The sequence below is a fragment of the Bacillus sp. EU55 genome, assembly GCF_038005925.1.
Taxonomy (GTDB): domain Bacteria; phylum Bacillota; class Bacilli; order Bacillales; family Bacillaceae; genus Bacillus; species Bacillus velezensis.
On record NZ_JBBOUE010000001.1, the window covers coordinates 1310990 to 1366932 of the forward strand.

66 protein-coding genes and 2 pseudogenes (2 of these 68 running past the window's edge) are annotated in these 55943 nt (G+C 46.7%); 53 read left to right on the top strand and 15 right to left on the bottom strand.

Annotation, left to right across the window (positions count from 1 at the left end; translation table 11 throughout):
• The 4 genes and pseudogenes from fdhF to NYE50_RS07015 all read left to right on the top strand — a co-directional run.
• Positions 1–2267 (top strand): annotated as a pseudogene (fdhF, locus tag NYE50_RS07000) (formate dehydrogenase subunit alpha); it begins 690 nt to the left of the window's first position.
• The gene (locus tag NYE50_RS07005; RefSeq protein ID WP_012117344.1) at positions 2260–2802 is read left to right on the top strand and encodes a DUF1641 domain-containing protein; all 543 of its coding nucleotides are present in this window, start codon (positions 2260–2262) and stop codon (positions 2800–2802) included. The pseudogene fdhF and the gene NYE50_RS07005 overlap by 8 nt, the downstream one beginning before the upstream one ends.
• A 207-nt stretch (positions 2803–3009) precedes the next feature.
• The gene (locus tag NYE50_RS07010) at positions 3010–4230 is read left to right on the top strand and encodes a cytochrome P450 (RefSeq protein ID WP_172869133.1); all 1221 of its coding nucleotides are present in this window, start codon (positions 3010–3012) and stop codon (positions 4228–4230) included.
• Complete coding sequence (locus NYE50_RS07015) at positions 4227–5411, top strand: macrolide family glycosyltransferase (RefSeq protein WP_159354039.1); 1185 nt, start codon at positions 4227–4229, stop codon at positions 5409–5411. Before NYE50_RS07010 ends, NYE50_RS07015 begins: the two co-directional genes overlap by 4 nt.
• Positions 5412–5453: 42 nt before the next feature.
• Here NYE50_RS07015 and NYE50_RS07020 read toward each other — a convergent pair whose 3' ends face one another.
• Positions 5454–5639: a hypothetical protein gene (locus NYE50_RS07020; RefSeq protein WP_003154919.1), complete on the bottom strand. Its 186-nt coding sequence runs from the start codon at positions 5637–5639 to the stop codon at positions 5454–5456.
• Between the two features lie 175 nt (positions 5640–5814).
• On the opposite strand from NYE50_RS07020, the gene NYE50_RS07025 reads away from it, so the two are divergent.
• The gene (locus NYE50_RS07025; RefSeq protein WP_021494045.1) at positions 5815–6633 is read left to right on the top strand and encodes a uroporphyrinogen-III synthase; all 819 of its coding nucleotides are present in this window, start codon (positions 5815–5817) and stop codon (positions 6631–6633) included.
• A gap of 25 nt (positions 6634–6658) precedes the next feature.
• Here the strand turns inward: NYE50_RS07025 and NYE50_RS07030 are convergent, their stop codons facing one another.
• Genes NYE50_RS07030 through NYE50_RS07040 form a run of 3 tightly spaced genes read right to left on the bottom strand, consistent with a single transcriptional unit; the run spans position 6659 to position 9169 of the window.
• Positions 6659–7420: an ABC transporter permease gene (locus NYE50_RS07030; protein WP_061862093.1), complete on the bottom strand. Its 762-nt coding sequence runs from the start codon at positions 7418–7420 to the stop codon at positions 6659–6661.
• 1 nt (position 7421) lies between these two features.
• A complete protein-coding gene (locus NYE50_RS07035; RefSeq protein ID WP_159354040.1) occupies positions 7422–8159 on the bottom strand; it encodes an ABC transporter ATP-binding protein in 738 nt (245 codons plus the stop codon).
• A gap of 26 nt (positions 8160–8185) precedes the next feature.
• Complete coding sequence (locus NYE50_RS07040) at positions 8186–9169, bottom strand: DMT family transporter (protein WP_159354041.1); 984 nt, start codon at positions 9167–9169, stop codon at positions 8186–8188.
• Between the two features lie 129 nt (positions 9170–9298).
• Here NYE50_RS07040 and NYE50_RS07045 point away from each other — a divergent pair, with 129 nt between their 5' ends.
• From NYE50_RS07045 to NYE50_RS07080, 8 genes are all read left to right on the top strand, one after another.
• Complete coding sequence (locus NYE50_RS07045) at positions 9299–9796, top strand: cupin domain-containing protein (protein ID WP_159354042.1); 498 nt, start codon at positions 9299–9301, stop codon at positions 9794–9796.
• A 386-nt stretch (positions 9797–10182) separates the two neighbouring features.
• On the top strand, positions 10183–10599 hold the full coding sequence (locus tag NYE50_RS07050) for a DUF1641 domain-containing protein (protein WP_003154908.1): 417 nt from the start codon (positions 10183–10185) through the stop codon (positions 10597–10599).
• A gap of 39 nt (positions 10600–10638) precedes the next feature.
• Positions 10639–11817, top strand: a complete 1179-nt coding sequence (locus tag NYE50_RS07055; protein ID WP_014417508.1) for an NAD(P)/FAD-dependent oxidoreductase — start codon at positions 10639–10641, stop codon at positions 11815–11817.
• Positions 11818–12002: 185 nt separating this feature from the next.
• A complete protein-coding gene (gene uxaC / locus NYE50_RS07060; protein WP_159354043.1) occupies positions 12003–13400 on the top strand; it encodes a glucuronate isomerase in 1398 nt (465 codons plus the stop codon).
• A gap of 24 nt (positions 13401–13424) precedes the next feature.
• Positions 13425–14816 (top strand): MFS transporter, encoded by a 1392-nt coding sequence (locus NYE50_RS07065; protein WP_021494040.1) that lies wholly within the window; start codon positions 13425–13427, stop codon positions 14814–14816.
• A 70-nt stretch (positions 14817–14886) separates the two neighbouring features.
• The gene (locus NYE50_RS07070) at positions 14887–15885 is read left to right on the top strand and encodes a LacI family DNA-binding transcriptional regulator (protein WP_014417511.1); all 999 of its coding nucleotides are present in this window, start codon (positions 14887–14889) and stop codon (positions 15883–15885) included.
• Positions 15886–15960: 75 nt separating this feature from the next.
• Complete coding sequence (locus NYE50_RS07075) at positions 15961–17406, top strand: tagaturonate reductase (protein WP_224988642.1); 1446 nt, start codon at positions 15961–15963, stop codon at positions 17404–17406.
• Positions 17403–18896 (top strand): UxaA family hydrolase, encoded by a 1494-nt coding sequence (locus NYE50_RS07080; protein WP_224988644.1) that lies wholly within the window; start codon positions 17403–17405, stop codon positions 18894–18896. The genes NYE50_RS07075 and NYE50_RS07080 overlap by 4 nt, the downstream gene beginning before the upstream one ends.
• A gap of 33 nt (positions 18897–18929) precedes the next feature.
• On the opposite strand, the gene NYE50_RS07085 is transcribed toward NYE50_RS07080, so the two are convergent.
• Together NYE50_RS07085 and NYE50_RS07090 are read right to left on the bottom strand one after the other, a co-directional pair.
• Positions 18930–19694, bottom strand: coding sequence for a sulfite exporter TauE/SafE family protein (locus tag NYE50_RS07085; protein WP_007610763.1), 765 nt, complete (start codon positions 19692–19694; stop codon positions 18930–18932).
• A 145-nt stretch (positions 19695–19839) separates the two neighbouring features.
• Complete coding sequence (locus tag NYE50_RS07090; protein WP_021494037.1) at positions 19840–20307, bottom strand: DinB family protein; 468 nt, start codon at positions 20305–20307, stop codon at positions 19840–19842.
• Between the two features lie 204 nt (positions 20308–20511).
• On the opposite strand from NYE50_RS07090, the gene NYE50_RS07095 reads away from it, so the two are divergent.
• The 3 genes from NYE50_RS07095 (at position 20512) to NYE50_RS07105 (ending at position 22868) form a co-directional block, all read left to right on the top strand.
• A complete protein-coding gene (locus tag NYE50_RS07095) occupies positions 20512–21648 on the top strand; it encodes a Rap family tetratricopeptide repeat protein (RefSeq protein WP_087920760.1) in 1137 nt (378 codons plus the stop codon).
• Positions 21638–21772, top strand: coding sequence for a PhrA family phosphatase inhibitor (locus NYE50_RS07100; RefSeq protein ID WP_003154881.1), 135 nt, complete (start codon positions 21638–21640; stop codon positions 21770–21772). Before NYE50_RS07095 ends, NYE50_RS07100 begins: the two co-directional genes overlap by 11 nt.
• Before the next feature lie 142 nt (positions 21773–21914).
• Complete coding sequence (locus tag NYE50_RS07105; RefSeq protein ID WP_159354045.1) at positions 21915–22868, top strand: N-acetylmuramoyl-L-alanine amidase; 954 nt, start codon at positions 21915–21917, stop codon at positions 22866–22868.
• Positions 22869–22905: 37 nt separating this feature from the next.
• Here the strand turns inward: NYE50_RS07105 and NYE50_RS07110 are convergent, their stop codons facing one another.
• The gene (locus NYE50_RS07110; protein WP_017417600.1) at positions 22906–23283 is read right to left on the bottom strand and encodes a PH domain-containing protein; all 378 of its coding nucleotides are present in this window, start codon (positions 23281–23283) and stop codon (positions 22906–22908) included.
• A gap of 109 nt (positions 23284–23392) precedes the next feature.
• Between NYE50_RS07110 and NYE50_RS07115 the strand changes: the two genes are divergently transcribed.
• Positions 23393–23998, top strand: coding sequence for a poly-gamma-glutamate hydrolase family protein (locus NYE50_RS07115; protein ID WP_017417601.1), 606 nt, complete (start codon positions 23393–23395; stop codon positions 23996–23998).
• A gap of 138 nt (positions 23999–24136) precedes the next feature.
• Here NYE50_RS07115 and NYE50_RS07120 read toward each other — a convergent pair whose 3' ends face one another.
• Both NYE50_RS07120 and xre read right to left on the bottom strand, forming a co-directional pair.
• The gene (locus NYE50_RS07120; protein ID WP_021494032.1) at positions 24137–24727 is read right to left on the bottom strand and encodes an ImmA/IrrE family metallo-endopeptidase; all 591 of its coding nucleotides are present in this window, start codon (positions 24725–24727) and stop codon (positions 24137–24139) included.
• 146 nt (positions 24728–24873) lie between these two features.
• Positions 24874–25212, bottom strand: coding sequence for an HTH-type transcriptional regulator Xre (xre, locus tag NYE50_RS07125; RefSeq protein ID WP_003154871.1), 339 nt, complete (start codon positions 25210–25212; stop codon positions 24874–24876).
• 190 nt (positions 25213–25402) lie between these two features.
• Here xre and NYE50_RS07130 point away from each other — a divergent pair, with 190 nt between their 5' ends.
• From NYE50_RS07130 to NYE50_RS07305, 36 genes and pseudogenes are all read left to right on the top strand, one after another.
• The gene (locus NYE50_RS07130) at positions 25403–25582 is read left to right on the top strand and encodes a hypothetical protein (protein ID WP_014417518.1); all 180 of its coding nucleotides are present in this window, start codon (positions 25403–25405) and stop codon (positions 25580–25582) included.
• Positions 25572–26400 (top strand): annotated as a pseudogene (locus NYE50_RS07135) (phage portal protein). The gene NYE50_RS07130 and the pseudogene NYE50_RS07135 overlap by 11 nt, the downstream one beginning before the upstream one ends.
• A complete protein-coding gene (locus NYE50_RS07140; protein ID WP_014417520.1) occupies positions 26300–27100 on the top strand; it encodes an ATP-binding protein in 801 nt (266 codons plus the stop codon). Before NYE50_RS07135 ends, NYE50_RS07140 begins: the two are co-directional and overlap by 101 nt.
• Complete coding sequence (locus tag NYE50_RS07145) at positions 27100–27276, top strand: hypothetical protein (RefSeq protein WP_014417521.1); 177 nt, start codon at positions 27100–27102, stop codon at positions 27274–27276. The genes NYE50_RS07140 and NYE50_RS07145 overlap by 1 nt, the downstream gene beginning before the upstream one ends.
• Positions 27277–27364: 88 nt before the next feature.
• Complete coding sequence (locus tag NYE50_RS07150; RefSeq protein ID WP_014417522.1) at positions 27365–27706, top strand: hypothetical protein; 342 nt, start codon at positions 27365–27367, stop codon at positions 27704–27706.
• Positions 27696–27899 (top strand): XtrA/YqaO family protein, encoded by a 204-nt coding sequence (locus NYE50_RS07155; protein ID WP_003154859.1) that lies wholly within the window; start codon positions 27696–27698, stop codon positions 27897–27899. The genes NYE50_RS07150 and NYE50_RS07155 overlap by 11 nt, the downstream gene beginning before the upstream one ends.
• A gap of 106 nt (positions 27900–28005) precedes the next feature.
• The gene (locus NYE50_RS07160; protein ID WP_159354046.1) at positions 28006–28518 is read left to right on the top strand and encodes a sigma-70 family RNA polymerase sigma factor; all 513 of its coding nucleotides are present in this window, start codon (positions 28006–28008) and stop codon (positions 28516–28518) included.
• A gap of 112 nt (positions 28519–28630) precedes the next feature.
• Positions 28631–29428, top strand: a complete 798-nt coding sequence (locus NYE50_RS07165) for a terminase small subunit (RefSeq protein ID WP_021494030.1) — start codon at positions 28631–28633, stop codon at positions 29426–29428.
• A complete protein-coding gene (locus tag NYE50_RS07170; protein ID WP_174532599.1) occupies positions 29425–30723 on the top strand; it encodes a PBSX family phage terminase large subunit in 1299 nt (432 codons plus the stop codon). Before NYE50_RS07165 ends, NYE50_RS07170 begins: the two co-directional genes overlap by 4 nt.
• A gap of 48 nt (positions 30724–30771) precedes the next feature.
• Positions 30772–32163 (top strand): phage portal protein, encoded by a 1392-nt coding sequence (locus tag NYE50_RS07175; RefSeq protein WP_094296112.1) that lies wholly within the window; start codon positions 30772–30774, stop codon positions 32161–32163.
• Between the two features lie 19 nt (positions 32164–32182).
• Complete coding sequence (locus tag NYE50_RS07180) at positions 32183–33028, top strand: XkdF-like putative serine protease domain-containing protein (protein WP_159354048.1); 846 nt, start codon at positions 32183–32185, stop codon at positions 33026–33028.
• Between the two features lie 26 nt (positions 33029–33054).
• Positions 33055–33990, top strand: coding sequence for a phage major capsid protein (locus tag NYE50_RS07185; RefSeq protein ID WP_007407274.1), 936 nt, complete (start codon positions 33055–33057; stop codon positions 33988–33990).
• 16 nt (positions 33991–34006) lie between these two features.
• A complete protein-coding gene (yqbG, locus tag NYE50_RS07190; RefSeq protein ID WP_021494026.1) occupies positions 34007–34390 on the top strand; it encodes a protein YqbG in 384 nt (127 codons plus the stop codon).
• Positions 34387–34743: a DUF3599 family protein gene (locus NYE50_RS07195; RefSeq protein ID WP_022553487.1), complete on the top strand. Its 357-nt coding sequence runs from the start codon at positions 34387–34389 to the stop codon at positions 34741–34743. Before yqbG ends, NYE50_RS07195 begins: the two co-directional genes overlap by 4 nt.
• Positions 34740–35243 carry an HK97 gp10 family phage protein gene (locus tag NYE50_RS07200; RefSeq protein WP_022553486.1) on the top strand — a complete coding sequence of 168 codons (504 nt, stop codon included), beginning with the start codon at positions 34740–34742 and terminating at the stop codon, positions 35241–35243. Before NYE50_RS07195 ends, NYE50_RS07200 begins: the two co-directional genes overlap by 4 nt.
• The gene (locus NYE50_RS07205; RefSeq protein WP_022553485.1) at positions 35240–35686 is read left to right on the top strand and encodes a hypothetical protein; all 447 of its coding nucleotides are present in this window, start codon (positions 35240–35242) and stop codon (positions 35684–35686) included. Before NYE50_RS07200 ends, NYE50_RS07205 begins: the two co-directional genes overlap by 4 nt.
• Positions 35683–35892: a hypothetical protein gene (locus tag NYE50_RS07210; protein ID WP_224988646.1), complete on the top strand. Its 210-nt coding sequence runs from the start codon at positions 35683–35685 to the stop codon at positions 35890–35892. The genes NYE50_RS07205 and NYE50_RS07210 overlap by 4 nt, the downstream gene beginning before the upstream one ends.
• Positions 35892–37289, top strand: coding sequence for a phage tail sheath family protein (locus tag NYE50_RS07215; protein ID WP_007610810.1), 1398 nt, complete (start codon positions 35892–35894; stop codon positions 37287–37289). The genes NYE50_RS07210 and NYE50_RS07215 overlap by 1 nt, the downstream gene beginning before the upstream one ends.
• 1 nt (position 37290) lies before the next feature.
• Positions 37291–37734 carry a phage tail tube protein gene (locus NYE50_RS07220; protein WP_003154837.1) on the top strand — a complete coding sequence of 148 codons (444 nt, stop codon included), beginning with the start codon at positions 37291–37293 and terminating at the stop codon, positions 37732–37734.
• 73 nt (positions 37735–37807) lie between these two features.
• Positions 37808–38254 carry a phage tail assembly chaperone gene (locus tag NYE50_RS07225; RefSeq protein ID WP_003154836.1) on the top strand — a complete coding sequence of 149 codons (447 nt, stop codon included), beginning with the start codon at positions 37808–37810 and terminating at the stop codon, positions 38252–38254.
• A gap of 41 nt (positions 38255–38295) precedes the next feature.
• On the top strand, positions 38296–38448 hold the full coding sequence (locus tag NYE50_RS07230; protein ID WP_015239684.1) for a hypothetical protein: 153 nt from the start codon (positions 38296–38298) through the stop codon (positions 38446–38448).
• Positions 38436–43235, top strand: a complete 4800-nt coding sequence (locus tag NYE50_RS07235) for a transglycosylase SLT domain-containing protein (protein WP_224988648.1) — start codon at positions 38436–38438, stop codon at positions 43233–43235. The genes NYE50_RS07230 and NYE50_RS07235 overlap by 13 nt, the downstream gene beginning before the upstream one ends.
• Positions 43228–43887: a LysM peptidoglycan-binding domain-containing protein gene (locus NYE50_RS07240; protein ID WP_022553482.1), complete on the top strand. Its 660-nt coding sequence runs from the start codon at positions 43228–43230 to the stop codon at positions 43885–43887. Before NYE50_RS07235 ends, NYE50_RS07240 begins: the two co-directional genes overlap by 8 nt.
• A gap of 13 nt (positions 43888–43900) precedes the next feature.
• Entirely contained in the window at positions 43901–44878 is a 978-nt protein-coding gene (locus tag NYE50_RS07245; protein ID WP_061862102.1) for an XkdQ/YqbQ family protein, read from the top strand.
• Positions 44878–45144, top strand: coding sequence for a DUF2577 family protein (locus tag NYE50_RS07250; RefSeq protein ID WP_022553480.1), 267 nt, complete (start codon positions 44878–44880; stop codon positions 45142–45144). Before NYE50_RS07245 ends, NYE50_RS07250 begins: the two co-directional genes overlap by 1 nt.
• A gap of 103 nt (positions 45145–45247) precedes the next feature.
• A complete protein-coding gene (locus tag NYE50_RS07255) occupies positions 45248–45673 on the top strand; it encodes a DUF2634 domain-containing protein (RefSeq protein WP_061862103.1) in 426 nt (141 codons plus the stop codon).
• Positions 45666–46712 (top strand): baseplate J/gp47 family protein, encoded by a 1047-nt coding sequence (locus NYE50_RS07260; protein ID WP_021493826.1) that lies wholly within the window; start codon positions 45666–45668, stop codon positions 46710–46712. Before NYE50_RS07255 ends, NYE50_RS07260 begins: the two co-directional genes overlap by 8 nt.
• Entirely contained in the window at positions 46696–47274 is a 579-nt protein-coding gene (locus NYE50_RS07265; RefSeq protein ID WP_021493825.1) for a putative phage tail protein, read from the top strand. The genes NYE50_RS07260 and NYE50_RS07265 overlap by 17 nt, the downstream gene beginning before the upstream one ends.
• Positions 47271–47543 carry a hypothetical protein gene (locus NYE50_RS07270; protein ID WP_003154822.1) on the top strand — a complete coding sequence of 91 codons (273 nt, stop codon included), beginning with the start codon at positions 47271–47273 and terminating at the stop codon, positions 47541–47543. The genes NYE50_RS07265 and NYE50_RS07270 overlap by 4 nt, the downstream gene beginning before the upstream one ends.
• Before the next feature lie 2 nt (positions 47544–47545).
• The gene (locus NYE50_RS07275) at positions 47546–49135 is read left to right on the top strand and encodes a hypothetical protein (protein WP_159354052.1); all 1590 of its coding nucleotides are present in this window, start codon (positions 47546–47548) and stop codon (positions 49133–49135) included.
• Positions 49136–49147: 12 nt separating this feature from the next.
• A complete protein-coding gene (locus tag NYE50_RS07280) occupies positions 49148–49516 on the top strand; it encodes a hypothetical protein (protein ID WP_224988650.1) in 369 nt (122 codons plus the stop codon).
• Between the two features lie 69 nt (positions 49517–49585).
• Positions 49586–49783 (top strand): XkdX family protein, encoded by a 198-nt coding sequence (locus tag NYE50_RS07285; protein ID WP_007610833.1) that lies wholly within the window; start codon positions 49586–49588, stop codon positions 49781–49783.
• Between the two features lie 56 nt (positions 49784–49839).
• A complete protein-coding gene (locus NYE50_RS07290; protein WP_159354053.1) occupies positions 49840–50601 on the top strand; it encodes a phage portal protein in 762 nt (253 codons plus the stop codon).
• A gap of 51 nt (positions 50602–50652) precedes the next feature.
• Positions 50653–50916 carry a hemolysin XhlA family protein gene (locus NYE50_RS07295; RefSeq protein ID WP_003154815.1) on the top strand — a complete coding sequence of 88 codons (264 nt, stop codon included), beginning with the start codon at positions 50653–50655 and terminating at the stop codon, positions 50914–50916.
• A gap of 13 nt (positions 50917–50929) precedes the next feature.
• The gene (locus NYE50_RS07300) at positions 50930–51193 is read left to right on the top strand and encodes a phage holin (protein WP_003154813.1); all 264 of its coding nucleotides are present in this window, start codon (positions 50930–50932) and stop codon (positions 51191–51193) included.
• 13 nt (positions 51194–51206) lie between these two features.
• The gene (locus NYE50_RS07305) at positions 51207–52085 is read left to right on the top strand and encodes an N-acetylmuramoyl-L-alanine amidase (protein ID WP_007407257.1); all 879 of its coding nucleotides are present in this window, start codon (positions 51207–51209) and stop codon (positions 52083–52085) included.
• Positions 52086–52119: 34 nt separating this feature from the next.
• Here NYE50_RS07305 and NYE50_RS07310 read toward each other — a convergent pair whose 3' ends face one another.
• From NYE50_RS07310 to NYE50_RS07335, 6 genes are all read right to left on the bottom strand, one after another.
• Positions 52120–52245: a hypothetical protein gene (locus NYE50_RS07310; RefSeq protein ID WP_003154809.1), complete on the bottom strand. Its 126-nt coding sequence runs from the start codon at positions 52243–52245 to the stop codon at positions 52120–52122.
• Between the two features lie 96 nt (positions 52246–52341).
• Positions 52342–52512 (bottom strand): type II toxin-antitoxin system SpoIISB family antitoxin, encoded by a 171-nt coding sequence (locus NYE50_RS07315; RefSeq protein ID WP_003154807.1) that lies wholly within the window; start codon positions 52510–52512, stop codon positions 52342–52344.
• Entirely contained in the window at positions 52513–53259 is a 747-nt protein-coding gene (locus NYE50_RS07320; protein WP_007407256.1) for a type II toxin-antitoxin system SpoIISA family toxin, read from the bottom strand.
• A 104-nt stretch (positions 53260–53363) separates the two neighbouring features.
• A complete protein-coding gene (locus NYE50_RS07325; protein ID WP_003154805.1) occupies positions 53364–54362 on the bottom strand; it encodes an inorganic phosphate transporter in 999 nt (332 codons plus the stop codon).
• 12 nt (positions 54363–54374) lie between these two features.
• Positions 54375–54992, bottom strand: coding sequence for a DUF47 domain-containing protein (locus tag NYE50_RS07330; RefSeq protein ID WP_003154804.1), 618 nt, complete (start codon positions 54990–54992; stop codon positions 54375–54377).
• Between the two features lie 285 nt (positions 54993–55277).
• Positions 55278–55943: the 3' portion of an APC family permease gene (locus NYE50_RS07335; protein ID WP_007610842.1), read on the bottom strand. 651 nt of this gene lie beyond the right edge of the window; only the last 666 of its 1317 coding nucleotides appear in the window; its start codon lies off the right edge, out of view; its stop codon occupies positions 55278–55280.

The following is a 55943-nucleotide window of genomic DNA, read 5'->3' on the forward strand; positions in this document are numbered from 1 at the left end:
GACATCACAAAAGGGGTCGAAACCGGGTACGGATCGATTTTGGCCATATCGGACATGGAATCGGCCATGCGGGATGAAAGAATCAAAAAAACGAAAACCGTATGCACTTACTGCGGTGTCGGCTGCAGTTTTGATATATGGACGAAAGGAAGAGACATTTTAAAGGTTGAGCCTCAGGCCGAGGCGCCCGCAAATGGCATTTCGACGTGTGTGAAAGGGAAATTCGGCTGGGATTTCGTCAATAGTGAAAAGCGCCTTACCAAACCGCTTATCCGGGAAGGAGACTCGTTTCGGGAGGCGGAATGGGATGAAGCGCTGCAGCTGATCGCTGATAAATTTACCGATATAAAAGAACATTTCGGCCCGGATGCACTTGCCTTTATCACATCTTCCAAATGCACGAATGAAGAATCATACGTGATGCAGAAGCTTGCAAGAGCTGTCATTGGCACAAATAATGTCGACAACTGCTCACGCTACTGCCAGTCTCCCGCCACGGCCGGATTGTTCAGAACGGTCGGATACGGCGGTGATTCAGGATCGATTACAGATATAGAAAAAGCTGAGCTCGTGCTGATTATCGGTTCAAATACGTCTGAGTCTCACCCCGTCCTGTCCACACGCATTAAACGTTCTCATAAGCTGCACGGACAGAAGCTCGTCGTCGCTGACTTGCGAAAACATGAAATGGCCGAGCGCTCCGATGTGTTTTTCCAGCCGCGTGCCGGATCAGATATTGTCTGGCTGAATGCCGTATCGAAATATCTGCTTGATCACGATTTGGCGGATACTGCATTTCTGAAGGAGAGAGTGAACGGATTAGATGAATTCGTGAAAAGTCTTGAACCTTATACAATGGAATATGCGGAAAAACATACCGGTGTGGACAAGGATACCCTAATCAAAGTGGCCCGGATGATTCATGAAGCCGGCAGCGTGTGCGCACTGTGGGCGATGGGGGTCACCCAGCATATCGGAGGAAGCGATACGAGCACGGCCATTTCCAACAGCTTCTCGTGACCGGAAATTACGGCAAGCCCGGCGCAGGCTCATATCCGCTTCGTGGCCATAATAACGTGCAGGGAGCCAGTGATTTCGGCAGTATGCCTGACAGCTTCCCCGGCTATGAAAAAGTAACGGATGAAAAAGCCCGCAAAAAGTATGAACAGGGCTGGGGAACAGACCTGCCGAAAGAAATCGGAATGACAAATCATGAAATGATCGAAGGCATCCACTCAGGAAAACTGAAGTCCATGTACTTAAAAGGAGAAGAAATGGGGCTTGTCGACTCCAATATTAACCATGTTCATGCCGCATTTGAAAAGCTTGATTTCTTCGTTGTGCAGGATATCTTTCTTTCGCGTACGGCCGAGTTCGCCGATGTCGTGCTTCCGGCAAGCCCGAGCCTTGAAAAAGAAGGGACGTTTACGAATACGGAACGGAGGGTGCAGCGCCTTTACGAAGTGTTTGAACCGCTGGGCGATTCAAAGCCTGATTGGCAGATCATTACGGACATCGCCAACCGTCTGGGCGCTGATTGGCACTATGAACATCCGGCAGACATTATGGAAGAAGCGGCAATGCTTTCGCCGCTCTATGCAGGCGTCACTTACGAACGTCTCGAAGGCTACAATTCACTGCAATGGCCGGTTGCAGCGGACGGAACCGATTCACCGCTTTTATTTACGGATAAGTTCCCGTTTTCAGACGGCAAAGCGATTTTATATCCCGTTCAGTGGACCGAGCCGAAAGAATTTGGTGAAGAATATGATATCCATGTGAATAACGGGCGGCTGCTCGAGCATTTTCACGAAGGAAATCTGACTTACCGATCAAAAGGAATATCCGAAAAAACACCGAGTGTGTTCCTTGAGGTCTCGCCCGAACTCGCCGAAGAAAGAGGGCTGGAAGACGGAACGCTTGTCCGTCTGACATCACCGTACGGAAATGTGAAAGTCAAATGCGTCATCACAGACAGGGTAAAAGGCAAACAAGTCTATCTTCCGATGAACGATTCAAAAGACGCCGCCATTAACCTTTTGACAAGCAGCTATGCGGATAAGGATACCGATACACCGGCTTATAAAGAAACATCAGCGAAGATGGAGATTTTGAAAAAAGAAGGCGTTAATCCGCTTCCGAAAATCAATTTCCGTTATGGAAACCCGCAGCCGCAGATCGGTGTCCGGGTTGAGCGGAAATGGGCGCGTAAAGATTATGTATTTCCGGGAGACGCCGTAAAAAGGGGGAAACAGCAAAATGGCTAAAGCAATCAGCGGCATCCGAAAACAGACCGTCACAGAAGAAGACAAACGAAAAAAGGACTTAGAAGAGATCGAGACGGCTCTTTTACGAAATAAAGACGCGATTTTGGAATCTCTGCACATTCTTCAGCACATGAACGAGCGCGGCGTTTTGGCGCTTCTGCGCGGGCTCTTCGGCCAGGGAGACAAAGTGATGGATATCCTGGTGAAGAAGGCGAATACTCCGGAAACGGCCAATATGCTGAAAAATCTCCTGCTGTTAAGCGGCGTTCTCGGCATGCTCGATGTAAAACAGCTTGAGCCGTTTATCGTTAAAATCAATGCGGGCGTCACAAAGGCCGTCGAGGAAAAAGACAGCGGCAGGAAGACGGGGTATTTTGATATCGTCCGCGCTTTAAAAGACCCGGAAATCAACAAGGCCGTCACTCTGCTGTTTTCTTTCCTGAAAGGCATGGGCGCTGATACGGACGATATGGAAAGAAATACGCAGCCTCCTGAAGACCAAAAGCAGCACCAGAAACCGCAGACGAATGAGTGAACATATCTCCCGAGCCTGGCCGAAGGCTCGGGTTTTTTGTGCGCTTCTGCTGTTTTCTTGGGAGAAATTTCACCTCCGGATTTATGACTTTTGTTGTGTTATGTTAATAGTTCAGGTTATGAATAGAAAAAAATTGAAAATATGTGCTAGGATAAAATTCAAGGTACGTCAACTATTCAAATATGAAACAATCAGGAGTGATGAAACATGAGTAAGCTGAGGAGCACGAGACAAGCCATCCAAAGAACCCTGATGAAAGGAAAAAACGGCCTGGACGTATACAACCCTTTTCCTTGGTACGAAAAAATGAGACGGGAAAGCCCTATACACTTTGATGAAGAAACGAAGGTTTGGAGTGTGTTTTTATACGATGATGTCAAAAAAGTCATCAGTGATAAAGAGACGTTCTCAAGCCTCATGACTGATGTGAAAAGCTCGATTGCAAAGTCCATGCTGAATATGGACCCGCCGAAGCATACCCAAATCAGATCTGCCGTCAATCGCGCTTTCACTCCCCGCGTCTTGAAGGAATGGGAGCCGAGAATTAAAGACATTACCGATCATCTCCTGAAACAGGCAAAGAACAAAGGGCGGATTGATATCATTAAAGATCTCTCTTACCCTTTGCCGGTCATAGTGATTTCAGAATTATTAGGCGTTCCGTCCGAACGTATGGATCAGTTTAAAAAATGGTCGGACATTCTCGTCAGCATGCCGAAAGATGCGAGTCCTGAAGCGGCGGAGAAAAATCAGCAGGAACGTGACCAATGTGAGGCGGAGCTGGCGGCGTTTTTTGCGGAAATAATAGAAAGTAAACGAAAAAAGCCCGGCCAAGACATTATTTCTATTTTGATAAAAGAGGAAGAAGAGGGAGAGAAGCTCACGGCAGAAGATCTGATCCCGTTTTGCAACCTGCTTTTAGTGGCGGGAAATGAAACAACGACTAATCTCATTTCAAATGCGGTTTACAGCATATTAGAAACGCCCGGCCTTTATGAAGAGCTGAGACAGGACCCTTCTCTCATCGCGCAAACGGTGGAAGAAACGCTGCGTTTTCGCGCTCCCGCTCCGTTTGTCAGAAGGACGGTCCGGCACGACACTGAACTGCGCGGACGCCGCTTGAAAAGCGGGGAGATCGTTCTCTGCTACGTTGCATCTGCCAACCGTGATGAAAACAAATTTGAGAAGGCGGGCGTATTTGATATTCATCGCCAATCGAATCCGCACCTTTCCTTCGGATTCGGCGTACACTTCTGCTTAGGCGCTCCGCTTGCCAGACTTGAAGCGGAAGCCGCGCTGAAAGGAATTGTAAAAACCTTTTCACACCTTGAGCCCGTCGGGATTGAGCCGATCCGAAACAGTGTCATGTACGGGCTGGAGTCTTTAGAAGCGGAGATAAACGAAAGTGAGGGAGAAGAAAAAAGATGAGAAAAACACACATCGCCATTATTAATGTGGCCGCTCACGGTCATGTCAATCCCACGCTGCCTGTAGCCGAGGAACTTGTCAATCGCGGGTATAAAGTGACATTCGCTGTGACTGAGGAATTTGAAGCTTCCGTTGCCAAAACGGGCGCCATTCCCGTTTTATACCGCACAAGCATAAAGGCGGACCCGGAGACGATAAAAGAACGGGTAAATAAAAATGACGCGTTTGTGATGTTTCTGGAAGAAGCGGTTGAAGTGCTTCCGCAGTTGGAAGAGCTGTACAAAGACGACCTTCCTGACATCGTCCTGTTTGATTTTTTAGCTCTTGCCGGAAAATTGTTTGCAGATAATGGCGGCATCCCGGCCGTAAAGTTCTGCCCGAGCTATGCAATGAATGAGTATTTTCAATTAGGAAGAGACGAAGAAACACTGGAAGCGGCCAAACAGGCGATAGAAGAATATCAGGAGCAGATTGAAAATGAACAATTGAAACGGATGACAATGGAAGAATTTTTTATGCCTGAAAAACTGAATATTGTCTTTATGCCAAGGGCCTTTCAGCCGAAACAGGAAACCTTTGATGAACGATTCTGTTTTGTGGGTCCGTCTCTTGGAGAACGCGCAAATACGGGAAGTCTGGAAATTGATGCAGCCGATGACCGTCCGCTTATGCTCATTTCACTGGGAACGGCGTTTAACGCCTGGCCTGAATTTTACCAGATGTGTATTGACGCGTTTCGGGACTCGGACTGGCGGGTTATTATGTCAGTCGGCACAACAATTGATCCGGAAAGTTTTTCGGATGTCCCCGATCACTTTATCATCCGCCAGCACGTTCCTCAGCTTGATGTGCTGGAGAAAGCAAAGCTGTTCGTATCTCACGGCGGGATGAACAGTACAATGGAGGCGATGAATGCGGGTGTCCCGCTCGTTGTCGTTCCGCAAATGCACGAACAAGAGGTCACCGCAAAGCGTGTGGATGAATTGGGGCTTGGCGTGCATCTGCCGCCGAAAGAAGTCACTGCGGCCCGTTTGCAAAAAGACGTTCAGCACGTATACGGCGATAAGAACATCCTCAGCCGCGTGAAAAGCATGCAGCAGAAAATAGAAGAAACCGGCGGCCCAAAACAGGCTGTTTGCGCCATTGAAGAGTTTTTGAAAACGGCGGCCGTCGAAAATTGATTGAAAAACAGGCAGCGCACCGGAAGACGGCTGCCTGTTTTGTTATATGTTTTTCTTCATGCCGCATCTCCGGCATTCCCTCAAAAATTTTCCGCCCTTCACTGAACTTTTAAACAGCGTGTAGTCGCAATTGTCACATCGGCCGCTGTGAACATCAGGATATTCATTGAACTCATAAATGACCGAAGTATCGTATCCTTTTGTCTCGAACTCTTTTTTTGTTTCCATGATTGAAAGTCCCTCCGCGAATCAAATCGTTCTGCCCGGTTAATGATACAGCAACTGCACGGGGGATTCAACGGGAGCATAGCTTGATTTTCCCGGCTGATTGCGTAACAATAATAGAAATAAATGACGGCCTGCCATAGGGCGCCCGGCATCTGAAGGGAAGAAGAAAACAGCGATGGGAAAAGGATTGAACGGGAAACGGATTGCCATCGGCGGTTCGCGGAAAACAGAAGAGATCACAAAATTAATAGAAAAGCAGGGCGGAACGGCAGTCGTCCGTTCCCTCCAAGGAACCGTATACCTGGCGGAGGATCAAATTGAACCCGACGTAAGAACATTTGCCGGGCAAAAAGCCGATTGGGTGATATTCACCACAGGCATCGGTACGGAAACGTTATTGTCGGTATCAGAAAAAATCGGTCTGAAAGAAGAATTTTTAGCGGCCGTTCATGAAGCGAAAATCGGCTGCAGAGGCTATAAAACATATGCGGCCTTAAAAAAGCTCGGCATCACGCCGCATGCCTCAGATGAAGACGGTACAACAAGAGGGCTGATCCGCTCCTTGGAACGATTTGACTTTAAAGATAAAAAAGTCATGATACAGCTTCATGGCGAAAAAGCGCCGGTCTTAACGGAGTTCCTTGAGAAAAACGGAGCGGAGGTTTTCCCTGTTCTGCCGTATCAGCATATTCCGCCTGAAAGGGAGACGGTCGATAAACTGCTGGGAGAGCTGTTAAACGGAGAGGTCGATGCCGTATGTTTTACGACAGCCATTCAAGTGCGCTCTCTCTTTGATTATGCAAAAGAAAAAGGGTTCACAAAAGAATTGCAGCAGGCATTCGAAAAACATGTGCTTGCCGCCGCAGTCGGCAAAGTGACGGCTGAAGCGATCCGGGATGAAGGGGTAAAGAGGGTCCTTGCTCCGGACATTGAGCGGATGGGAGCGATGATTATTGAATTATCCCGTTACTATGAATCTCTGACCTTGTCATAAACCATCATTCAGCAGGGAAAAAAGCCTACGCTTCCCTGCTGAATTTTTTTAATTGCCAGTGTTCCGTGAAAAGGGAAGGATATGTCAAGGCGCTGAGTATGATACATGTAAGAAGAGCAGAGGCCATCGTTGTAAAAACGATCAGCAGCTGAAAGCGCACCGCCTGTATCGGATCAGCTCCCGCTAAAATCTGCCCCGTCATCATGCCGGGAAGCTGAACGAGACCCAATGTTTTCTGGCTTTCAAGCGTCGGGATCATACTGAGCTTCATACTGGACGTCAATATCTGCCGGACGGCCTGCTTAGGCGTTCCTCCGAGAGAGAGAATCAGCTGGATTTCTTCTTTCCGCAGATCCGCTTCCGAACTGAGCTTATTTAAAAACAGGCTTGAGAGCACCATGGAGTTTCCGATGACCATGCCGCTTATCGGAATGACATATCTTGAAGTGAACGGAATGATATGCAGGGTCAGTAAAAGTCCCTGCGTCACAACTTCCACGATCGCCAGTGTCAGAAAAACGCGCCAAAATGAGCCGATCCGCATTTTTTTCCGTTTGGCGACATTGTGCGAAGCGGCCGTGAGCATGAGAAGCACCATTAATATGATAAATATAGGGTGATCACCGCGAAAAATCAGCGACAGCACATAGCCGATGATGAGAAGCTGAATGACGGCCCTGACGGTTGCGACGATCATATCCTTTTCGACGCCGGCTTTAAAAGATTTAGACAGGAATAAAGCGATAATGACAAATATACTTGTTAGTAACAGAGAAAGATCATTCATATCAGCACCCGCTCCCTTGTAAAAGCGCCCGGGCCTTTTCGTGTTTCGGTTCTTTAAAGAACGTTTTCGTTTCCGCGGTCTCTAAAAGCCGTCCCTCAGCCATAAACCATACTGTATCGGATAATCGTTCCGCTTGTTCAAGGTTATGGGTGATCCACAGAACCGTCAGCTGTTTTTGCCGATGGAGTTTCGTAATCAGTTTCTCAATGATGAGAACGGATGAGAGGTCCAGCGCCGATGTGATTTCATCCAGCAGCAGGATGGACGGCAGTCCGGCGAGAGTTCGCGCTAATGAGAGCTTCTGCCGCTGACCTCCGGATAATTCTTTTGCATTTCGATCCAGAAGCTCGCGCGGAAGATCTGTAAAATCTGCGAGCTCTTCAGGCGTATAGTGCTGTGCCCCGTGGAGTTTTTCTGCGAGCAGAAGGTTGTCCCGCACCGTGCCGTCCATGACGGGAGCTGATTGATATGCAAGGCCCGCGGTTTTTCTGAGCTCTCTGATGTCCCAGTGTCTTATTTCTTTTCCGAATACAAGCACTTCCCCTTCATCAGGTGTATTCATCAGATTGCAAAGTGACAGCAATGTGCTTTTTCCCGCGCCGGAAGGCCCTATCAACGCCGTGATAGAACCTTTTTGAATATGTCCGGTTACACGGCTTAGGACATCAAAGGACGTATGGTTTTGTTCAAAGCGTTTGCCGGCTGACAGAAAAGATATTGCCGGAGTTTCTTCTTTCATACAGGATGACACCTTTCGTAAAAAAATCAGGAACCGGTGAGATTGGCTGACGTTTGCTCAGTCGTTTTCTGGTCTGTCTGCCGGGAAGCGAATGTATGCATGACCATTCCCGCAATAATAATGAACAGTCCGGCAAATGAAAGAAGTGACGGAAACACCGCGGATAAAAAGACGATTTCGCCGATCAGTGCAAAAAGAACCTCTCCGGACTGCGTCGCCTCAACAGCAGCGAGCTTCTGCGGCTCATTCCTCACCATATCGGTGGCGCGGAAAAATAATACTGTTGCGATAACGCCAGAACTGAGTGCGACGATAAAGGATTGGAATGTCTGTCCCATTGAGGGAAGCCCGTCTCTATGCCAGCCGAAAGCGGCGATCAAAAGCCAAAACGGAAGGCTTGCGAGCGTCATGCCGAGCACCCGCTGAAACGTATCGAGTTTTCCGCCGTATTGTTCCAGCATTTTGCGGTTGCCGAGCGGATAGGCAAAAGCGGCAATGACGACCGGCACCACGCTGAATAGTATCGTGCGGCCGGACAGAGAACCCGCATGCTGAAGCTGAATCAGACCGGCTCCGATCAGGATGATGACGGAAGTAACCAGCGAAATCAGCGGGATCTTTTGTCTGACAGAAACCGAGCCCGCCGGTGAATGTTTTGTTTCGTAGAAAAACGGCGACAGAAGCACACCCGCGACAATTGTAATCTGCCACGTGCCGGCGATCAGCCAGCCCGGCCCATATGCCGCCGCAAACGTAATCGGGGCATAAAACAGCACGAACCCGGTAAAACTCCACTTCAGCCAAAAAAACGGTTTTTTCCGGATTTCATGCCAGAGCGGCGCCCATTTTCCTTTCGCATAAACGATCAAAAATAAAAATGGAACCATAAAAAGAAAACGCAGGGAAGAGCTCCACATCCAGCTTCCGCCGGAAAGCTCCATCGCCCTGTTTAAAATAAAGGTGACTGCAAAAAACAGAGATGCCAATATTCCGATCACGATGGCTTTCATTAAATCCCTCATTTTGACACATATTTTTTTATACTATACTATTCACCGGCAGGCTTCGCAATGGAATATGAAAAAATAGCGTTTTAACAAATGATGAATGGGAAACAGACATATACGGAGGTGAAAACAGTGCAGAAAGAGGATATTCAAGTGCTTTATTTCGAAGATGACGGCCGCATTCCGAATAACCCGAATCTTCCGCTTGTTATTTATAAAACGGTATTTAATGAAGAAACGGTACAGAAAGCAGAGTCCGTCCTCCGCCGGCACGATTGGTCGAACAGCTGGACGGGCGGAGTATTTCCGTATCACCATTTTCACAGCACCACGCACGAAGTTCTTGTCGCGGTAAAAGGAAACGCGGTTTTGAGGTTCGGCGGGGAACAAGGAGCGGACGCGGTTCTTCAAATGGGAGACGCAGCGGTCATTCCGGCCGGCACCGGACATAAAAAACTGTCGGGCAGTTCTGATTTTACCGTGATCGGGGCTTATCCGGGCGGCCGGCAGTACGATACAAAAACGGAGAAAGATGATAGAACTTCAGAAGAAATCAGCCGTGTCCCGCTCCCGGAATGCGACCCCTTTACGGGAAAATCGGGCCCGCTTTTAAAATTGTGGGAAAAATGACAGGGGAAAAGCGGATGGTCTGTAAAAAAATAGCCTAAAAGAAACGTTATTACACCCCCGCCATATAAATAATTTCATAAACGAAACAATTCACGTTCAAATTTTGTTCAAAAAGTGTTATTATATAAGAGTAAATCAAATTGGGGTTTTTTATGTTTGCTATTTTCAGAGAGGAAAAAGAAATTTTGACTTATTCAATTGTTTTTGTTGATATAAAAATAATACTGGATATGGCAAAGTGAAAAACTGGGTAGTAAACATTTATTTTTGTAAATGATTGTGCATGAATTCACAATCTTGCTTTTTCATGCTTTTCTGCATGAAGGGGGAAAGGCTACCCTTTCCAAAAAAATCAGCATACTGCTTATAGTAAAGGAGAATCGGATATGCCAGAAACAATCGATCAAACAAATGCATCTGTCAGCCAAGGCCAACGCGATCTTATTGATCAGCTGCTAAAACCTGAAGTTCAAGAATCACTGACTGTTTTAGTGGATCAGCTTCCAAAACTGACTGAGTTAGTAAATATTTTAACGAAGTCTTATGATTTTGCACAGTCTGTAGCGACAGACGAAGTATTGAAGAGCGATACAGTGGGTGCGCTTACAGAAATTCTTGAGCCGGTGAAAGAAACAGCGAAAGAAGTTGCGGCTACTGCGATCGAAGCAAAAGACCGCGCGGATGCAAGCAATGAAACGATCGGACTTTTCGGCCTGCTGCGCATGCTGAAAGATCCTCAAGCTCAAAAGCTGTTCCGTTTTGCTAACAGCTATCTTGAAATCATGAACGAAAAACAAAAATAATCTCAGATTCAAATTGATATAAAGGACGGAGGATATACGATGTCAAAACATATTGTCATTTTAGGCGCTGGTTACGGTGGAGTTCTTTCTGCTTTAACCGTTCGCAAACATTACAGTAAAGATGAAGCACGCGTAACCGTTGTGAACAAATACCCGACTCACCAAATCATTACAGAACTGCACCGCCTTGCAGCAGGCAACGTGTCTGAACAGGCTGTTGCTATGCCGCTTGAAAAACTTCTGAAAGGAAAAGACGTCGACATTAAAATCGCAGAAGTCAATTCTTTCTCAGTTGATAAGAAAGAAGTTGCCCTTTCTGACGGTTCTAAGCTGACTTATGACGCGCTTGTTGTCGGACTTGGTTCTGTTACGGCTTATTTCGGCATTCCTGGACTCGAAGAAAACAGCATGGTGCTGAAATCTGCTGCTGATGCCAACAAAGTATACAAACACGTGGAAGACCGTGTGCGTGAATACGCTAAAACGAAAAACGAAGCTGATGCAACGATCCTTATCGGCGGCGGCGGCTTAACAGGCGTCGAGCTTGTCGGTGAGCTTGCTGACATCATGCCGAACCTTACGAAAAAATACGGCGTAGATCCGAAAGAAATCAAACTGAAATTAGTAGAAGCAGGTCCGAAAATTCTTCCTGTTCTTCCTGATGACCTTATCGAACGCGCGACAAAAAGTCTTGAAAAACGCGGCGTTGAGTTCTTAACAGGTCTTCCTGTTACAAATGTTGAAGGAAACGTTATTGATCTGAAAGACGGTTCAAAAGTCGTTGCCAACACATTTGTATGGACAGGCGGCGTACAAGGCAACCCGTTAGTCGGCGAATCTGGCCTCGAAGTTAACCGCGGCCGTGCGACGGTTAACGATTTCTTACAATCTACTTCTCACGAAGATGTATTCGTTGTCGGAGACAGCGCTGTATACTTTGCGCCGGACGGCCGTCCGTACCCGCCGACAGCGCAAATCGCTTGGCAGATGGGTGAACTTGTCGGTTACAACCTGTTCGCTTACTTAGAAGGAAAAACGCTTGAAACATTCAAGCCTGTAAACTCTGGTACGCTTGCAAGCCTCGGACGTAAAGACGCGGTTGCCATCATCGGAGCGAACTCTACTCCGCTGAAAGGTCTTCCGGCATCTTTAATGAAAGAAGCAAGTAACGTACGTTATTTAACACATATCAAAGGATTATTCAGCCTCGCTTACTAATCCTTAAGATCACACAGAAGACATTGCCGGACTTTCTCGGCAGTGTCTTTTTTTGTATGAAAATGTTAACGGATACAATTTTCTGAAAAATAAAATAAAAATGATTGATATGTGAGAAAGAGGAAGCTAAAATAAAAAAGAACCATTTTGTTAACGTTAACATTTTTAAGAGGGAGGATGAAAGTGTGAAAGCTTTTATGGGTGATGATTTTTTACTGGATAGTAAAACGGCCGTAAAGCTGTACCGGGAATACGCTGAAAACATGCCGATCATTGATTATCACTGTCACTTAAGCCCAAAGGAAATCTATGAAAATAAAACCTTCGCAACCATTACGGAGGCATGGCTTTACGGTGACCACTACAAGTGGCGGATTATGAGGGCCAACGGCATTGAAGAGCGCTGCATTACCGGAAACGCTTCAGATGAAGAGAAGTTTTTCGCCTGGGCAAAAACGGTGCCGATGGCGATAGGCAATCCGCTGTACAGCTGGACGCATTTAGAGCTGCAGCGCTGGTTCGGCATTTATGACGTATTGAATGAAAAAACGGCCGCGGCCATTTGGAAAAAAACGAATGAGCTCCTGCAGGGAGACGGGTTTGGCGCAAGAAATCTCATTCTGAAATCAAATGTCAAAGTCATTTGCACAACCGACGATCCTGCCGATGCGCTGACATACCACGAACTGTTGAAAGAAAGTGATTTTCCGGTTCAAGTGCTGCCCGGATTTCGGCCTGACAAAGGACTGGACATCAGCAGACCGGGTTTTGCCGATTGGGTCCGTTCGCTGGAGAGTGCTTCCGGAATAGCTGTCACCACCTACCAATCGTATTTAGATGCGTTAGAATCCCGCGTCCGCTTTTTTCACAATGCCGGGGGAAGAGTGTCGGATCATGCGTTAGATCAAATGGTTTATGCCGAGACGACCGAAGAGGAAGCGGCCCGGATTTTTGCAGCCGGATTAAGCGGAGAGCATGTGTCTTTTGAAGATGAAAAGAAATTCAAAACACGGACGCTGCAATATCTTTGCGGTCTTTACGCCGAACTGGACTGGGCGATGCAGTTCCATATTAACGCGTTAAGAAATACCAATACAAATAAGTTCAGCAGCCTCGGTCCTGATACAGGATATGACTCAATTAATGATGAACGTATCGCAAAACCGCTTGCCCGGCTGTTAGATTCCGCCGAAAAAAAGCGACAGTTGCCTAAAACGATTTTGTATTCTTTGAATCCGAATGACAACTATATTATCGCCAGCATGATCAACAGCTTTCAGGATGGGAAAACACCGGGGAAAATTCAATTCGGCACAGCCTGGTGGTTCAATGACACGAAAGATGGAATGCTCCAGCAAATGAAAGCGTTATCAAACATGGGCCTGTTCAGCCGTTTTATCGGGATGCTGACGGATTCAAGAAGTTTCCTGTCCTATCCCCGCCATGAATACTTCAGGCGGCTTGTCTGCACGCTGATCGGCGGCTGGGCGGAACAAGGCGAAGCGCCTTACGATATGGAGCTTTTAGGAAAGATTGTCGAGGGGATTTGTTACCGGAATGCTGAGGAATATTTCCGCTTTTAAAAAATGGAATGAAAGAGGTGGCCTATGAGTAATGTGCCTGTCGTGACAGCACCTGCCGCAAAAGTGAAGGAGCATAAGCTGAGTCTGAAAGAAAAAGTATCCTATGGATTTGGAGATTTTGGGAACGGATTTATGTTTGATCTCGGGCAGATCTATTTGCTGAAGTTTTTCACAGATGTCGCAGGCATTCCGGCAGCGTTCGCCGGCAGTATTTTTTTGGTCAGCAAGCTGTTTGCGGCTGTGACTGATCCGATTGTCGGCTCGGCCATTGACTACAGAAAAAAGATCGGACCCCGGGGTAAATTCAGGCCGTACTTATTATTCGGAAGTATTATTCTTGCGATCATGACCGTATTGATTTTTGTGTCACCGGACGTGAGCGTCACCTGGAAGCTTGTGTACGCCTATGCTTCTTACATGCTGTGGGGGGTCGCTTATTCTTTCGTCAATATTCCGTACGGCTCCCTCGGCGCGGCCATTACACAGGATGCGGAGGACAGAACGGCGCTTTCTGCATTCCGCCAGATCGGCTCCCTCGGCGCGCTGCTCATTACAAGTGTCATCGTCATCCCGATTCTCGTTCATTTTGATAACGTTCACATCGGCTACCCGGCAGTCATGGGAATGATGGCCGTAGTCGGAATCGCGGGATTTATGATCTGCTACCGAAACTGCAAAGAAAGAATTATCGTCCGTGAAGCGCCGAAAGAAAAGCTGTCCGTCATGTCCGTTTTCAAATGCTTTATCGGCAACAAACCGCTTCTGACCGTCGTTTTCATGACGATTTTCTCAATATCGGCATATAACATTAAATCCGCTATGCTTGTTTACTTCGCCCAGTACAATCTCAACAATGCGGAGCTGATGTCCTACATGAGTTTTATCATCATCGGTTCTTCATTTTTAGGTGTTTTGTTTATGCCGAAACTCGTCAAACGCTTCGGAAAAAAGCAAACGGTGATGATCGGTTTTGCCGTCAGCGCCGCGGCTGATGCGCTGAATTTCTGTCTCCCGTCAAATGTATATATCTTTACGGCGTTAGCGAGCATTGCTTTTATCGGGATCAGCATACCAAACGGCATTACGTGGGCGCTTGTGTCGGACATTATTGATTACGGAGAATGGAAGACGGGTGAACGGAAGGAGGCGACGACATATTCGCTTTTCAACTTCTCCAGAAAACTCGCCCAATCTTTATCAGGTTTTCTTTCAGGCATCGGGCTGAGCGTTATCGGCTATATCCCGAATGCATCTCAGACAAAAGGCACGTTAATCGGGATTAAAGGGCTTCTGCTGCTGTACCCGGCTTTCGCTTTAGCGTGCGCCATGCTGATTATCGGTTTGATGTATAAGCTGACGGACCGGCAGCATGCCGAGCTCGTTCAGGACTTACATCATGCAAAACCTCAACTTTAGTGATTTTATGGACTGTCCGTTAATGGTACAATAGAAATAAATGACAGCATACAGAAAGAAAGGAAAAACGATGGTAACCATAAAAGATATCGCAAAACTCGCCAACGTATCCCACACCACTGTATCCCGGGCACTTAACGGCAGCCCCTACATTAAAGAGCATACAAAGCAGAAAATATTAGCGCTCGCTTCACAGCTGAATTACACACCGAATGTAAATGCAAAAAGCCTTGCCATGCAAAAGTCCCATACGATCGGACTGTTTTTTACAAGCATCACAAACGGAACCTCACACAGCTTTTTTTCCGATACCATCAAAGGTGTAAACCGCACAATCAGTGAGGAATACAATTTGTTCGTCCGCGCGATTGACGACCTGAAAAGCTTTGAAACCATTACGCCCATGAGATATGATGGAATCATTTTAATGAGCCAAAGCGACAGTGATAATTCATTTATTTATCATATTCGCGAGAAAAACATCCCGCTTGTCGTGCTGAACCGGGACATTGATGACCGGAGCATCACGAATATCCTGTCAAACGATAAAGAAGGCTCCAGACAGGCGGTCGACTGCCTGATCGCAAACGGACACAGAGATATCGCGATCATTGAGGGAAAGGAAGGATTCAGGTCAACTTCTCAGCGGAAAGAAGGCTATTTGACATCTTTAATTGATCATTCTATTCCGATTAAGCATGAATACAGTGTAAAAGGCCGCTATGATATGGAAAGCGGCAGTCAGGCGATGGAAAAACTCTTGGCGCTTCAATCACCGCCTACGGCTGTTTTTTGTTCAAACGATGATATGGCGATCGGGGCGATGAATGCCATTTTCGCCAAAGGCCTGAACGTTCCGGAAGATATATCCGTTATCGGGTTTGATGACATCGGCATTTCCCAATACATGACGCCGAGGCTTTCGACAGTAAAACGCCCGGTTGAAAACATCAGCATACTCGGCGCAGAGAAGATTTTGGCGCTAATCGCCGACCCGGATACGGCGGCGGAAAAAATATACGAAAACACCGAGGTGATGATAAGAGATTCAATTAAAAAACTCACATAACGGCCCGTCTGATTATCCGGGTTTTCGTACGGAAAAATGTTAACGTGTGCATAAATGCAGAAGGAGGCGGACAGCTTGCGTCAGCTGAATAAAAAGATGTGCGGTGAATACATTCAATATCCTGAAAAAGTCCTTCAGTTCGGCGAAGGCAACTTTTTGCGGGCCTTCGCAGACTGGCAGATCGATCAAATGAATCAATTGACGGATTTTAATGGAAGCGTTGTCGCTGTACAGCCGAGAGGCTCTGAGAAAATAAAACGTTTAAACGAGCAGGACGGTTTGTTTACGCTTTTTTTGCAGGGGATAAAGGACGGAAAACCGGCTGAAGAACACATGATCGTCAAATCTATCAGCCGCGGCATTGATCTTTTTTCTGACTATGATTCCTTTAAACGGCTGGCAGCACAAGAGGAGCTTCGTTTTATCATTTCCAATACGACAGAAGCGGGAATTACGTTTGAGAAAGGCGACCGGCTTGAAGATAGGCCTCAAAAAACATTCCCCGGGAAATTAGCGGCGTTCCTTTATTTCCGCTATAAGGCATTTACGGGTGACGCCGAGAAAGGGTGCATTGTGCTTCCATGTGAACTGGTCGAAGAAAACGGACGGAAACTGAAGGCTGCCGTGCTTCAATATGCCGGGCTGTGGGAGCTGGAGCCTGATTTTACTCAATGGATTCATGACGCGAACATCTTCTGCAATACTCTCGTGGATCGGATTGTTCCCGGATTTCCCGTTGATACCGCGGAAGAACTTACCGATTTTCTCGGATACGAAGACCGTCTGCTTGTGGTCGGTGAGCATTATTATTTGTGGGTGATAGAAGGGCCGGAACAGCTTCAGAATGAGCTTCCTTTTGCTGAGGCCGGGCTGAACGCACTGATCACGTCTGACCTTACGCCTTACAGGACAAAAAAGGTGAGAATCTTAAACGGCGCTCACACGGCATTGGCGCCAGTGGCTTTACTATACGGACTGCAAACCGTCCGGGAAGCGGCTGAGCACGAGGTGACGGGCAGATTCATCGAAGAGCTGATCAATGAAGAAATCCTCCCTGTGCTGCAAATGGAGGGTGTCACCCAATACGAGGCAGATGTGTTACAGCGGTTTAAAAACCCTTATATCCAACATTATCTGCAAAGCATTACCCTTAACGCCGCCGCGAAATTCAAAACAAGAAACCTGCCGACGCTGAAGGCTTATATCGAACAGGAGGGCCGGCTACCTGAGAAGCTGGTATTTTCGTTCAGCGCCATGATCTATTCATACTGGAACGGACCGAACAAACCGGCTGACGGCGAGGAGGTTCTTAACCATTTTCAAATGGCGCGGTCCCGTTGCAAAGATGATATGTTTCAAGCGGCATCTGCCATATTAGGAGAAGAGCGATTGTGGGGGAAGAATCTGAATCATCTTCCGGGGCTGACTGAACGAACGGCTTTTTTTCTGTCTGTCATTCATAAGCGGGGTATGAAGCATGCGTTACATGAATGCTGCGGCAAAAAGGGGGAAGTAAAATGAAAGAGGTCATAAAAATCCATAAAAACGATAACGTGCTTCTCGCCATGCGCCATTTTAACAAAGGGGAGCGGCTGCATACAGACGGACTGACGATTGAAGTGAAGGACCCTGTAAAGCGGGGGCATAAAATAGCGCTGCAAACCATTGAAGAAAACGGCAGCATTATTAAATACGGTTTTTCGATCGAGCGTGCGACAAGGCGGATTTCGGCCGGCGAGCATATTCATACCCATAATCTGCAAACGAATTTATCCGATGTGCAAGAATACACGTATTCACCGCGCTTCGAGGACAATCCTTTTACAAATGAGAACCGGACATTTAAAGGCTACAAAAGAGAAAACGGTACATCCGGCGTCCGGAATGAACTGTGGATCGTACCTACAGTCGGCTGTGTAAACGGCGTCGCTGAGAAAATCCTGCAGCGCTTCGTAAAAGAGGCGAAAGACATTGCGCCCTTTGACAATGTGCTGGTTTTAAAGCACCAATACGGCTGCTCCCAGCTTGGCGATGATCATGAGAATACGAAACAAATGCTGATAAACGCCATCCGTCATCCAAATGCGGGCGGTGTGCTGGTTTTAGGGCTCGGCTGTGAAAATAATGAGCTGGCGGCGATTAAGGAAACGCTTTCTGAAGTGAACGGAGATCGGGTGAAATTTCTCGAATCACAAGCTGTTACAGATGAAATTGAAGCGGGGACTGCGCTTCTTAAAGAGATACACCTTGCGGCAAAGGGAGATAAACGTGAGGAGATTCCGCTGTCAGAATTGAGCATCGGATTGAAATGCGGCGGGTCGGACGGTTTTTCCGGCATCACGGCAAACCCTTTATTAGGGAGATTTTCAGATTACTTGATTGCACAGGGAGGGAGCACGGTCTTAACGGAGGTGCCTGAGATGTTCGGCGCTGAGACGATTCTCATGCAGCGTGCGGCGAGCGAAGAAGTGTTTCATAAAATAGTCCGATTGATCAATGATTTCAAGCAATATTTTATGAAGCACGAGCAGCCGATTTATGAAAACCCGTCACCAGGGAATAAGGAAGGCGGCATTTCAACGCTCGAAGACAAGTCGCTCGGCTGCACCCAAAAAGCCGGTCTTGCACCGGTTTCTGATGTGCTGACATACGGTGAAACCCTGAAAACAAAGGGATTGACACTGCTAAGTGCGCCCGGCAATGATTTAATCGCTTCTTCAGCGCTCGCAGCGGCGGGCTGTCACATCGTTTTGTTTACAACCGGAAGAGGCACGCCGTTCGGCACATTTGTCCCGACTGTGAAAGTATCAACAAATACCGATTTATTTCAATCAAAGCCTCATTGGATTGATTACAACGCGGGCAGATTGGCGGAAGACCAAACAACAGAAGATCACATTGTAAGAGATTTTATTCAATACATTATTAAAGTTGCAAGCGGAGAATTCGTCAATAACGAAAAAAACGATTTTCGGGAGCTTGCAATCTTTAAGTCCGGTGTGACGTTATAAGGGAAAAGGCGATCTGACAACAGACCGCCTTTTTTATATTAATTTTATTCCGCTGATTAAAATAATCGCCGCCATCACAAACTGCAGCGGGCGCGGTGAGAATTTCGGCGAAAAGAAGCTGCCGAGAAGCACACCCGGCACAGAGCCGATCAACAGATTCAATACAAGCAGGTAATCGACGCTTCCGAAGCTTGCGTTTAACAGACCGGCAGCAGTTACGAGCAGAAAGGCATGTGCGATATCCGTTCCCACCACTTCTGCCGTTTTCATTCTGAACAGGTATAACATGGCGATCGCAAATAATGAGCCGGACCCAATAGATGTCAGGCCGACGATGAAGCCGAAAATGACGCCGATCAATATCATGAGTGTCCGCTTTTCTTCAAGCGTTTTTTGCTGCCAGCGGTTCGGCCGCAGTTTTTTATCGAAAAAAAGGCGGGCGATAATGGAAATGGCGACAAGGGTCAGCACGTAGCCGAGCGCCTGTTTGATAATCTGCTCCTGATGCTGATGAAAAGCGGGAAACAAGTGAAGAACACCGATGGCGGCTGTTGCGCTGGGAATGCTCCCGAGCGCCAAGTAGCCGACAAGTTTAAATTGAACGGTACGCTGCTTCCAATGAGAAACGACACCGAACAGTTTGGTGATGGAGTTATATAAAAGGTCAGTGCCGACGGCGATTGAGGGGTTAATCCCCAAAACGATCAGTAAAGGAGTCAAAAGCGCCGCTCCTCCCACACCCGTCAATCCGACAAGCGTTCCGACAAAGAAACCCATAAACACAATGCTTACAGTCATCTGTGTGCCTCCTGAATAATCCTACTATTTTTATCAGATTATATATGATTAAGAGGCGGTAATCAATTAAATTTTCGGAAAATTTTATACAGTACAAAAAAATCCGCCAGCCTGCTGTTATGTCGCAGACCGGCGGATGGCCGGATTATGATTTTTGCTGATAAAACGGAAGTTCCGTGTGGCCCATTTCTCTGACATACACGAAAAGGTTGCCTTTATGATGAATTTCATGCTCCATGGCAAGCTGAAGGAGAGCCGCGCCGGTCACTTTTCTGCCGAAAGAGGCGGTCAGGTCAATTTCGCGGTTCAGCTGCTCTTCAGTCAGCTGTGACAGGATGTCTGTCGTTTTTTCAGTACATGCTTCCGCCAGTTTGACGAGGTCTGTTTCCGCTTCTTCTTTCGGTTTGTTCTGGATGGCTGATCCGTTTCCGTCGTTAATGACGTTTGCAAACATAAGAAAAGAATAAACGATGTGTTTTACAAGTTCCTGAGCGGACATTGATGTCTCTGCCGGTTTGTAGTCGTAATGCTCGCGGCTGATTTTTTCCGCCAGTTCAATCGTCACGTTTCGATGTGACAGAAAGTGGCTGACCAATTGATTTTGTGCTGTCATGTGAAAACCCCCATTTAATACAGAATAAAAGCTGCAAGGATATGCTATATCAACGGCACGGAAGAAACAAGCAATAAGCTTGTGACGGAGATAAATCGTTGCGGATATCCGAAATTCGACAATTGCGGTCTTTTTGCGTTCTTCTTTTTCTAGCAAATATGATAAAATATGACATATCTCGGTCATTCCAAAAGGGGGGATTTATTGAGGATGAAGCAGACTATTCCGTCCTCTTTTGTCGGGCTCAAAATTAATGAATGGTATACCCATATCCGGCAGTTTCACGTCCTTGAGGCGGAGCGCGTCAAGCGTGAAGTAGAGAGAGAGATCGAGGATATGGAAGAAGATCAGGATCTGCTGCTGTATTATTCATTAATGGAATTCAGACACCGTGTCATGCTGGATTACATCAAGCCCTTAAAGGAGGACCCTTCTCAGCCTGAGTTTTCAGAATTATTGGAAGACATTGAAGGCAACCAGTATAAACTGACAGGACTGCTTGATTACTACTTTAATTTTTTTCGAGGAATGTACGAATTTAAACAGAAAATGTTCCTAAACGCCATGATGTATTACAAACGGGCTGAAAAAAACCTTGCACTCGTTTCTGATGACATCGAGAAAGCTGAGTTTGCTTTTAAAATGGCCGAGATATTTTACAACCTGAAACAAACCTACGTCTCCATGAGTTATGCCGTTCAAGCCCTTGAAACGTACCAATCGTATGAGACGTACAACGTCCGCAGAATCCAATGTGAATTCGTTATTGCAGGGAATTATGATGACATGCAGTATCCAGAAAGAGCATTGCCCCACTTAGAACTTGCTTTAGATCTTGCAAAACAAGAAGGCAATCCCCGTCTTATCAGTTCAGCCTTATATAATCTCGGAAACTGTTACGAAAAAATGGGAGACCTCTCTAAAGCAGCCGAATATTTTGAGACATCCGTTTCCATTTGCAGGTCAGAAAAGTTCGATAATCTTCCGCATTCTATTTACTCATTAACACAGGTTCTTTATAAACAGAACACTACAGCCGAAGCAGAGAAGCAATACCGCCTCGGGCTCAGTATCGCCCGCGAATACAATGATGAATTGTTTGTGAATCTGTTCCAATTTTTACATGCGTTATACGGTAAGGAAATGGATAACGCATCCGTCAGGCACACGTTTGATTTTCTGGAAGAACACATGCTGTATCCGTATGTGGAAGAATTGGCGCATGATGCTGCCAAATTTTACATGAAACACGGACAGCCTGAAAAAGCGCTCACGTTTTATGAAAAAATGGTGCACGCCCAAAAACAAATCCAGAGAGGAGATTGTCTATATGAAATCTAAACTGTTGTCAGGATTGCTGCTTGTTGCTGTCGGGTTCAGCTTTACACAGGTGATCGGCCATGAAAGCCATTTGGAAAACCAAGCGGACGGCACATTCCATATTGCCGCGCGCAACCAAACATAACATAAAGACCCTTCTTTGGAAGGGTCTTATTTTTTGCATGCGTATCCATTCCATTTTTATCCGAATGCAGGGTCTATATGCTCAAGTTATCTGTCCTACGAATGCCACCTATTGATGAAAAAGGCATAAGGAGAGATGAAGAGTGGGGATTGAAGTGAAAAAACGGCTCGTATCGGCTGATAAATATGCGTTAAAATGTCCGAATCCGATGACGCCGGAGTATATTACCATTCATAACACGGCAAACGACGCATCCGCCGCTAATGAAATCAGCTATATGACGGGAAACAGCGAATCAACGAGCTATCATTTTGCGGTTGATGAAAAAGAAGTGATCCAGGGAATTCCGTTGGACCGGAATGCCTGGCATTCGGGAGACGGCACGAACGGTACCGGAAACCGAAAGTCGATTGCTATAGAAATCTGTTACAGCAAGTCAGGCGGCGAACGGTACAGAGCCGCAGAAGAACTGGCGATTGCGTTCGCGGCGCAGCTTTTGAAAGAACGGGGCTGGGGGATTGACAGAATCAGAAAGCATCAGGACTGGAACGGAAAGTACTGCCCGCACCGCATTTTGTCTGAAGGCCGCTGGGATGAAGTGAAGGCGAAGATTGCAAAGAAATTAAGCGGAAGTATGCCGGCGAAAAAAGCCTCTATTTCTTCTTCCGCCTCTGAATACCATGTGAAAAAAGGCGACACCTTATCGGAAATCGCCGCATCGCACGGTGTCAGCGTAAAATCGCTGCAAAGCATCAACCATATCACCGATCCGAATCACATTACAGTCGGACAAGTGATCAAGCTCGCTCAGACGGGTTCTTCTTCAAAAAGTCAGGCTGTGCCTTCCTATCCGCTTCCATCCGGTGTGATCAAAGTGACGAAACCGCTGACGAAAGGGACAAACGTAAAACAAGTGCAAAACGCTTTATCCGCTCTTTATTTTTATCCCGATAAAGGAGCAAAAAATCATGGGGCGGACGGCGTTTACGGTCCGAAAACGGCAAATGCCGTAAAACGTTTTCAATCCGTCAGCGGATTAACGGCAGACGGAATTTACGGCCCGAAAACGAAGGCGAAAATTGAAGAAAAACTGTAATCAATAAAACGGAAGCTCCCCGGGCTTCCGTTTCTTCTTACATACAAACTGCGGCAAGGGCCTTTTGAATATCATAAATGCTTTCATCTTTTTTAAACTGCTTTGAGACAGCGGGAAGTTCCGCTCCTGAAATCCAAATTTTCAGCTCTGAATCAAGGTCAAAGCGGCCGGCGGTTTCTACGCTGAATCTGGAAATGCTCTTGTACGGAATGGATTGAATCTCCGTTTTCTTCCCCGTGAGTCCCTGTTTATCAACAAGAATAAGACGCTTATCCGTAAAGACAATGATATCTCGTACGAGCTTAAACGCGGCGTTGACATTCTCACCTTCCAGCAGAATACGGGCCAGTTCTTCTTTTGCTTCAGCCGTCGATATTGTCGACGCATTGCCCAGCAATCCATTGATGAACCCCATGATATATCCCCCCTGATACGTATTCTATCAAATCATACTATAAAAAGGTTTCCATTCCCAGATGAGTAGAGTAAACTGGTGCTGACTGGAAAAGGAGAGCATGTTACACATGAAAGATAGATATGACAATTTCGCAGCCCTTTCAGCTGCTGAATCGGAATACAGAATTATTTATGAAGAAAAAGAGGGAAGTAAATGTATCGTCCTCGCTCCCCACGGCGGCAGGATTGAGCCGGGAGTCAGTGAGCTGGTGCGGGCATTTTCTGACCAAAGCTCAATTTATTTATTTGAAGGGACGAAGCGGTGCAATAACCGTTCTCTCCACTTGACAAGCACACGCTTTGACGAACCCCTGGCTTTAGAAAAAGTGACCGCCCATCATTACGGATTGGCTTTTCACGGGTATCATGATCTGAAAAAGGCAAATACACTCGTCGGGGGCGCGGATCTGGAAAAAGCAAGACTGATTTGTGATCTGCTGCGTGAAGCGGGGTTTGATGCCGAGCTGACAGAGAAGAATGATCGGCTGGCAGGTGTAAATCCCGGCAACATTGTCAATCGGACAAAAAGGAAAATGGGGCTGCAATTGGAAGTGAGCACGGCGCAGAGACACGCGCTTTTCAGCAATTTTGGCTGCCGGGGAGAAAAATATACGCCAACCGATCTGTTTTTTCGGTATGTAGAAGCCGTGAAGGCCGGTTTTTATGATAAATGAACAGGGGGGCCCGTTTTTACATTCACTGGAGCTATGCGGCGCAAGAAGTGCTTGGCGGGCAGCACGGTGAGAACAGCGTCATGATGCAAAAACCTTTCCTGCGATTTAAAATGCTGACACTCTGCCGGCGGAGAATCGCTAATTTTCAATAAAATACGGCGTTTTTTCTTCAGCGGCATGCAAGTGTGTCTGTCCGCTTTCATAATACCCATTCGGCCGCTTGTCGGATAACAGACAAGCGAGCCGCTTCTGAAATTGAATACCTGCTTTACGCCGTTCAAACAGCTCCAGCCTTTTTTCCGCAAATGATGCCGTCACCCGGAAAGCGGCTGCGATTAAAATAACGGCATGGCTTCTCCGCTGGGGAAGCTCCATGTTTAACAGCATAAAGGTCGGCACACAGAAGTGGTACATAAAATGGTTGGCCTGAAATTCCTGCAGTTCCCTGAACAGCTTGTTCATATGAAAATGGTTGCCGGTATGCTTCAGCACATGGCACAGTTCGTGCGCAAAATCCTGCCATTGCTCTTCGGGTGACTTTTTTTGATTCAGGACGATGCTGTACATGCCGTCCCGCTTCAGCATCATACTGTGCGTATCTTCAAAATGAATCCAAATGTCAAGCTCCTTGGCAATCATCTGCATATCAATATGGAGAGGGGCGGTCATTCCCATGCGGCAATATAAGTTTTTGACGTATTCCTCAAGATGTGTTAAAAAATCGCCCAATTGAATACACCCTTTCGAACATATGTTCTTTTTTAGCGAAAAGAAAAGCCCTGATCGGACTTTGAATCAATTCCCTTTTCTTTTAAAAATAAACATTCAGCTTTTATATCGGCTGAACGTTAAGCAGTTTAAAGGAAAAGAGCGGATTATTTATGTTTCGGCCTGCGGTTTTTCTCTTTTTCTTTTAAATAATTAATGAATTCAATGGCCTGCTGCTTGCTTTCCGGCGAAAAGTCCTGCATGTCCCGATATGCTATCTGCAGGTCGGGATCGGCAAACATGTCTTCATCTGAAGGTTCTTTTCCGGTTAACAAATAATCAGTCGACACTTTGAAATAATCCGCAAGCTTTTGCAGCGTGTCGTAATCGGGTTCAGATCGGCCGTTTTCATAATGAGAATATCTGGCGCGCGAGACACCGATATGATTTGCGACTTCTTCCTGCGTTTTCTTTCCTCTGAGACTCTTTAATCTTCCGCCTATCATCCGAATGACCTCTCTTTTTTCAACACCCTAAGTTACTTATGATTATAGATACAAAATGTATCAAAATAAAGAGATGATAAAAAAAGTATCAAAAAGGTCTTGATGATACGAAATGTATCGTATATAATCAACATCATAAAGATACAAAATGTATCAAAATACGATAAGAAATTGATCAGGAGGGTGAGAGATGCAGCCGATAATCATCCGTTTCAGCAGCAATCCGGCTGACCAGAGATGTTTAGGGAAAGCAGGCGGTTCGATATCTTTTACCGCTTGCGGACTTCCGGTATTCCGATTTGATAACCGATTGCAGTATGAACGCTATATAAGTCTGAAGAAAAACGGAGACGTCCAATATGAATCGTAAAAGCTACCCGTTTTTCATCTATTCCGGATTATTGAATTCAGAACATTATGAAAAAATAGGGGTCCGCCATATGGCTGTTTTTATGGTTCATCAGCTCAACGACAAAGGAACACGTAAAAGACGGCGTAAAGTGGGGGATCGTCCTCGGTCATAAACCCGTAAAAGCAAAAGAAATGGCCGACGTATTTGCCGTCAGCGAAAAAACCGTCAGACGGTGGCTCGAGAGCTTGGAACAGCATGAATATATCAAAACCGTCCGCGCCCCTTACGGACTCATCGTCTCCGTAAAGCACTCGAAAAGATTCACGCCGAAAAAGACATTGACCCGTCCGGAAGTCACAGACCGGACAATATCGGCGGATCACCGGGACAAAAATGTCCGGAGAGAAATAGATATAACAAAAAATCATACTGCTGAAGAAGCGATTAACGACATTGTCGCCCATTTTATCAGATTAAGGTCTGCACAGGAGGGGCGGAGCGTATACCCCTCGCCCCGGGATTATCAGGCCATCGCCCGTATTGTTTCCCTCGGTGCGTCAGCACAAGAAGCAATCAAATGGCTCGGCGAATGCTTTACCGCTTTTGAACAGCGGCGCACCTCTTCAGCTGAAACGATCAAGGCTTTCAGCTATTGCGCCAAGTATATGGAAGACCGCTTGAATGCACGAATTGCGGGAAGGACAATCACAACAAAAAAAGAGAGGAATACGATACATGACAAAACGAACGATCGAGCAGATACTGGCCGACCTGAAAAACGGAAAACGTCCATTACTGGCGGACAGACCGGAAGAATCAGACGAAAGCCGCTTTGACTGTCCGCTCTGTAAAGATCAGGGCGGTTATCTCAAAAACCAGCTGGGAATGGATGTGTGGGTTAAGTGCCGCTGCGCCGCCGAACGAAAAGCAGAGCGCATCCTCAGCGCAAGTGAGATTACAGGCGCCTTTCGGAAGCTGGATTTCAAAGGATTTATCACGCGGGGCAAGCCTCAGGCAGTCGTCGACGCATATGAGTGCGCCCTTGAATATGTTGAAAACTTCGACAAGATTAAAAACTGCCGGAAAAACAGCATTGCCCTTTTAGGGCGTCCGGGATCGGGAAAAACCCATCTTTTGACCGCTCTCAGCAATTATGTCATGAGACAGAAGCAGACACCGGTGCTGTATTTTCCTTTTGTGGAGGGCTTTACGGATTTAAAAAATGATTTTGATCTGCTTGATGCAAAGCTTGGCCGTATGAAACAGGCGGATGTGCTTTTTATTGACGATCTGTTCAAACCGCTGAACGGAAAACCCCGGGCGACCGATTGGCAGATTGAACAAATGTACGCCGTCGTGAATTACCGCTATTTAAATCATAAGCCGGTTCTTATCTCGAGCGAGCTGGCCTGTGACGGACTGGTGCAGGTTGATGAAGCCTTGGGCACAAGAATTTATGAGATGTGCAGCGATTATTTAGTCATCATTAATGGCAATTCATTTGACGTAAACCACAGATTAGAGGGGGCGAGATAATGTGTAAGCTGTGCGGGCCGAAGAAGGTCATTGTGACGGAAACGGGTTTCGGCGCTGTCTTTCACCCTTGCCCGAACTGCAAAACAGGCACTGATTTAACGCCGGTCATTAAACGTCTTGAGCGAATGGTTCAAGACGCAAAAGTGAGGCTTGATGCACGTGTGCAAATATATTAAATGGCTTTTTTGCCTGCTGTTCAGGGCGAAACGGATAGAAAAGCAAATTGAAGCATGGCATGAGGCTGATGGAAAGTGAGGATAACCATTGCAAGAAAAACACAGCCCCGCTCCATGGCGGGCCGTACACAGCGGAGAAGAAAAACCCATTTACATTTATTCCGCTTACAGCGAAGCGGATAAAGAGAAGTTCCCTTATTCAAACGGAAGGCTCATCGCGGCCGTTTTCAACTTAAGTTCATACTCTCAGCAGATCAACGCGGCATTGATGGCGAAAGCCCCGGAACTTTTTGAGGCGGCCGAAACGGCTCTCCGCCTGCTCCGGGGAGAAAGTTCTGAAGAAAAAGAAGCGTTTATAAATCAGCTCGAAAGCCTCATACATGAAGTAAACATCCTGAAAAAGACGGAGGACGTAAAACATGAATCCTAAAAAACTGACCGACATTGAACATACAACATTAAAAAGCCAGCTGGAAGAAGGCAAGGTTCGGGTGATTATTGTAGACGGACTGAAAAAGGAAGCATGGCTCGCCGAAGCGCCGGAGCACGGCAAAACGCTTGTCGAAACGCGAAAAGGGGATCTGGCCCGGGTCGAATATGAAATCGGCTTTAAATTGAATTAAAAACAGAATACGTCCAAGACGGAAAGCCTGCGGACACTGATCAATCGCGCACATGCTGCGCATTGGTTGGTGTCCTTTTTTTGTTCCGAAAAAGAGGAGGATCTACATGGAAGACTTACTATTTGAATATAAACGCACGCTGAAAGAGACGAAAAAGTGGTACAAGCAGCTGGAGGAAGCCGATGAAACGGTGCTTACTTCAGAAGAACTGAAAGATAAAAAAATCATCAGAACAATCATTACAGATGTGGAATATGTCATCGAATGGCTTGAAAAAGGCCGGCAGCCCGGCATAAGAAGAGCGATAGACCGCAGAGACGCTTATCAGAGAATGCTGATTAAAGATCCGAGAATTATAGAAACCTATTCACAGGCGCTGATGTTTGAACCTTCCGGGAATGTGACTGAAGAAGACAGAATCAGACTGCAGGACGCATTAGCCGTTTTAACGGATAGAGAAAAAGAAATGCTGCTGCTCCACAAAGCGGAATGCTTTTCATATGAACGGATCGCCGCCTTGCTGAATGTAAAGAAATCAACCGTACAGACGACGGTCAAACGGGCGCTTCTAAAAATTCAAAAACAGCAGGAACAAAGAAATCAATCGCCTGCTTCATAAGTTGTCATACGTTTGCCACCTAGAAGTGAACAGACGATCACAAAAAGCGGCCCGATTAGAAGCCGCTTTTTATTATAGACAATCATGTCGGAGGTGGCGGTGATGCCGTAGCATGAAAAACGCAAAAAGAGAACAGGCATTTACAATCTATCAGTCTCATAAAGGCCGCATCACAAATCGCGCCCTTGCCGGCAAATCAGGCGTATCCGCAAGAACGATCGGCAGATGGAAAAAAGAAGGGCGCTGGGACGAGGCGCTCCATAAGAATGCGGAAAGCGGCGGAAAAAACAACCCGGGCGAAGGTGATGAGTTAAACGAACGCCAGCGGCTGTTTTGTCTTTATTATGTGAAAAGCTTTAACGCCACCCAATCTGCGATAAAAGCCGGGTATTCACCGGAAAGCGCGCATGTGACGGGAAGCAGGCTGTTAAAAAACAGAAAAGTCGCCAAAGAAATCAGCCGCATGAAAAAGGAAATGGTCAATAAAGTGTTTGTCGAAGCGATGGACGTTCTTCAAGTCTATGTGAAAATCGCTTTCGCCGACATTACCGATTATGTAACCTTCGGAAAAAAAGAGGTTCAGGCCTTCGGAAAATCAGGGCCGCTCTTTGACGAAAATGATAATCCGATTATGCAGGAGATCAGCTACGTTGACGTTAAAGATTCGCACCTTCTGGACGGAACCATCGTCACGGAAGCAAAACTCGGAAAAGAGGGCATTGCAATCAAGCTTGCCGACAAGATGAAGGCTCTTGAAAAGCTGTCCTTGTACTTTGACCTTTTCCCCGATCAATTTAAACAAAAAATCGAAAATGAAAAATTAAAGCTGGCACAGCAGAAGATGGAAAAAACAGAAGACAGCCAAAAGCCGATTGACATTGTCATTACGCGGAAAGAGGAACGGTCATGATTGAAAAAGCGGTCAACCCGCGCTTTGAAGATTATTTGTTCAATTGGAATGAAACGTACCAATTTCTCGTCGGAGGCTACGGCTCGTCAAAAAGCTATCATACCGCGCTGAAAATCATCTTGAAGCTGCTTCGTGAAAAGCGGACGGCGCTTGTCGTGCGGGAAGTTTTCGATACGCACAGAGATTCTACCTTTGCCTTGTTTGAAGACATTATCGGGGAGCTTGAGCTGGGACATGCCGTAAAGGCCGTGTCTTCGCCGATGCAGCTGAGATTTTCAAACGGAAGCCGGATTATGTTTAAAGGGATGGACAACCCGGCCAAATTGAAATCCATTCATCATATTTCACTGATTTGGATTGAAGAATGCTCTGAAGTGAAGTATGAAGGCTTTAAGGAGCTGATCGGCCGTCTGCGCCATCCCGAGCTTTCGCTTCATATGATATGCACCACAAATCCCGTCGGCACCTCCAATTGGACGTACCGGCATTTTTTCCGTGATGACCAAAAAAAACGGTTCGTATTGGATGATCAGACGCTGTATGAAAAAGGCACCGTCGTTAAGGGAGATACGTATTACCACCATTCCACAGCGTGCGATAATCTGTTTTTGCCGAAAAGCTATATTAAGCAGCTGGACAGCTTACGGCATTACGATCCCGATTTATACCGGATCGCCCGCAAAGGACAGTTCGGCGTTAACGGCATCCGCGTGTTTCCGCAGTTTCAGGTCATGGAGCACAACGAAGTAACGGAGCGGATTGCTTCCATCAGGCGCCCCCTGTTTCGGACGGGCATGGATTTCGGTTTTGAAGAGTCATACAATGCGGTCATCCGGCTTGCCGTCGATCCGGATCAAAAAGACCTTTATATTTTCTGGGAGTATTACAAAAACAAAATGACCGATGATCAGACAGCTGAGGAGCTTCAGGAATTGGCGGATCAAAAAGAGCTGATCAAAGCGGATTCGGCTGAGCCGAAAAGCATCCAATATTTTCGCAGGCAGGGCTTTTGCATGGTTGCGGCCAAAAAGTTTCCGGGCTCAAGACTTCAGTATACAAAAAAGCTGAAACGGTTCAAACATATCTATTGCTCAGACAACTGTCAACATACGATCCGCGAATTGCAGAACTTAACGTACGCAAAAAACAAAAACGGCGCTCTGTCGGAAGATGAGTTTTCAATTGATCCCCACACACTTTCAGCCATTTGGTATGCGCTGGATGACTATGACGCGGCGGATCTGAAAGATGCATCACAAAAACGGAGACGTCCGAATCGGGAAAGGAGGAGGTAGGCGTTGCCGAACTATCAAAACGTTAGAGCCACCGTCTTTAAATCAAAAATGGCCGCGCCGCAGGCAAGGCAGATGAACGAAGATCAATTTGCCGATCTGTACGGCGAAGACATCATTTCACCGCCCTATAATCTCATTGAACTGAAAACAATCGCCGAATATTCGACGATTCTTCAGCAGTGCATTGACGCGTATCGGGTCAATATTACGGGTTTTGGGTTTGATGTGGAATATACCTTTGATGTAAATAGCCCAGATTGCTCTCCGACAAAAAAGGCCCGGGCCGAAAAAAACTGGATGAAGCTGGAGAGCTTTTACAAATGTCTTCATTTTGATGAATCGGCCGAGACGATCCTCGGATATGCGATAGAAGACCGTGAAAAAACGGGCAACGGTTTTCTCGAAGTGCTTAGGGACGGGGCGGGAAAACCGGCGGGGATTGAATATCTGGATGTGAAACATATGCGCGTATGCGGTGTGACTGATCCCGTTGAAGTTACATTTTCATATGAAGAAAACGGCGCATCCAAAACGATTAAAAGGCAAAAACGGTTTCGTAAATATGTTCAGATGCTGAACGGTCGGAAAGTGTTTTTTAAAGAATACGGCGATCCCCGCATGATGGACATGAGAACCGGCGAATACGTAAAGACCCTGTCTGAAGAATATCGGGCAAATGAAGCCATTCACTTAAAAATCGGCAGCGGCACTTACGGAATTCCGCGCTGGGTCGGCAATATCGTCAATCTGTACGGCGCCCGGAAAGCGGAAGAACTGAATTTTATGTATTTCAAGCAGGGCCGTCACGTGCCGGCCGCCATTACGGTTGAAAACGGCATGCTGTCAGAAACCTCGTACAAAGAGCTCCAGGATTATATGAATGACCTGGAAGGGGTGGAAAACGCCCACAAATTTCTGCTGATTGAGGCGGAAGGCATTGCGAAGGAAAAAGACCTTCACGGAGGCGAAGACATTACGCCCGTGTCTGTGGAAATTAAATCACTTGCGGAAATTCTGCAGGATGATGCGCTGTTTCTTGAATATGACGACAAAAGCAGAAATAAACTCCGTTCCGCTTTCCGTCTCCCGCCGCTTTATACGGGCGAGGCGCAGGAATACAACAAAGCCACCGCCGATACGGCACGGAAAATAACGGAGGAGCAGGTGTTTCAGCCGGAGCGGAAAACGCTGATTAATAAGCTCAACACGTTATTTTTGCCTGAATTGGGTCTCCACGATGTACAGCTCACATTAAAAGGGCCTGATTTTCGCGATCCGCTTGAAATTGCGAAGGTGCTTACGCCATTTATTTCCGCCGGCGCGGTCTCTCCTAATGACCTCCGTGATCTGGCGGGAAGAGTGCTCGGGAAGACGCTTGAGGAATGGCCTGAAGAGTACTACAGCCGGCCGGTGCTGAAAGGGAAAAAGGAGCAATCCTGAAAGGGGGTGAAAACATCTCGTGCCGAGAGAATTGAGAAATGCCGTCATCAGTTTTGTGAGCTATGTCGATAAGGCGGCGAACCAAACGGAATTCTTTTTTACAAAATCAGCCGGAGGCCTTCCGTCATTTGAAAAAAAGGTGCAGGTGTTTACAAAAAGCGAATCGGATGAGCAGAAGCTTGTTTACGGCATCGTTTACGAGCCGGATGTCCCGGATGCACATGGCGATTATATGACGGCTGAAGAAATTGAAAAGGCCGCTCACGGTTTTTTGGCGGACGCCCGCAACATCGATACAAATCATAATTTTGAAGGCGGGACCGGCGAGGTGGTGGAGTCGTACGTCGCCCTGGATGACTTTGAAATCGGGAATGCTGTGATCCGGAAAGGATCTTGGGTGCTTGTCACCAAAGCTTCCGATGAAGTATGGGATCAGATTAAAGCCGGTATCATTACGGGCTACAGCATGGCGGGAACCGCTGACGTTTACGAAGAGCCGGCAGAAAAGCAAGCCGGCTTATTCGGCGCGGTCAAGCAATTTCTCGACCGTGACCGCAAATCAAGAAACCGCAAGGGAGAGGACTTGAACAAGATGAGAAAAGAAGACGTAAGAGAATCAATTGAACACGCGCTGCACCCGCTTTTAAAGCGCCTTGAAAGTTTGGACCAAAACACGGAAGACAAAGACGGGGCGGCTGCGCCGTCTGATGAAGAAAAGCTGAAAACGCTTGTCGACGACATGCTCGCGCCGATTATTAAACGCATTGAAGCGCTTGAAAAAGTAAGAGGCGCATCAAAACAGCCGGAAGAAGAGACGGGCGGCCAAGAGCCTGTTAAAAAATCCATTTGGAGCGGACTGCTTTAAGCCCAGTCAGAAGGAGGAACTGTAGAGTGAGAAATCAAGATATCATCAGAAAGGCGGAAATGTCACTTTCCGCTTTAAAAAGCGGCGGTTTAATGAACCCCGCACAAGCTTCAGCATTTATCCGCATGGTGCAGAACACGCCGACCATTTTCAGCGAATCGCGTGTGATTCAAATGGAAAATGACTCGCAGAAATTTGAAAAAATCGGTTTCGGCCAGCGGATTCTGCGTGCCGCTGAGGAAGGAAAAGCCTTAACTGACGATCAGCTGACCGTCCCGGCAACAAGTACGGTGCAGCTAAATACGAAAGAAGTCATTGCGGAAATTAATATCACCTATGACACGCTTGAAAACAATATTGAAAAAGATGGCCTGCAGCAGACGATCATGCAGATTTTGGCGGAGCGGGCGGCAGTCGATATTGAGGAGCTTGTCGTAAACGGCGATACATCTTCTTCTGATCCGTACTTGGCACAGCTTGACGGAATCCGTAAGCAGACTGTATCTCACGTCATTGACGGAAACGGGGAAGAGCTGTCCAGAGCCACATTTAAAAAGGGCTTAAAAGCCATTCCGGCAAAATATTTGCGCCTGCCTCAGGAATTCAGATTTTACACATCTCAAGGCATGGAGATTGAATGGAAAGACCGTGTGGCTGACCGTCAGACCAATCTGGGGGATCTTGCGGTGCAGGGCGGTTTGTCTTCAGCATTCGGCGTTCCGGTCAAAGGAGTGTCCAATCTGCAGCCGTACTCGGTCGGAGAAGGTGACTCCCAGTACGATGCGTCTGACATCATTTTGACTCACCCGAAAAATATCATTCTCGGTTTTTCACGGAATATCCGAATCGAAGTAGATAAAGATATTCGCAGCCGCAAATTTATTATCGTACTGACGGCTAAACTTGACAGCAAATTTGAAGAAGAAGATGCAAGTGCCAAAATCGTAAACGTTAAAGAATAAGACGGGGGTGGCAGTTATGTTAATTCAGCCGTCTGACGTTGTTTCATATTCAGTTTATGATCAAGTCAAAAACAGGCCGGAGCCGCTTCTTATACAGGACATTCTGGAGGCGGAGGCGGAAGCGGCCAGAATGGCGGGGCATTCGTTCACTGACCCTATTTACTCACCGCTTCCCGAAAAGATTAAGCTTGCGTTATTAAAGCTTTCTCAATATTTTGCGCTGATCAACCAGAATGAAGCAGCCGCTTCCGCCTATCAATCTGAAAAGATAGGTGACTATTCCTATACGGTGGCAGGTGAAGGCGGGATCAGAAAACCGGCTGTGCGCCATCTTCTCTGTGAATATATCGCGCCGGGTTATTCCCCGGTTTCTGCAAACGCAAAGGTGAGACCGTTATGAGCTACGAACGGCTGCTCACTGACAGATGCGATATTTATCATGAGACGGTGTCAGTTCCGAAGGCCGGACGCTTCGGGATTCCCGCCGAAAAGCTCCAGCCTGTCTTTTCTTATCGGGAAGTTCCCGATGCTGAAGACGTGCCGTGTCTGTTTGTTGAAAAACAGCAGCAGCTTATTCAGCTTGATCCTGATCATAAGGTATATCAGCGGTTTCTCGTTCATTTTCCGAAAGAGGCCGTTGTGCGTGTCAATGACAAAATCATTTGGGAAGGACAGGCGTATATTCTGGAAATGCCGAAGAAAGCAAGACAGCACCATTGGGAGGTTATCGCTGTGAGAGATGACAGACTATGAGCATAAAAAACCTTGAACAATGGAATCGGTCGCTGCAAAAGGCATCATCCGGAGAATTTGCCCGTCAGGCAGGCGAATGGCTGGAACAGTCAGGAGAGGATTTTCTCGACTTGGTACGGGAGGAGCTTATTCATTCGGGAGGGATTGATACAGAAAGCCTGCTGTCTTCTTTCCGAAAAGGAGCGCAGGATCATATATGGATCATTGAAAACGGGGGACTGACCCTTGAAATCGGCACCAATGCAGAGTACGCCTCATTCATAAATGACGGACATTGGACCGTCTCAGATGAAAATGTCAGATGGGTGCCCGGGTATTTTCAAGGCTCCCGGTTCATCTATGATCCGTCAGCTTCAACGGGAATGGCGCTCAAAAAACAGTGGATCAGCGGGAATGGGTTTTGGGACAAAGCCCTTCTTTTGTATGAAACACTCTTCGCCGAATCGCTGGACAAGCGTTTCAATCAGTGGCTTAACACGTTGGGGGGAGATATCGGATGAATCGCGAAACCGGTTCAATCGCCGCTTTTTTGTATCAGCAGTGCGGCGTGCCCGTATATGAAAATGAACTGCCTGAACAATTTCAGGTGCCGTCACTATACATTCCGCCCCCATTTGTTTTTGACGAAAATGACACAGTCTCCACTTACAGGAAAACGTACAGTCTGAATGTGAAGCTGTTCCATGCCGACTCGGTGCAGGCGCTCTATGCAGCCGACCGGATCGCCGATGCGGTGAGAGAATCAAGACAGCTGATTCCGCTGCTAACGGAATCAGGGGAGGATACCGGTGATTTCGTCCGCATCAGCCGTATCGAAACAAGAGTCGGAGACAAAGGCGAGGCAGTGATCACAATCCGCTGGACGAGCCGCTACTACTATCAGAAACAAACATCTCCCGCACTGCGGGATGTGGACATTAACAGCGGGGTGAAACAAAAGTGAGACAACATAAAAAGAAAAACGCCGCAGCGGCGGAACGAGCGGTTCTTTATGACACGGCGGATTTAACAAAGCACGCGAAGGAGCTTTTCGGCGTAAAACCTGAGATTCTCCAGGGGGCTTTATTCGGCGTGAAGCAAAAACAAATGACAAAAGCGCAAGCCAAGTCTTACATTGAAGCATTTTTAACCCAGGAGGTCATGCAATAATGAACGGCGGAACATTTACGCAAGGAAAAGAAAAAGAACGTGCCGGAATCTATTTTAACTTTAAAACAACCGCCCAGGAGCGGGTATCGATCGGTGAACGCGGGATTGTCGCCCTTCCCGTCGCATCCGGCTGGGGGGAAGCGAAAACATTCGTTTCCATTTCAAGCATTGAAGATTTGAATAAAAAAGTGGGGCTCAGTATTGAAGATCCGTCACTGATTCTGCTTCGTGAGGCGAAAAAGAAAGCAAAAACCGTTTTGATGTACCGTCTGACAGAGGGAATCAGAGCGAGCGCCGATCTTTCGCAAGGTGTTAAAGCAACCGCTTTGTACGGCGGGTCAAAAGGAAATGACATCATCATCCGCATCAGTGAAAACGTCCTTGATCAGACCGCTTTCGATGTGACCACTTACATGGATGAAGCGGAAGTTGACAAACAAACGGTGAAAAAAGCCGAAGAATTAAAAGCAAACGGCTATGTCACATTCACGGGAACCGGCGAACTGTCGGCTTCCATCCCGCTGACAGGCACTGAGGAAGAATCCGGGGAAACGTTAAACCCGCAGGCAGGCATCCGTCTTGCGGGAGGAACTGATAAAGCACCGGTCAACTCAGACTATACGGATTTTTTAGCTGCGGCTGAAACGGAGAATTTTGATGTCATCGCTCTTCCTGTCGCGGAAAACGATCAGCTGAAAGCGACATTTGCCGCATTCATTAAACGCCTTCGCGATGCGCAGGGACAGAAAGTGCAAGGGGTGACCGCCCATTACAGCGGGGATTATGAAGGCATTATCAATGTTACTGAAGGTGTGCTGCTGGAAGACGGAACCGAGATTAAAGCTGAAGATGCGACCGCCTGGGTGGCAGGCGCAAGTGCCAGCGCCGCATTTAATCAATCCTTAACATTCGTTGAATACGAAGGCGCCGTCGATGTGCTGCACCGCCTGACTCATGATGAAGTGATCGAACGTCTTTCTAAAGGTGAATTCCTTTTCTCTTATGATGCCCGTGATAAGTCAGTCAGCGTTGAAAAAGATATCAACTCATTGGTGACATTTACGGCAGAGAAAAACAAAAAGTTCGCGAAAAACAAAATCGTCCGTGTGCTTGATGCGGTGAATAACGATTTGACACGTGAACTGAAAGCCTTAATTAAATCGAAAAAAGGCACGGGCAGCGATCTTCCTGCGACAAATGACGGCCTTCAATTCGTCAAAACGATGATCATTCAATATTTGACTACGCTTCAGGATGCGGGCGGCATCGCAAATTTTGATTCAGACAAAGACATTACAATCGGGCTGAATGAAGACCGCGACGGCTTTTTAATCGATCTCGCCGTACAGCCTGTGGATGCGGCAGAAAAATTCTACTTTAACGTGGAGGTAAACTAAGATGGCATTAAAAGCGCAAAACACGATTTCAGGAAAAGAAGGCCGTTTATTTCTTGACGGAGAAGAGATGGCGCATATTAAAACGTTTGAAGCAAACGTGGAAAAAAACAAATCAGAAGTAAACATCATGGGCCGCCGCATGACGGGACATAAAACAACAGGCGCCAACGGAACGGGCACGGCAACATTCTACAAGGTCACATCCAAATTCGCCGTTCTTATGATGGATTATGTCAAAAAAGGCAGCGACCCGTATTTTACGCTGCAAGCCGTTCTTGATGACAAATCATCGGGCCGCGGAACAGAACGCGTCACTCTGTATGACGTCAACTTTGATTCTGCAAAAATCGCCGGACTGGACGTAGACTCAGAAGCACTCGAAGAAGAAGTGCCGTTTACCTTTGAAGATTTCGATGTGCCGGAAAAGCTTTCTGAAACGTTTTAATTAAGATCGGTATGAGTGAAACAGGCCTTTTTACAGGCCTGTTTTTTATAAAAAAAGTAAGGGAGTTTTCATCATGAGCGAAAAAAACGAACAAGTATATGATCTGTCATTCTTTATGCCGGGTAAAACAGTCGAGGCTGAGGAGATTCGGGTTCCGCTTTCAAAGCGTTTTGTCGATAAAAAAGGAAACATCGTGCCTTTTATTTTTAAAGCCATTACGACTGAGCGCATTGACGAACTGGAGAAGGAAAGCACGACATATAAAAATGTGAAGGGCAGAGGCCGCGTAAAAGACTTAGACAGCCAGCGCTTTTATGCGCGGATCGCGGTTGAATCTACGATTTACCCTGATTTCCGTTCTAAGGAGCTCCGCGACGCTTACAAAACGGCAGATCCGGTCGAGGTGGCAAAACGCGTTCTTTCAGTCGGCGGTGAGTATGCAAATTGGCTGAATAAAGCGATTGAGATCAACGGTTTTGAAGATGAATTAGAAGATCTGGAGCAAGAAGCAAAAAACTGATAAAAGATGGGAATAAGGAAGCCGTGTATCTCTATTACGCGATGCATGAGCTTCATTATTCTCCATCAGAACTGAAAGAGTTATATGAAGCACCGAGACATTTTAAGGCGCTGTTGTACGGTTTAATCGGTTACAAGCTGGACATTCTTGAAAAACAAGCGAAGAAAGGGGGAGCGACATCATGGCAAAGCTGACCGCCCGTTTTGAATTGGAAGATCGGGTTTCAAAGAAAATAAGGAAAATCCAAAATGGCTTCAGAGCGCTTGAGAAATACAGGAAAATGACAAAACGCCAAAGTGAAATTGATATACGCAAAGAGAGTAAATCTGTTTTAAGAACAATTGACCGCATCCAGCGCTCTATGAAAAGAAAGCTGGGCGCACAAATGATCTCTATTTCAGCTGAAGACGGAGCCAGTGCCGTCATTCAAAAGGTGCAAACCCAATTAGCGGGTCTGCCTGCGTCTTTAACCATTAAAATAGGAGCAAAAGACAGCGCGACAGCGGCATTTGAGAGATTGCGGGATCTGGCTGCCGGTTTTAAAGGATTTACCGTTTCACTGTATGCGTCAGACGAAGTGACCCCTGCCATGGAACGCATCAAACGCTATATGCAATCTGCGTTAAAGAACGGGTACTCTGTCACTATACGCGTCATAGATCACGTCATGACAACAGTCGGCCGAATTTCAGCGGGCATTGATTCGCTGACGGGAAAAAACAATGTCATTCAATTATCGTTAAACGAAAAGGTGACAGCACAGCTGGCTGCAATGCAAAAGAATATGCCGGACGTCGGAAAAGCTTCTGCATCTGCTGCTCCTGCTTCGCCGAAAAACGATTTTTCAATGCTTGACTCCATTGCAGACACCTTCATGAAAAAAGTCAATGACATCGCATCCAAATTTTATCCGGAAACAATCATAGCGGAACTGGATAAATTCGCTGCAAGCTTTATGAAGAAAGCGGACGAAATCGCAAGCAAATTCAGCCCGGAGACGATTTTAGCAGAACTCGATAAGTTCACAACGTCATTCATGGGAAAAGTGGACGAGATCGCGAGCAAATTCAGCCCGGCAACGATATTAGCCGAACTGGACAAGTTCATGACCTCATTCATGGGAAAAGTAGACGAAATCGCGAGCAAATTCAGTCCGGCAACGATTTTAACCGAACTGGATAAGTTCACAACGTCATTCATGGGAAAAGTGGACGAGATCGCAAGCAAATTCAGTCCTGAGACGATTTTAGCAGAGCTGGACAAGTTCACGACCTCATTCATGGGGAAAGTGGACGAAATCGCAAGCAAATTCAGCCCGGCAACGATATTAGCCGAACTGGACAAGTTCACGACTTCATTCATGGGGAAAGTGGACGAAATCGCAAGCAAATTCAGTCCGGCAACAATCTTAGCAGAGCTGGACAAATTCGCTGATTCGTTTATGAAAAAGGTAGACGGGGTCGTGAGTAAATTCAGTCCGGAAGCCATATTGAAAGAACTGGATAAATTCACTGATTCATTTATGAAAAAGATAGATGACGTTGTCAGCAAATTCAGTCCGGAGACCATATTGAAAGAGCTGGATCATTTTACTGATTCGTTTATGAAGAAAGTCGACGACGTTGTCGGTAAATTCAGTCCTGATAAGCTAATCGACCGCGCCGAACAATTTGTAAATGACACGATTGACCGAATTTCTGAGAAATTCGATTTTCTCAATCCGGATAAGATTTTGGAAAAAGTGGAGCAGTTTACATCCTCACTGTTTGGAGGCATTGATAAAAAGTTCGGCAAATTCAGTCCTGATGCGATCATCGAAAAAGCCGAGGCATTTGTTGATAAAATTGTCAGCAAGATTGCCAAGAAATTTGAGAAATTCAGCCCGGACAAAATCATCGAAAAAGCCGGGGAATTAATAGAAAAAATATTTTCAGGAATCGCTGAAAAATTAGGCAAACTCAATATCGGAGGATTATTAGGCGGCGGCACGAAAAAAGAAAAGAGTAAGGGCGGCCTTTCTGCCGGCGGCTCCAACGGCCCGAAGCGTCCTGATCTGACAAAGGGTTCACAGCGCACGGTAACAGCGCCAAAATCTTCAGGAAAGTCAGCCAAAAAAACCGGCGGGGCTTTGGGGGGCTGCTGCTGTACCGGAGTGTCGAGGGGCAAAAGCAGTAAAGTCGAAGAGCGAAATAAATCCTCGAAAAGAGGTTCCTCCGTAAAGGAAAGCAAACAGGCATCCGTAAACACGCCGAAAACAAAAGGGGCAGGTAAAGGCATCGGCGCGCTTTTGAAAGGCTTAGGAGATTCAAAGGCGCTAAAAGGCGGTTTGAAAGGGTTAAAAGGTGCCGCTAAAGGAATTCCCGGCATAGGTGAATTGTTATCACTTACTGATTTAGCCGGCATCAATAAAGATAATGCAGGAGAGAAGGTCGGCTCAGCAGGCGGCGGTCTTGCCGGAGCTGCGGCCGGAGCGGCAATCGGCAGCGTTGTTCCCGGAGTGGGCACATTAATCGGCGGCGCGGTAGGCGGCATCGCCGGCAGTTTAGGCGGTTCCAGCTTGGGAGAGGCCTTTGATTCAGGGGCTTTGAAAGACACGTGGAATGATATTTCCAAAGCGGCGCAAAGTGCTTGGACAACAATACAAGATACTTGGGGAAGCGTTTCATCCTGGTTCATGGAAAATGTATGGACGCCGGTTTCAACGGCTGTCGTCGGAGTGGCGACAAGCATTTGGTCAAATATCGTGAATGCGTGGACGACGATTCAAGGGATTTTCAGCACGGTGTCATCCTGGTTCATGGAGAATGTATGGACGCCGGTTTCATCGGCTGTTGTCGGAGTGGCAACCAGCATCTGGTCAAATATCGTGAATGCGTGGACGACGATTCAAGGTGTCTTCAGCACAGTATCCGGCTGGTTTATGAGCACCGTGTGGACCCCCGTAAAATCGGGTGTCGTCGGAGTGGCGACGTCCATTTGGAGTAAAATCACAGGAGCTTGGGATAAAATTAAATCGGTTTTCAGTACGGTTTCCGGCTGGTTCATGGATACTGTCTGGAATCCGGTGAAAGACATGGTGAAAAATGTCGGTAAAGGAATATCAGATGCTTTCCAGACTGCTTTAGATACGGTAAAGGATATATGGAAAGGGTTAAGCGGCTGGTTTGAGAAACATATAAAAGAACCTCTTGTAAAAGTGGGAACGGCCATATCAGATGCTTTTTCTGCAGCATTCGACTGGGTGAAAAAGATTTGGGATAAAACCGGCGGCAAAATGATTTCAGGCATAATGAACTTTGTCACAGGAGGCGGCGGAGATAAAAAGAAAAAAACGGACAAAAACGCCACGGGCGGCTACATTACAAAGCCGACCATTTCCTGGATCGGTGAAGCCGGTAAAGAATTTGTCATCCCCGTCGACAACAATCGCGGCCGCGGGAAGATGCTGCTTTCACAAGCTGCGTCTAAGCTCGGCATGCGTGTTGTCGATGATATGGGCGCGGCTTCGGCTCAGTCTTCTGCTGTTCCGGCGGGAGCGGGCGGTGTTTCTTCTTCTGCATCTGTGTCGGCCGCAGCGTCTGTAGAGACATCCGGACTTGGCGGGACGGCTTCATCACTCGGCAAACAGTTTACTGAAGGCTTTGACAGCGGAATCAGCAAAAAAGCGGTGGATATGGACGGCTGGAAGGAAAAAAACATCGGAACGCCGTTCAATGCCCTCATTTCGTCTTCATCCGGTTACGGAAAGCAAGTCGTTGCGGGCTATGCCAAAGGTCAGAATACTTCGCCGACGGGCACCGATTCATTTTTAAAAACAAAGGTGAAAACACCTTATCAATCGGCGGTTAATCAATCGTCATCATGGGGCGCCGCAACGGTGAAAGGATATTCGGCCGGACAGAATGCAAAAGATACGGGAACGTCGCAATACGTAAGCACACATATCAATAAACCGTTTGTGCAATCAAGAGATTCCGCGAACGGCTGGGGGGCAGGCCTGATCGGACACTTCGTATCAGGGATGACTGCAAAAGGAAGCGAAGTCAAACAGGCGGCCAAAGATATGGCCAAAAAAGTCGAGGACGCATTCAGGGAAGAGCTTGATATTCACTCTCCTTCCCGTGTCATGATGAGCCTCGGGCGCTTTGCTTCAGTCGGCGTCGTCAAAGGGCTTGGCTCAATTGACGTGAAAAAATACGCCGAAAAACAGGCAGGCTCGCTTGCGGCAGCCTTTTCCGGCATGGGTGCAGCGGGAGGAAGCGTCAAAGAGTGGCTTTTGGCCGCAATGAAAGCAACCAATACGCCGATCAGCTGGCTTCCGGGATTAATGACGATCGCACAGCATGAGTCAGGCGGCAACCCTAATTCCATTAATCTATGGGACAGCAACGCCAAGGCCGGACACCCGTCACAGGGGCTTATGCAGACGATTCCGAGCACCTTTGAAGATCACAAAGCGCCGGGCATGAATGATATCAGAAATCCAATTCACAACGCCGCTGCCGCTATCGGCTATATTAAAAGCCGATACGGCTCGATCAGCAATGTCCCCGGGATTAAAAGTATGGCTCATGGAGGGCCTTACGTCGGTTATGCCAATGGGGGTCTGATTACCAAGGAGCAGATCGCCCGTGTCGGCGAAGGGAACAAACGGGAGTGGATCATCCCTGAAGAGCGGGGCATCCGCGGCCGTTATCTGCTGCAAAAAGCGGCTCAAGCGCTCGGCATGGAAGTGTCCGACCCGTCACAGACGGAACCGGCGGCACTTTCAGCCGGCACGGTTTCCGCAGCCGTTAAAGGCGGCGGACAAACCGTTCAAAAAACGGGAACAAAAGAGATTAAAATCGAATTCAGCGGCGATCAGCATTTCCATAACGGACAGGACGCCGACAGCCTCGCCGCCAAAATCAAACAGGCGCTGATTGATGAACTGCAAAAAGACATTTATACCGGAGCAAAGGGGGCCGTTGCTTTTGACTAAATCTGTTTACGAATTTTGGCTGTCTCAGGGAAAGGACAAGCTCCGGCTTCCCGTTCTCCCTGAAGCGATTGATATCGCAAACAGCGTGCAGAATGATTCCGTGAAAGTCACCGGACTTGGAGAGGTGACGTTTATCGAAGAACCGGGAGCGAAAGAAATTTCGTTCTCTTCTTTTTTTCCGAAACGGTACAGCCCGATTGTTGAATATCAAAGCATCCCTTCGCCGGAAAAAGCCATTTCAGCCATTGAAGCATGGATGAAAGCGAAAAAACCCGTTCAGTTTTTGATTACAGGGACAAAAATCAATGTCACATGCAGCATTGAAAGCTTTAATTACAGCGAAGGTGACAATGAAATCGGCGACCGGAATTTTGATATCGTACTGAAAGAATATAAAACTGCTTCGCCAAGAAAAATCAAACAAAAGAAAAAAACGAAAGCGAAGCGCCCGTCCAAAGCTTCACCCAAAACATATACCGTCAAAAAAGGGGATACGCTTTGGGACATCGCCGGCAAGTTTTACGGAAAACACACGGAGTGGCGGAAAATCTGGAACGCGAATAAAACCGCCATGATTAAGCGCAGCAAACGGAATATCCGGCAGCCGGGGCATTGGATCTTCCCGGGGCAGAAGCTGAAGATACCGCAATGAAACGGGTGAAAAGATGATTGAACTATTTGTCATAAAAGAAACGGAGTGGCTCGAGCTTGTCACAGAAAGCGTCACGCTGGAAGGACACAGATATCAGGCGCCCCGCTCCATCGAAGCGACGATTGTCGTAAAGCAGGGCAGCCAGACGTATTACGGCGTATCAGAAGGGGATACGGTTTTGTTCAAATGGAACGGAAAAGAACTGTTCCGCGGCATTGTTTTTGCAAGAACGCCCGATGAGCATACCGTCGCCTTCACCGCATACGATATGCTTCAATACCTTGTGAAAAACCAGGACGTTTACGTGTTTTCCAACAAGCGCGCCGATCAAATATTAAAAAGGATCGCCAGCGATTTTCAAATTCCCGTCACATCCATTGCCAACACAGGCCATACCATTAAATCACTCGTTTTTAAAAATGATACAAGCCTTTACGATATGATGCTAAAAGCGTTAAAGCAGACAAAAAGCCAGACGGGGCGCAATTATCAGCTCTATTCAGAAAAAGGCAGGCTCGGCTTGCGTGAATGGCCGGAGCCGTCTGACATATGGGTGCTGGAAACAGGAGTTAATATCACAGGGTATCAATACAGCACCTCAATTGATGACACCGCAACCCGTGTCGTCATGCGGCTGCAAAAAGACAATAAAACCGTGAAGGCTTCCGCGTCAGACAGCGCGGGCATGAAAACATTCGGCGTTTTGCAGTATACCGAAACGGTTTCTGACGACATTAATGAAGCCCAGCTGAAACAGCGCGCAAAAGTGAAGCAGGCTGAGAAAAAAGGCGTTAAGAAAGAGCTGAAAAATATACAGGCGATCGGTATTCCCGGGTTGGAAAGCGGATTGCCGGTCTATATCTCAATTCCGGAAATCGGGCTGAAGAAAACCTATTATGTAGATACGGACCGCCATGAATTCCAAGGAACAAAACATACCATGACGATTGACGTCACGGAGAAAAATTCACTTCCGGAGGGGACATCCTGATGAGATTAAGTGATGCCATTAAACATTTAGCCGTCGGAGCGGTTGACGCCGAAGCGCCGGTGGAGCTGATGCCGGCCGAAGTGACCTCCGTTTCGCCGCTCGAGCTGAAACTGAAAGATCACGACAAACTTTTGATTCCGTCTGATGCACTCATTTTGCCGAAGCGGTTGAGATCCGGAGAAGATGATCAGCTCCAAGCGGGAGATCGGGTGATGACCGCCGCTTTAACAGGAGGACAGTCTTTCTTTGTACTGGACAAAATTTAACCGGCATCCGGACGGAACTGTACCAGAATATCAGCCTATTAAAGCCGCTTCATCATCCGAAGAGGGCTTTTTTACATGATCAAATCTAAAAGGAGCGGGTGCAATGGCCCTGACACCGGAAATCGAATTTGAAGATTTGGAGGATGCGAGTGAGGCCGTTGAGACTTCACAAACCTACCGAATTGATTTTGAAAACAACCGGATTACCAATGAATTGATAAACGGACTGGACGCAATCAGACAATTCGTCTATATCGCTCTTCACACAGAACGGTATTCATATTCGGTTTTCAGCCATGATATCGGAAATGAACTGCAGGAAGTGCTTTCAGATCAGAACACGACGGATGCTTATAAAAAAATGGAGATTTCAAGACTGATAGAAGAAGCCTTGCTGTATGATGACCGTATTTTGGCCGTTACCAATTTTGAGATTGAGAAAAAAGATGATGCCTTCACCGTCTCTTTTACCGTTGAAACTGATGAGGGCATGCTTGAGATAGAGGAGGTGCTGGGTGAGGATGTTTGAAGCTCAGACGTTTGACGACATTATGGACAGAATGCTGGCGCGCGTTACGGCGGATATTGATACGAGAGAAGGCAGCGTCATTTACAATGCGCTCGCGCCTGCGGCCGCTGAGCTCGCAAAGTCTTATATTTGGCTTGATACCGTGCTGGAACTCGTGTTTTCCGATACGGCTCAGGGAGAATTTCTGGACAGGCGTGCTGCTGAAGCGGGAATTGAACGAACACCTGCCACAAAAGCGGTCAGAGCCGGAGAATTCACAGCGGGCATCACCATTCCGCCAGGCTCCCGTTTCTTCGTTGATAACCTGTATTTTCAATATACGGGGGATGGAACGCTTGAATGTGAAACAGCCGGTGAAGCGGGCAATGCCGGCATTTCAGGGCAGAACCTGCTGCCGCTTGATACGATACCCGGGCTTGAGAAAGCAGTCATGCGCGATATATTAATTCCCGGCCGTGAGGAAGAAGATGACAACAGCTTAAGGGCGCGCTATTTTACCCGTGTCCGCCGGGAAGCAGTCAGCGCAAATAAACAGCATTATAAACAATGGGCCGAAGAGGTTGACGGCGTCGGCAGGGCGAAAATCTTCCCGCTTTGGAACGGAGCCGGAACGGTGAAGGTTGTCATCACAAATGCGAATTTGGAACCGGCATCAGATATTCTGATCAAGAAAGTAAAGGATTATATTGATCCGGACGAAGGGCAGGGAGAAGGACAGGCGCCGATCGGAGCGGCAGTAACGGTGGAAAGCGCCGTATGGAAGGAAATCGAAATCTCCGCTTCCGTGCTGCCTGAGCTGAATAGCTCGATCGATGACGTAAAAGCGGAGATTGAAAAAGGCGTCCTGAATTTATTTAAGAAAATGGCCTTCGAAGAAAACACCGTCCGTTTATCACAAATAAACAACATCGTTTATAACTCGGCATCCGTCAGTGACTACGCCGATATCAAAATGAACGGTGCGGCGGAAAACCTCGTGCTCAGTGATGTGGAAATCCCTAAACTCAAAGAGGTGACAATCCTTGAGCAGACTCGATGAGATGACGGCGTACCTCCCGCCGTTTTTAACCCGATTAAAGGAGATGGCACAACTGCTTGAGGCGGAAGTTCCTGAGTTTGAGCGGCAGAATAACGATATTTTCGATTTAACGGATCAGCTCTTTATCACGACGGCGACGTGGGGGCTTGACCGCTGGGAAAAAATATTAAAAATACCGCGGGAATCAGGTGACACGGAGGATATGAGACGGCTCAGGCTGATTTCGAAGATGTCGAATATTCCGCCCATCACACATCAAGCGATCGAGCAGGCGCTAAACCGTTTTTTAAAACATCCGTCAGCTTACGTTCGGATGTTTCCGGGGCAGTATCGTTTTTATGCCGATATCGGGCTTGATGACCTGCAGCACATGAACGAGCTGATTGAAACGCTTGAAAAAATCAAACCTGCTCATTTGGCGTATACACTGAGAGCCGCATTAAACGAAACACTGGAAATCAAAGACCGGGTCATTCTCAACAATCGGAGATACCGAAAAGTCAGTGAACTGAAGGTCGGTTATTCCGTCACACTCAACAATAACGAGGTGGTCTTACCATGATATCAGCCGCTTACAGACAGCGTGCCGCAGCCGATCTGAAAAACAGGATCACAAAAGTGCTGTTAAACGGCAAAGAAACTCCGATTGCGGATATTTCCGTAAAAGATGCCGCAGTCACCGTTCTCACACGCAGGGAAGAAGACGTCAAACACATTGAAACCGTGCAGATGCTTGACGAAACAGGAAGCGTCATCACAGAACGAAAAACAAATTTAGATCTCAGCAATAACAGAACGCTTGATTTAAGATTTACCTTTGAGGTGGTGTAACGATGGCTTACGAAGAAAAAACAGACTGGCTTCCGGACGATCCGATTAACGAAGATGACGTCAACCGCTGGGAAAAAGGCATAAAAGACGCCCACACGGATCTGGCGGCCCATAAAAACGACATGAACAACCCGCACAAAACGACAAAGGCCCAAATCGGCCTCGGAAACGTGGACAATGTCCAGCAGGCAGCAAAAAAAGATTTCGACCGGCACAATCAAGATCTGGACCGGCATGTGACGAAGGAAGAGCGCCAGAAGTGGAATAACGGGCAATTAACAAAGCTGACGGATGATTCAGGGAAATATTTAATAAGTATACAAGATGGCTTGGATTTTCATCAAATTGTAGATCAGCTTAATCAATCTTTTTTCTTTTACACAAATAACACGGGAGTTCATACTCCCCCGCTATCCGCCAGAGGTTTATATATCGGATTCAAGTCTTATGGTGAAGCTCTGGCGATGGATTATGAAGGCGGTACATGGAGAAAAACCCTTAAAGCTTCCGGCTGGACTGATTGGGTTCAGTTAGAAACTTCGGAAGGCGCCCAAAAAAAAGTCGATGCCCACACAAAGCAGACTGATATCCATGTAACGAAAGCTGAGAAGGATACATGGAACGCAGGCCAGCTGTTTAAAATCACCGCCGATAATGGCACGCAAAAAATCAATTTAACTTCCGGCTCGTTTTATGACTCGTTAAAAGACGTTGGTTCTGTAACTTTTTACGGAACCAATGCAGTAACAGACAACCCGTCAAATACGAGTCTGCGCGGTATGCAGTTAGTGGGGCAGCCGGGAATAGGTAATGGTTATGCTGTAGACGTAAAGGGTAATGCATGGTGGTTTTACTATAACTCTAATCAAACAGCAATCAATTGGTATCCAATTGAATCCATAGCTGGAGCGCAGTCAAAGGTCGATGCACATGCGATAGATTCATCAATTCATATAAGTCCTATCGAAAGAGACAAATGGAACGGCGGCCAGTTGGCGAAATTGACAAAGGATGATGGGAAACGGACACGCTTAGAAAGCGGATCAGACATACTGGCACTAGGCTCGGGATTTTATTATGGAATGGGTGCTCAGCTGAAAAACAATCCGGTTGAAAATGATAATTCCTTTTTTAACTATGATGTGATTGAGAGTGAGTCAGGTAGAAAGTCGATTTTGGCTTGGAGAAGTTACGATAATAATGTATGGATTGCGACTGTTCATACAGACGGTGTTTTTAAGGGGTGGAAACGTCTATTTACTGAAGAAGAATTTAATAAAATGACCTGGTATGATTTAACACTAATTAATGGGCATAAGGCTGGCGCAAGAAATCCTCAGTATGCAGTGTGGGGCAACCAGGTATTCACTCGTGGTGAAGTGGTTCCTCCAGATTTCGACAGCATTTTCGCTGTACTTCCTTCTGAAGCTCACCCTTCAACACAGAAATCAATGGCTGCCCCACTCTTTGGAACAACCGGGATAACAAAATATTATGCCGAACCAACGGGAGAACTGAGAATTAACGGAAAATACGCCAAAATAGAGGGGAATATTACAGGGATTTCAATAGATAATAATTTCACTTTGTAATGGGGGATGAATATGCAAGTCTTTTTGTATGATGAGAATTTTTATTTTCAAAGGCCTGAAATCTTAAACAGTACATCAAGTTCAATGCCGCAAAACTCAACAACCATAAAACCTCCGGACGGCTTATGGAGACCGCAGTTTGATGAAGTAAATAAAATTTGGAAAGAATCTGCTGATCAAGAATATAAGGAAAATCAAAAAAACAAGTATCAGGATGTGGTGGAGCCGGATCCCATCGTGGAACAGTTGAAAGAAATCGGACAGCAACTGGCAGATGAAAAACTTGTGAGAAAACAAGCAGAACAAGCTCAAAATGCTTTAGGTGTACAATTGTCTGCCGAAGTGGTGAAGTGGTGGCAAGGGAGAAAACAGAGATGCTGAATAAAGCTTTAGGTGAACAATTAGTATCTTTAAAATTAGAATTATTAAACGTAAAAGGAGAATGAAAAAATGAAGAGACTTAACTTTTGGGTTTACGCTTTGTTTTATAAGTGGGCCTCAATAGAAATGGTAAAACAGGCTATGGGCTATGATGACTGCTCTGCCGAAGATCTGGCGGAAGGTGTGGCCGCGAAGTATATCACGCCTGAGGAATTTCAAGAAATAACGGGTGAAACATACGAAAACTATAAAAATGCTGTGTCATAAGCCGAACGGCTTTTTTTATTTGTCATTTTTAATAAATCAGAACAGGAGGACGGCCGATGAAAAAGCATTCATTTGAATTTCCTGCCGATCAACTTGGCAGGCCCGGCGCAGTAAAAGCTTATCGCGGTAACAAAAACGATTATGTCACACCGGTTGCTGATTTGTCCGGAATGACAGAGCTTCTTACCAATACGCCGTTAGAAGCGATTGAAGTATACAGCCAATTCGGACAAGACCGTTTAGGAGCCGTCTTAATAGACAGAGCACAGGGGTGGGCTTATTCGGACCGCAGCGGAACTCTTTTTATCGAAGAGAGCGAGGATAACAATTCGTGGACGGCTTCACATTCTGTTGCAGTCAAAGGCGGAGTGCTGACCGCTTCGGGGTGGGTCAGCCTGACAAAACGATATTACCGGTTCCGTTTTGAAAATGGAAATCAAAAGCAGTCCGAATTTGTTTTATACCAATCTGTCGGTACGGGCGGTGATATGGCGTTTTCATATACAGACGTGATTTTTCATGAAAATGCAGCAGAGGCGGGCGAGGGAAGCATCTTCTCAGCGGGCGCTTGGAAAAAACTTCTCGTCGAAATCACCGGCACGGCTGAGTCGGGCCATGTCGCGTTTTGGGGGAGATCCATCTCGGGAAGAAATGTGCCGATCAGAGGAATCAGGTCTGAAGACGGAACATCAGCCGCCGGTACATCAGGCACAGACGAAGTGTGGTTATTTGATATTGCCGGCTTTAAGGAAATCATCATGGAAATCAAGAGCATTTCCGGCGGGAGCCTTTCTGTCAAAGGCACGGCATTTTCTTAAGAATGAAACTTCCGAAGGGAGGTGAGAACAATGTAAGAGGGGGGAGCGGAAGTGCTTCTGGATGAACAAGCGGTGCAAAAAGAATTCGCAGGCATCAAAGGTGAACAAAAGGTGCTTGAACAGCGGGTGGCCGCATTAGAGCGGGTATCCGACCGGCAGGATCAGCAAATCATGACGCTGAATGAAAAACTGAACAAAATTGACGAAAACACAACATGGATTAAGCGGACCATTACAGGAGCGATCGTGACAGCAATCTGCACGGGCGTCATTGGCGGAGCCATCGCCATCATGTACAATCTGCTGCAAAAGTAGGGGGGAAACCGATATGAAATTCGCGGACAAAGGCACGGTCGTCAGGACGGTGCTTCTTTTGCTTGCTTTATTGAATCAAACTTTGCTGATGTTCGGCAAATCGCCGCTGAATATTCAGGAGGACCAGGTCAGCCAGCTTGCAGATACGCTGTATGCCGCCGGGTCGGCCGTTTTTACAATCATAACGACTGCCGCCGCCTGGTTTAAAAACAATTACGTTACAGCAAAAGGGAAAAAACAGCAGGCTTTATTAAAAATAAACAATTTATCGAAATAGGAGAGATGAGAATATGGTAAAAATTACACAGGATTTTATCCCGGCAGGAAACAATAACCGCCCAGGCTATGCAATGACACCGATTTACATTACGGTGCACAATACAGCCAATACCGCAGTCGGAGCTAACGCCAAAAGTCACGCAAGCTATGTGAAAAATCCCGATACACCGACAAGCTGGCATTTCACAGTCGATGATACGGAAATTTATCAGCATCTTCCGCTGAACGAAAACGGCTGGCATGCCGGTGACGGAAACGGGGACGGCAACCGTAAATCCATCGGTATTGAAATTTGTGAAAACGCAGACGGCAACTTTTCACAGGCCGTGGCAAACGCCCAATGGCTCATCCGCACATTAATGACGTCGCACGGCATCCCGCTTGCGAATGTCGTTGCGCACAAGCATTGGTCAGGAAAGCTTTGTCCGAGAAGACTGTTGGATACATGGGATGAGTTTAAAGCGGGAATCGGTTCTGGGGAAAGACAGACGTATACCGTCCAAAAAGGAGATACGCTGTCAGCGATCGCGCGGAAATTCGGCGTCAGCGTGGCCGATCTGCAGAAATGGAATAACATCGCTGACCCGAACCTGATTAAAGTCGGACAAGTACTGATCGTCAGCCCGCCGGTTGAAGCACTGTATTCTCTTCCGGACGAGGTGATTCAGCTGACAGAGCCGTACACGTCCGGTGAAAAGGTATACCAGGTGCAAAACGCGCTCGCCGCACTTTATTTCTATCCTGAAAAAGGAGCTGTCAATAACGGCATTGACGGTATCTACGGTCCGAAAACCGCAGATGCCGTGGCCCGCTTCCAATCTGTAAACGGACTGACGTCTGACGGCGTCTACGGTCCCGCTGTAAAAGCGAAAATTCTGATGCAGCTTTAACAAAAAAGGCTGAGTCCCGTTCACATTGCGGGATTCAGCCTTTTTTCTTTTTTAACCGGTTCAATAGCCCGAGATTCCTCGCCCGCATCCTCAGCGAGTAAGCGGAAAGCCCGAAGCGTCCGTAATCCACAAACTTTACGCGCCTGACAATTTTCTTCACATCATCACCTGTCGCATCTCTTTGTTGGTTTTATTATATGAAAGATAAGGAAAAAAGGAATAAGGACAAGAGCCGTGTCTCCTGTCCTTAGTGTAATCAAGCTTTTTTTTGTTTATACTTGTCAATCAGCCGCTCGTTTTCTTTGAAAATTCTGGCGGTATGAGGGCTGACCTGGTAACTTGCGATACTTGTCATTGAACGTTTTTTAAACATTTTGAACGGTTTCGCTCTTTGTTCCGGCTGCCCGTTTTGAAATGCCTGCTCCATTTAACCGTCACCTTCCTCTTCTATTGGCAGCATTAAATCATAAATGCTCGTTAGCGATGTGAAAAGCAAATAATCGAATTCCGTCAACAGGTTTTCCGACGTGAGTTTGATCACGTAATGGCGGTTTTGGACTGTAAACGGAATAAGCACAAGCCTGCCTTTTTGATCATAGTAGACGTCTTTACGGTTAAGACGGGACTGAACGTCTGCCGCATCAGGCATATGCTCCGTCAAGCGGTCCTTATCCGATTGTGCGGAATAGTCGCACAAGGAAGCCGTGACATTCATTTTTTCGGCATAAGCGGCCAGCAGTCTGCTGATGCCTTCCGCATAAGCTTCTGTACTTCCATAATATACATGGATCGGTTCATTTTTCAACAGATATTGATAGGTTTTCAGTTTTTCAAGATAGGAGTGAAGCATTTCGTTATTTTCTTCTAAAATTTCCCGCGTATCCGTCTCTAATTCATTGCCGGCGAGCTTTTTGATATACGCGCTCAAAAAGATAAACGCATCAATAAGGGCAAAGCAGACGGCAACAATCAAATATTGTCTCCATGCGGCAAAGAGCGATTCAGGATCATATGTCCAATAGACCATGGAGCCCAGTACAAATAGTAAATACCACGTTTTACGGATGGCAAACATTTTTTCTTTTACCTTTGCCTCATACCGCCAGGATGCGTACACATATAAAATGAGTGCGGCCGCCATCGTCCACACCATAATCTGAAAAAACAAAAGCATGAGCATCCCTCACAATTTGAAAAATGGTCTGCTATGTTCATTCTATGTCATGACATCATTTTCCTGTCACAAAAAAAACCGCTTCTGTAAAGAAGCGGATGTCATCAGAAAAACAGATCTAAGATGAAAAAGGCGATGGCGCCGAGTGTACCTGCAATCGGCAGGGTGATGACCCATGTAATGAGCATCCGTTTAGCCGTTCCCCAGTTTACGCCTTTTACGCGGTGGGAAGCGCCCACACCGAGAATGGAAGACGAAATGACGTGTGTCGTGCTGACAGGGAGATGAATAAACGTGGCCCCGAAAATAATGGCTGCGCCGGTTAAGTCGGCAGATACGCCGTTTACCGGACGGATTTTCATAATTTTCCCGCCGACGGTTTTAATGATTTTCCAGCCGCCGATGGATGTGCCGAGACCCATTGCCAGGGCACAAGAGAGCTGCACCCAAAAAGGAATGGCATCACTTTTATGTAAATTGGCAGTCATAAGCGCCATCGTAATGATACCCATCGCTTTTTGCGCGTCGTTCGTTCCGTGTGTATAGGACTGAATGGCAGCCGTCAAAATCTGCACTCTGCGGAAGCGTTTATTTGTTTTCGCCAGATTGCTGTCTTTAAAAATCAGCTTCACGATCGAATATACGATAAAGCCGAGAACAAAGGCGATGATCGGTGATAAAATAAGTGCTTCGATAATTTTAATGAACCCTTTATAATTAAGCGTCGCAAAACCTGACGCTGCAATGGCCGCACCGGCGATCGCTCCGATAATCGCATGTGAAGAGCTGCTCGGAATGCCGAAATACCATGTGATCAAGTTCCAGGCGATTGCGGCGAGTAGAGCCGCAAGAATGACAACTGACCCATTGTCTAATGTATAAGGATTCACAATGTCCTTTGTAATGGTTTTCGCCACACCGGTAAATGTCATCGCTCCGAGAAAGTTCATGATGGCGGCCATGACGATTGCGTGCCGCGGCTTCAGCGCTTTTGTCGAAACTGAGGTGGCGATTGCGTTTGCGGTATCGTGAAATCCGTTAATGAAGTCAAATACCAAAGCGCATATGACAATTAATATCGTTAAAAGTAATAGAGTATCCATTATAACCCCTCGTTACGCGTTTTTCATAATAATGGTTTCAAGGTTATTGGCAACGCTTTGGCAAGAGTCGGCAATTTCCTCAAGCGTTTCGTAAATCTCGCGGTACTGAATCACTTTAATCGGATCGGTTTCTGTGCCGAACAGATTTTTTAATGATTTACGGTGCAGGTTATCACAGCTGTGCTCGTATTCCTTAATTTTAATGGCGTGAGGGTGAATGTCCTTCAATCGGTTTTCTGCAAGCAGCTCAATCGTGATTAAAATTTCCTTCGCGCACTCTCTGATGTATCCGCTGAACTTATCGATATGCTCATCGGAAGAAGTGATCGAGAAAATCTCCATCATTGCTGAAAAATGTTCGATTCCGTCAAGCACGTCATCGAGGCTGTTTGTCAGCTCAAGGATGTCTTCACGTTCAATGGGAGTGATAAAAGCTTTGTTCAGCTCTTTAATCATGACATGAACATGATTATCTCCTTTTGTTTCAAACTCTTTTAACGTATCGGCAAATTCCTTTAAAGTCGTCTGGTTCGTCACTTTAAAGTTGACAAAGTATTCTGCGGTTTCGTCTATGTTTTTTGCGATTTCTGTTAAAAGGAGTGAGAACTTATCTTTTTTTCTTTTTATCATTAAAAACCCTCCATTGTTTGAATGAGACAATGCACACATCAAATTATTATATAGCCTTTTGTCGAAAAAAAACAGATAAAGTCGAAAAAAACGCCTCTTGATTTTTTCGTAAAAACGTGTCTCATCCTGTTTTTCTTATGTTACCCACTTCGCCAAAAAAACGTAACATACTTCGAATTCAGACATCTTGCTTAAAAAGTATAACAAAAGATGTGAATTTGCTGTCAACTTTTGCACGTGATTTTGCCAGAAAAAAAACGGCTCCCGTAAAAGGAACCGTTTTTATCAGTTTTTTCTGCCGTTTTTCAGCCAAAAATAAAGCGGCAGCCCGGCGAGGCCGATCAAGAGGGACAGCGCGCAGCTCAGTGTATCTGTAATGATCGTGCTGATCAGCACAAACAGTGAACCCGCGATGGCCAAAACAGGAATGATCGGATACAAAGGCACGCTGTAGGCGCGCGGTTTTCCGCCGCTTTTTTTTCTGAGGATAAACACGGCGAAAAAGGCCATGACGTAAAAAATATAAATCATGAAAATAGAGATTTCAGACAGCTTATCGGGATTGCTGGCGATCATAAAAATAATGGCCAGCGCGATCTGAAATGACACGGCAATCCACGGGGTGCGGAACGTCGGATGAACCCGCGAAATCTGTCCGGCAAACGGCAGCTGTTTCCGTTCCGCCATCGCAAACGAGACACGCGGAAAAGCGAGAATCTTTCCGTTTAAACAGCCGAAGATGCTGACGATGATTCCGACGCTGATCAATTTTCCTCCGATGTCGCCAAACAGCATTCCGGCAGCGGTGCCGGTCGCATTTTCACCGAGTTTGACGATGTCGGTCGCAGGAAGAATGTGCAGCAGCGCAAAGTTAATGAAAAGATAAATGGCGGTGACGACCAGCAGTCCGCCCGTCATCGCTCTCGGGAGCAGCTTTTCCGGATTTTTCAT

Bases quoted from the DNA above. Each gene is read 5' to 3' on its own strand.
- NYE50_RS07050 (WP_003154908.1), top strand. From the start codon at position 10,183: ATGCCAGAAACAATCGATCAAACAAATGCATCTGTCAGCCAAGGCCAA.
- yqbG (WP_021494026.1), top strand. From the start codon at position 34,007: ATGTTAATTCAGCCGTCTGACGTTGTTTCATATTCAGTTTATGATCAA.
- NYE50_RS07130 (WP_014417518.1), top strand. From the start codon at position 25,403: ATGCAGCCGATAATCATCCGTTTCAGCAGCAATCCGGCTGACCAGAGA.
- NYE50_RS07275 (WP_159354052.1), top strand. From the start codon at position 47,546: ATGGCTTACGAAGAAAAAACAGACTGGCTTCCGGACGATCCGATTAAC.
- NYE50_RS07315 (WP_003154807.1), bottom strand. From the start codon at position 52,512: ATGGAGCAGGCATTTCAAAACGGGCAGCCGGAACAAAGAGCGAAACCG.
- NYE50_RS07115 (WP_017417601.1), top strand. From the start codon at position 23,393: ATGAAAGATAGATATGACAATTTCGCAGCCCTTTCAGCTGCTGAATCG.
- NYE50_RS07215 (WP_007610810.1), top strand. From the start codon at position 35,892: ATGAACGGCGGAACATTTACGCAAGGAAAAGAAAAAGAACGTGCCGGA.
- NYE50_RS07020 (WP_003154919.1), bottom strand. From the start codon at position 5,639: ATGGAAACAAAAAAAGAGTTCGAGACAAAAGGATACGATACTTCGGTC.
- NYE50_RS07040 (WP_159354041.1), bottom strand. From the start codon at position 9,169: ATGAAAGCCATCGTGATCGGAATATTGGCATCTCTGTTTTTTGCAGTC.
- NYE50_RS07270 (WP_003154822.1), top strand. From the start codon at position 47,271: ATGATATCAGCCGCTTACAGACAGCGTGCCGCAGCCGATCTGAAAAAC.
- NYE50_RS07220 (WP_003154837.1), top strand. From the start codon at position 37,291: ATGGCATTAAAAGCGCAAAACACGATTTCAGGAAAAGAAGGCCGTTTA.
- NYE50_RS07025 (WP_021494045.1), top strand. From the start codon at position 5,815: ATGGGAAAAGGATTGAACGGGAAACGGATTGCCATCGGCGGTTCGCGG.
- NYE50_RS07285 (WP_007610833.1), top strand. From the start codon at position 49,586: ATGAAGAGACTTAACTTTTGGGTTTACGCTTTGTTTTATAAGTGGGCC.
- NYE50_RS07230 (WP_015239684.1), top strand. From the start codon at position 38,296: ATGCATGAGCTTCATTATTCTCCATCAGAACTGAAAGAGTTATATGAA.
- NYE50_RS07100 (WP_003154881.1), top strand. From the start codon at position 21,638: ATGAAATCTAAACTGTTGTCAGGATTGCTGCTTGTTGCTGTCGGGTTC.
- NYE50_RS07030 (WP_061862093.1), bottom strand. From the start codon at position 7,420: ATGAATGATCTTTCTCTGTTACTAACAAGTATATTTGTCATTATCGCT.
- NYE50_RS07035 (WP_159354040.1), bottom strand. From the start codon at position 8,159: ATGAAAGAAGAAACTCCGGCAATATCTTTTCTGTCAGCCGGCAAACGC.
- NYE50_RS07250 (WP_022553480.1), top strand. From the start codon at position 44,878: ATGAGATTAAGTGATGCCATTAAACATTTAGCCGTCGGAGCGGTTGAC.
- NYE50_RS07290 (WP_159354053.1), top strand. From the start codon at position 49,840: ATGAAAAAGCATTCATTTGAATTTCCTGCCGATCAACTTGGCAGGCCC.
- NYE50_RS07245 (WP_061862102.1), top strand. From the start codon at position 43,901: ATGATTGAACTATTTGTCATAAAAGAAACGGAGTGGCTCGAGCTTGTC.
- NYE50_RS07015 (WP_159354039.1), top strand. From the start codon at position 4,227: ATGAGAAAAACACACATCGCCATTATTAATGTGGCCGCTCACGGTCAT.
- NYE50_RS07110 (WP_017417600.1), bottom strand. From the start codon at position 23,283: ATGGGGTTCATCAATGGATTGCTGGGCAATGCGTCGACAATATCGACG.
- NYE50_RS07260 (WP_021493826.1), top strand. From the start codon at position 45,666: ATGTTTGAAGCTCAGACGTTTGACGACATTATGGACAGAATGCTGGCG.
- NYE50_RS07325 (WP_003154805.1), bottom strand. From the start codon at position 54,362: ATGGATACTCTATTACTTTTAACGATATTAATTGTCATATGCGCTTTG.
- NYE50_RS07225 (WP_003154836.1), top strand. From the start codon at position 37,808: ATGAGCGAAAAAAACGAACAAGTATATGATCTGTCATTCTTTATGCCG.
- NYE50_RS07140 (WP_014417520.1), top strand. From the start codon at position 26,300: ATGACAAAACGAACGATCGAGCAGATACTGGCCGACCTGAAAAACGGA.
- NYE50_RS07155 (WP_003154859.1), top strand. From the start codon at position 27,696: ATGAATCCTAAAAAACTGACCGACATTGAACATACAACATTAAAAAGC.
- NYE50_RS07160 (WP_159354046.1), top strand. From the start codon at position 28,006: ATGGAAGACTTACTATTTGAATATAAACGCACGCTGAAAGAGACGAAA.
- NYE50_RS07255 (WP_061862103.1), top strand. From the start codon at position 45,248: ATGGCCCTGACACCGGAAATCGAATTTGAAGATTTGGAGGATGCGAGT.
- NYE50_RS07070 (WP_014417511.1), top strand. From the start codon at position 14,887: ATGGTAACCATAAAAGATATCGCAAAACTCGCCAACGTATCCCACACC.
- NYE50_RS07170 (WP_174532599.1), top strand. From the start codon at position 29,425: ATGATTGAAAAAGCGGTCAACCCGCGCTTTGAAGATTATTTGTTCAAT.
- NYE50_RS07305 (WP_007407257.1), top strand. From the start codon at position 51,207: ATGGTAAAAATTACACAGGATTTTATCCCGGCAGGAAACAATAACCGC.
- NYE50_RS07085 (WP_007610763.1), bottom strand. From the start codon at position 19,694: ATGACTGTAAGCATTGTGTTTATGGGTTTCTTTGTCGGAACGCTTGTC.
- NYE50_RS07320 (WP_007407256.1), bottom strand. From the start codon at position 53,259: ATGCTTTTGTTTTTTCAGATTATGGTGTGGACGATGGCGGCCGCACTC.
- NYE50_RS07090 (WP_021494037.1), bottom strand. From the start codon at position 20,307: ATGACAGCACAAAATCAATTGGTCAGCCACTTTCTGTCACATCGAAAC.
- NYE50_RS07300 (WP_003154813.1), top strand. From the start codon at position 50,930: ATGAAATTCGCGGACAAAGGCACGGTCGTCAGGACGGTGCTTCTTTTG.
- NYE50_RS07005 (WP_012117344.1), top strand. From the start codon at position 2,260: ATGGCTAAAGCAATCAGCGGCATCCGAAAACAGACCGTCACAGAAGAA.
- NYE50_RS07175 (WP_094296112.1), top strand. From the start codon at position 30,772: ATGGCCGCGCCGCAGGCAAGGCAGATGAACGAAGATCAATTTGCCGAT.
- NYE50_RS07055 (WP_014417508.1), top strand. From the start codon at position 10,639: ATGTCAAAACATATTGTCATTTTAGGCGCTGGTTACGGTGGAGTTCTT.
- NYE50_RS07235 (WP_224988648.1), top strand. From the start codon at position 38,436: ATGGCAAAGCTGACCGCCCGTTTTGAATTGGAAGATCGGGTTTCAAAG.
- NYE50_RS07145 (WP_014417521.1), top strand. From the start codon at position 27,100: ATGTGTAAGCTGTGCGGGCCGAAGAAGGTCATTGTGACGGAAACGGGT.
- NYE50_RS07165 (WP_021494030.1), top strand. From the start codon at position 28,631: ATGAAAAACGCAAAAAGAGAACAGGCATTTACAATCTATCAGTCTCAT.
- NYE50_RS07200 (WP_022553486.1), top strand. From the start codon at position 34,740: ATGAGCATAAAAAACCTTGAACAATGGAATCGGTCGCTGCAAAAGGCA.
- NYE50_RS07280 (WP_224988650.1), top strand. From the start codon at position 49,148: ATGCAAGTCTTTTTGTATGATGAGAATTTTTATTTTCAAAGGCCTGAA.
- xre (WP_003154871.1), bottom strand. From the start codon at position 25,212: ATGATAGGCGGAAGATTAAAGAGTCTCAGAGGAAAGAAAACGCAGGAA.
- NYE50_RS07195 (WP_022553487.1), top strand. From the start codon at position 34,387: ATGAGCTACGAACGGCTGCTCACTGACAGATGCGATATTTATCATGAG.
- NYE50_RS07205 (WP_022553485.1), top strand. From the start codon at position 35,240: ATGAATCGCGAAACCGGTTCAATCGCCGCTTTTTTGTATCAGCAGTGC.
- NYE50_RS07065 (WP_021494040.1), top strand. From the start codon at position 13,425: ATGAGTAATGTGCCTGTCGTGACAGCACCTGCCGCAAAAGTGAAGGAG.
- NYE50_RS07010 (WP_172869133.1), top strand. From the start codon at position 3,010: ATGAGTAAGCTGAGGAGCACGAGACAAGCCATCCAAAGAACCCTGATG.
- NYE50_RS07080 (WP_224988644.1), top strand. From the start codon at position 17,403: ATGAAAGAGGTCATAAAAATCCATAAAAACGATAACGTGCTTCTCGCC.
- NYE50_RS07330 (WP_003154804.1), bottom strand. From the start codon at position 54,992: ATGATAAAAAGAAAAAAAGATAAGTTCTCACTCCTTTTAACAGAAATC.